The organism is Flavobacterium sp. 270 (genome assembly GCF_004368785.1).
Classification (GTDB): Bacteria; Bacteroidota; Bacteroidia; order Flavobacteriales; family Flavobacteriaceae; genus Flavobacterium.
Map to the genome: position 1 here is coordinate 230,686 of NZ_SODM01000007.1, position 57,671 is coordinate 288,356.

50 protein-coding genes (2 of these 50 only partly in view) are annotated in these 57,671 nt (G+C 33.7%); 23 read left to right on the forward strand and 27 right to left on the reverse strand.

All coding sequences use genetic code 11. The features are described 5' to 3' along the window. Together EV144_RS22305 and EV144_RS22310 are read left to right on the forward strand one after the other, a co-directional pair. Positions 1-633, forward strand: the final stretch of a protein-coding gene (locus EV144_RS22305) for a BatD family protein (RefSeq protein ID WP_134151349.1). The gene continues 1,116 nt to the left of window position 1, outside the view; the window shows 633 of its 1,749 coding nt (coding positions 1,117-1,749); its start codon lies beyond the left edge, outside the window; the stop codon is at positions 631-633. Between the two features lie 56 nt (positions 634-689). Continuing rightward, complete coding sequence (locus tag EV144_RS22310; protein ID WP_134151350.1) at positions 690-1,436, forward strand: tetratricopeptide repeat protein; 747 nt, start codon at positions 690-692, stop codon at positions 1,434-1,436. A gap of 215 nt (positions 1,437-1,651) precedes the next feature. Here EV144_RS22310 and EV144_RS22315 read toward each other — a convergent pair whose 3' ends face one another. Continuing rightward, the gene (locus EV144_RS22315; protein ID WP_134151351.1) at positions 1,652-2,221 is read right to left on the reverse strand and encodes a 5-formyltetrahydrofolate cyclo-ligase; all 570 of its coding nucleotides are present in this window, start codon (positions 2,219-2,221) and stop codon (positions 1,652-1,654) included. After that, complete coding sequence (locus EV144_RS22320) at positions 2,211-3,194, reverse strand: succinylglutamate desuccinylase/aspartoacylase family protein (protein WP_134151352.1); 984 nt, start codon at positions 3,192-3,194, stop codon at positions 2,211-2,213. The genes EV144_RS22315 and EV144_RS22320 overlap by 11 nt, the downstream gene beginning before the upstream one ends. A 136-nt stretch (positions 3,195-3,330) precedes the next feature. Between EV144_RS22320 and uvrC the strand changes: the two genes are divergently transcribed. The 12 genes from uvrC to EV144_RS22380 all read left to right on the forward strand — a co-directional run bounded on the left by uvrC (position 3,331) and on the right by EV144_RS22380 (position 19,984). Continuing rightward, entirely contained in the window at positions 3,331-5,124 is a 1,794-nt protein-coding gene (uvrC, locus tag EV144_RS22325) for an excinuclease ABC subunit UvrC (protein WP_134151353.1), read from the forward strand. A 9-nt stretch (positions 5,125-5,133) separates the two neighbouring features. Then, entirely contained in the window at positions 5,134-7,428 is a 2,295-nt protein-coding gene (locus EV144_RS22330; RefSeq protein WP_134151354.1) for a patatin-like phospholipase family protein, read from the forward strand. A 211-nt stretch (positions 7,429-7,639) separates the two neighbouring features. Further along, the gene (locus EV144_RS22335) at positions 7,640-8,797 is read left to right on the forward strand and encodes a homogentisate 1,2-dioxygenase (RefSeq protein WP_134151355.1); all 1,158 of its coding nucleotides are present in this window, start codon (positions 7,640-7,642) and stop codon (positions 8,795-8,797) included. Positions 8,798-8,960: 163 nt separating this feature from the next. Beyond that, a complete protein-coding gene (locus tag EV144_RS22340; protein ID WP_134151356.1) occupies positions 8,961-9,320 on the forward strand; it encodes a four helix bundle protein in 360 nt (119 codons plus the stop codon). Between the two features lie 96 nt (positions 9,321-9,416). Beyond that, on the forward strand, positions 9,417-10,577 hold the full coding sequence (gene hppD, locus EV144_RS22345; RefSeq protein ID WP_134151432.1) for a 4-hydroxyphenylpyruvate dioxygenase: 1,161 nt from the start codon (positions 9,417-9,419) through the stop codon (positions 10,575-10,577). A gap of 298 nt (positions 10,578-10,875) precedes the next feature. Further along, positions 10,876-11,646, forward strand: a complete 771-nt coding sequence (locus EV144_RS22350) for a DUF3108 domain-containing protein (protein WP_134151357.1) — start codon at positions 10,876-10,878, stop codon at positions 11,644-11,646. After that, a complete protein-coding gene (locus tag EV144_RS22355; RefSeq protein ID WP_134151358.1) occupies positions 11,646-12,587 on the forward strand; it encodes a tryptophan 2,3-dioxygenase family protein in 942 nt (313 codons plus the stop codon). Before EV144_RS22350 ends, EV144_RS22355 begins: the two co-directional genes overlap by 1 nt. 25 nt (positions 12,588-12,612) lie before the next feature. Further along, a complete protein-coding gene (locus EV144_RS22360; RefSeq protein ID WP_134151359.1) occupies positions 12,613-13,833 on the forward strand; it encodes a M23 family metallopeptidase in 1,221 nt (406 codons plus the stop codon). Positions 13,834-14,106: 273 nt separating this feature from the next. Continuing rightward, the gene (pgi, locus tag EV144_RS22365; RefSeq protein WP_134151360.1) at positions 14,107-15,750 is read left to right on the forward strand and encodes a glucose-6-phosphate isomerase; all 1,644 of its coding nucleotides are present in this window, start codon (positions 14,107-14,109) and stop codon (positions 15,748-15,750) included. Between the two features lie 331 nt (positions 15,751-16,081). Then, positions 16,082-18,874, forward strand: a complete 2,793-nt coding sequence (locus EV144_RS22370) for a TonB-dependent receptor (RefSeq protein ID WP_317129092.1) — start codon at positions 16,082-16,084, stop codon at positions 18,872-18,874. A gap of 104 nt (positions 18,875-18,978) precedes the next feature. Continuing rightward, the gene (locus EV144_RS22375) at positions 18,979-19,407 is read left to right on the forward strand and encodes a hypothetical protein (protein ID WP_134151362.1); all 429 of its coding nucleotides are present in this window, start codon (positions 18,979-18,981) and stop codon (positions 19,405-19,407) included. A gap of 85 nt (positions 19,408-19,492) precedes the next feature. Further along, on the forward strand, positions 19,493-19,984 hold the full coding sequence (locus EV144_RS22380) for a septal ring lytic transglycosylase RlpA family protein (protein WP_134151363.1): 492 nt from the start codon (positions 19,493-19,495) through the stop codon (positions 19,982-19,984). A 39-nt stretch (positions 19,985-20,023) separates the two neighbouring features. Here the strand turns inward: EV144_RS22380 and EV144_RS22385 are convergent, their stop codons facing one another. Further along, positions 20,024-20,479 carry a DinB family protein gene (locus tag EV144_RS22385; protein WP_134151364.1) on the reverse strand — a complete coding sequence of 152 codons (456 nt, stop codon included), beginning with the start codon at positions 20,477-20,479 and terminating at the stop codon, positions 20,024-20,026. Positions 20,480-20,555: 76 nt separating this feature from the next. Here EV144_RS22385 and EV144_RS22390 point away from each other — a divergent pair, with 76 nt between their 5' ends. The 5 genes from EV144_RS22390 (at position 20,556) to EV144_RS22410 (ending at position 24,089) form a co-directional block, all read left to right on the forward strand. After that, the gene (locus EV144_RS22390) at positions 20,556-20,906 is read left to right on the forward strand and encodes an arsenate reductase family protein (RefSeq protein WP_134151365.1); all 351 of its coding nucleotides are present in this window, start codon (positions 20,556-20,558) and stop codon (positions 20,904-20,906) included. 259 nt (positions 20,907-21,165) lie between these two features. After that, positions 21,166-22,026 carry a YicC/YloC family endoribonuclease gene (locus EV144_RS22395; protein WP_134151366.1) on the forward strand — a complete coding sequence of 287 codons (861 nt, stop codon included), beginning with the start codon at positions 21,166-21,168 and terminating at the stop codon, positions 22,024-22,026. Positions 22,027-22,090: 64 nt separating this feature from the next. After that, positions 22,091-22,663, forward strand: coding sequence for a guanylate kinase (gene gmk, locus EV144_RS22400; protein WP_134151367.1), 573 nt, complete (start codon positions 22,091-22,093; stop codon positions 22,661-22,663). A 109-nt stretch (positions 22,664-22,772) separates the two neighbouring features. Then, entirely contained in the window at positions 22,773-23,354 is a 582-nt protein-coding gene (gene nadD / locus EV144_RS22405; RefSeq protein ID WP_134151368.1) for a nicotinate (nicotinamide) nucleotide adenylyltransferase, read from the forward strand. Between the two features lie 171 nt (positions 23,355-23,525). Beyond that, positions 23,526-24,089, forward strand: coding sequence for a hypothetical protein (locus EV144_RS22410; protein WP_134151369.1), 564 nt, complete (start codon positions 23,526-23,528; stop codon positions 24,087-24,089). A 62-nt stretch (positions 24,090-24,151) separates the two neighbouring features. Here EV144_RS22410 and EV144_RS22415 read toward each other — a convergent pair whose 3' ends face one another. The 14 genes from EV144_RS22415 to EV144_RS22480 form a co-directional block, all read right to left on the reverse strand. Next, entirely contained in the window at positions 24,152-25,618 is a 1,467-nt protein-coding gene (locus EV144_RS22415) for a nicotinate phosphoribosyltransferase (RefSeq protein WP_134151370.1), read from the reverse strand. Between the two features lie 76 nt (positions 25,619-25,694). Then, positions 25,695-26,774, reverse strand: a complete 1,080-nt coding sequence (locus EV144_RS22420; RefSeq protein ID WP_134151371.1) for an adenylosuccinate synthetase — start codon at positions 26,772-26,774, stop codon at positions 25,695-25,697. Between the two features lie 115 nt (positions 26,775-26,889). Continuing rightward, complete coding sequence (locus EV144_RS22425; protein WP_134151372.1) at positions 26,890-27,744, reverse strand: hypothetical protein; 855 nt, start codon at positions 27,742-27,744, stop codon at positions 26,890-26,892. A 2-nt stretch (positions 27,745-27,746) separates the two neighbouring features. Then, on the reverse strand, positions 27,747-28,082 hold the full coding sequence (locus EV144_RS22430) for a hypothetical protein (RefSeq protein ID WP_134151373.1): 336 nt from the start codon (positions 28,080-28,082) through the stop codon (positions 27,747-27,749). Between the two features lie 103 nt (positions 28,083-28,185). Then, positions 28,186-28,914 (reverse strand): metallophosphoesterase family protein, encoded by a 729-nt coding sequence (locus EV144_RS22435; protein ID WP_134151374.1) that lies wholly within the window; start codon positions 28,912-28,914, stop codon positions 28,186-28,188. A gap of 2 nt (positions 28,915-28,916) precedes the next feature. After that, entirely contained in the window at positions 28,917-29,459 is a 543-nt protein-coding gene (locus EV144_RS22440) for an RNA 2'-phosphotransferase (RefSeq protein WP_134151375.1), read from the reverse strand. 27 nt (positions 29,460-29,486) lie between these two features. Next, a complete protein-coding gene (locus EV144_RS22445; protein WP_134151376.1) occupies positions 29,487-30,023 on the reverse strand; it encodes an NADAR family protein in 537 nt (178 codons plus the stop codon). Beyond that, positions 30,013-30,492, reverse strand: a complete 480-nt coding sequence (locus EV144_RS22450; RefSeq protein ID WP_134151377.1) for a nucleoside 2-deoxyribosyltransferase domain-containing protein — start codon at positions 30,490-30,492, stop codon at positions 30,013-30,015. Before EV144_RS22450 ends, EV144_RS22445 begins: the two co-directional genes overlap by 11 nt. After that, positions 30,489-31,322, reverse strand: coding sequence for a ribose-phosphate diphosphokinase (gene prs, locus EV144_RS22455; RefSeq protein WP_134151378.1), 834 nt, complete (start codon positions 31,320-31,322; stop codon positions 30,489-30,491). The genes EV144_RS22450 and prs overlap by 4 nt, the downstream gene beginning before the upstream one ends. Before the next feature lie 93 nt (positions 31,323-31,415). Beyond that, a complete protein-coding gene (locus EV144_RS22460; protein WP_134151379.1) occupies positions 31,416-36,815 on the reverse strand; it encodes an AAA domain-containing protein in 5,400 nt (1,799 codons plus the stop codon). 1 nt (position 36,816) lies between these two features. Further along, positions 36,817-38,019 carry a M48 family metalloprotease gene (locus tag EV144_RS22465; protein WP_134151380.1) on the reverse strand — a complete coding sequence of 401 codons (1,203 nt, stop codon included), beginning with the start codon at positions 38,017-38,019 and terminating at the stop codon, positions 36,817-36,819. A gap of 9 nt (positions 38,020-38,028) precedes the next feature. Continuing rightward, positions 38,029-38,721: an NUDIX hydrolase gene (locus tag EV144_RS22470; RefSeq protein WP_134151381.1), complete on the reverse strand. Its 693-nt coding sequence runs from the start codon at positions 38,719-38,721 to the stop codon at positions 38,029-38,031. A 112-nt stretch (positions 38,722-38,833) separates the two neighbouring features. After that, positions 38,834-39,196, reverse strand: coding sequence for a PKD domain-containing protein (locus EV144_RS22475; RefSeq protein WP_134151382.1), 363 nt, complete (start codon positions 39,194-39,196; stop codon positions 38,834-38,836). Between the two features lie 84 nt (positions 39,197-39,280). Next, complete coding sequence (locus EV144_RS22480) at positions 39,281-40,186, reverse strand: LysR family transcriptional regulator (protein ID WP_134151383.1); 906 nt, start codon at positions 40,184-40,186, stop codon at positions 39,281-39,283. A gap of 85 nt (positions 40,187-40,271) precedes the next feature. On the opposite strand from EV144_RS22480, the gene EV144_RS22485 reads away from it, so the two are divergent. From EV144_RS22485 to EV144_RS22495, 3 genes are all read left to right on the forward strand, one after another. After that, complete coding sequence (locus tag EV144_RS22485; RefSeq protein WP_166670622.1) at positions 40,272-41,033, forward strand: type 1 glutamine amidotransferase domain-containing protein; 762 nt, start codon at positions 40,272-40,274, stop codon at positions 41,031-41,033. A gap of 177 nt (positions 41,034-41,210) precedes the next feature. Then, the gene (locus EV144_RS22490) at positions 41,211-42,368 is read left to right on the forward strand and encodes an iron-containing alcohol dehydrogenase (RefSeq protein WP_134151385.1); all 1,158 of its coding nucleotides are present in this window, start codon (positions 41,211-41,213) and stop codon (positions 42,366-42,368) included. A gap of 390 nt (positions 42,369-42,758) precedes the next feature. Then, complete coding sequence (locus EV144_RS22495) at positions 42,759-43,754, forward strand: NAD(P)H-dependent glycerol-3-phosphate dehydrogenase (protein ID WP_134151386.1); 996 nt, start codon at positions 42,759-42,761, stop codon at positions 43,752-43,754. A gap of 178 nt (positions 43,755-43,932) precedes the next feature. Here the strand turns inward: EV144_RS22495 and EV144_RS22500 are convergent, their stop codons facing one another. The 3 genes from EV144_RS22500 to EV144_RS22510 all read right to left on the reverse strand — a co-directional run bounded on the left by EV144_RS22500 (position 43,933) and on the right by EV144_RS22510 (position 45,976). Next, positions 43,933-44,340, reverse strand: coding sequence for a hypothetical protein (locus EV144_RS22500; protein WP_116752225.1), 408 nt, complete (start codon positions 44,338-44,340; stop codon positions 43,933-43,935). A 126-nt stretch (positions 44,341-44,466) separates the two neighbouring features. Beyond that, on the reverse strand, positions 44,467-45,486 hold the full coding sequence (gene pheS / locus EV144_RS22505; RefSeq protein ID WP_134151433.1) for a phenylalanine--tRNA ligase subunit alpha: 1,020 nt from the start codon (positions 45,484-45,486) through the stop codon (positions 44,467-44,469). Between the two features lie 133 nt (positions 45,487-45,619). Continuing rightward, entirely contained in the window at positions 45,620-45,976 is a 357-nt protein-coding gene (locus EV144_RS22510) for a hypothetical protein (RefSeq protein ID WP_134151387.1), read from the reverse strand. Between the two features lie 338 nt (positions 45,977-46,314). Between EV144_RS22510 and EV144_RS22515 the strand changes: the two genes are divergently transcribed. After that, positions 46,315-46,860 carry a CvpA family protein gene (locus EV144_RS22515; RefSeq protein ID WP_134151388.1) on the forward strand — a complete coding sequence of 182 codons (546 nt, stop codon included), beginning with the start codon at positions 46,315-46,317 and terminating at the stop codon, positions 46,858-46,860. 9 nt (positions 46,861-46,869) lie between these two features. Here the strand turns inward: EV144_RS22515 and EV144_RS22520 are convergent, their stop codons facing one another. The 7 genes from EV144_RS22520 to EV144_RS22550 all read right to left on the reverse strand — a co-directional run. After that, a complete protein-coding gene (locus EV144_RS22520; RefSeq protein WP_134151389.1) occupies positions 46,870-47,226 on the reverse strand; it encodes a hypothetical protein in 357 nt (118 codons plus the stop codon). Position 47,227: 1 nt separating this feature from the next. Further along, the gene (locus EV144_RS22525) at positions 47,228-47,692 is read right to left on the reverse strand and encodes a Panacea domain-containing protein (protein ID WP_134151390.1); all 465 of its coding nucleotides are present in this window, start codon (positions 47,690-47,692) and stop codon (positions 47,228-47,230) included. Positions 47,693-47,791: 99 nt separating this feature from the next. Further along, entirely contained in the window at positions 47,792-50,200 is a 2,409-nt protein-coding gene (locus EV144_RS22530) for a glycosyl hydrolase family 95 catalytic domain-containing protein (RefSeq protein WP_134151391.1), read from the reverse strand. A gap of 340 nt (positions 50,201-50,540) precedes the next feature. Further along, positions 50,541-52,487: a sialate O-acetylesterase gene (locus EV144_RS22535; RefSeq protein ID WP_134151392.1), complete on the reverse strand. Its 1,947-nt coding sequence runs from the start codon at positions 52,485-52,487 to the stop codon at positions 50,541-50,543. 110 nt (positions 52,488-52,597) lie between these two features. After that, positions 52,598-53,833, reverse strand: coding sequence for a glycoside hydrolase family 5 protein (locus EV144_RS22540; protein ID WP_208326875.1), 1,236 nt, complete (start codon positions 53,831-53,833; stop codon positions 52,598-52,600). A 108-nt stretch (positions 53,834-53,941) separates the two neighbouring features. Next, positions 53,942-56,179, reverse strand: coding sequence for a glycoside hydrolase family 3 C-terminal domain-containing protein (locus tag EV144_RS22545; protein ID WP_134151393.1), 2,238 nt, complete (start codon positions 56,177-56,179; stop codon positions 53,942-53,944). A 101-nt stretch (positions 56,180-56,280) separates the two neighbouring features. Continuing rightward, positions 56,281-57,671, reverse strand: the 3' portion of a protein-coding gene (locus tag EV144_RS22550; RefSeq protein WP_134151394.1) for a GH39 family glycosyl hydrolase. It continues 166 nt past the right edge of the window; the window shows 1,391 of its 1,557 coding nt (coding positions 167-1,557); its start codon lies beyond the right edge, outside the window — the gene reads right to left on this strand; its stop codon occupies positions 56,281-56,283.

A 57,671-nucleotide genomic window follows, 5' to 3' on the forward strand; every position in this document is an offset into this window, starting at 1 on the left:
TTTGATTTGAGTTCTGGTTCGTATAGAACTATTACTTCTCAGGAAATCATGGTCGATGTTTTAGACGGACCAATGCAGGCAGAAGCAAATGCTACGGCAAGTGCGGCTAAAAATGTAATTTCTAAAACAGATCAGTTTAAATATATTAAACCTAAAACAACTTTGACTGCAATTGCTAAAAACGATTTTTACGGCTCTAATTTGTATTATGGTTTATTATTTGCCCCATTTATCATCTTGCCGATTATTATTCTGGCTAAGAAGAAAAAAGAAGCTCTTGACGGCGATGTAACGGGCAACCGAATTAGAATGAACAATAAACTGGCTAAGAAATATTTATCTGAAGCTAAAAAACATCTCAACAACAAAGAGCCATTTTATATTGCACTGGAAAAAGCAATGCATAATTTCTTAAAGGCAAAACTGCATATTGAAACTTCAGAAATGAGTAAAGACAATATTCGTGAGTTGCTGTTGTCCAGAAATGCAAATCCCGAAGCTGTTCAGAGTTTTATTACGCTGACAGAAAACTGCGAATTTGCCCGTTATGCTCCGGCATCAAGTGCTTCGATTCAGCAGGATTATGACAAGGCTGTTTTGATTATTTCGGAACTGGAAAAACAGATCGTTTAAACTTTTAAATCAAACCCGACAGGTTTTAAAAATCTGTTTGGTTTAAAGAAAATAAAATGAAAAATATAGTATATCTCTTTTTATTAATCACTCAGGTTTTCTTTGCTCAAAGCAGCTTTGAAAAAGGGAATGCCCTTTATCAGGACGGAAAATACCAAGAAGCTGTTCAGGTTTACGAGAACATCATAAAAGAAGACAAACAGCAATCCGCAGAGTTGTATTTTAACTTAGCAAACAGTTATTACAAACTGAATAAAACGGCGCCTTCGATTTATAATTATGAAAAAGCTTTGGTTTTAAAACCGAACGATCCTGCAACACTGAATAATTTAAAATTTGCTAAAAAACTAACGATTGATGAAATTAAAGAAGTTCCAAAAGTGGGTTTTGCAAAACTGATTCAGAACTTTACTGGAATTTTTGATTATAATATGTGGGCGAAGATTTCTGTTGGAATTGCATTTGTTTTTCTTTTGAGTTTTATCGGATATTATTTCTCTACAATTTCACTTCAAAAAAGAATCTATTTCATCGGAATGTTTATTCTTTTGCTTGCTTTAGGATTAAGTGTTTCTGCTGGAATGGCCGAAAAAGATCATTTTGATAACGATCGTCCAGCAATTGTTTTTTCTGAATTAAGCGAAGTTCGCAGCGAACCTCAAAAAGCGGGTTCTGCTATTTTCTTATTGCATGAAGGCGCAAAAGTTTACGTAACTGAAACGGTAGGAAGCTGGAAAAAAATAGAATTAACAGACGGAACCGAAGGCTGGCTTGATGCTTCGACTATTAAGGAAGTAAAGTAGTTCTTTAAATTACAATATAAAAATCTCAAATTCCAAAGTGATAAAACTGGAGTTTGGGATTTTTTTTTGCCACGAATTACACTAATTTCACCAATTTTTTCATGAGATTTTTAATTGGAATCTACCAGAATAAATCCTTAAATTCTTAAATCAGGAATTATTTATTCGTATTAAATAAATTCGAGAAATTAGTGTAATTCGTGGCAAAAAAAATATCAACGAAACTCATAAACTTTTAAAGGCGTAACGCAGTAATCTAGTTTTATATCCAAATCAAAAACATCTTCAATTTTGTCTTCAGATTCAAAAAAAGAAAGACCAATCTTTATGGTTTCTGGTTTGCATTCGCTTAAAAATTTATCGTAAAAACCTTTTCCGTAACCCACACGATTTCCTAAAACGTCAAAAGCCAAAAGCGGTACAAAAACCACATCAATAGTTTGCGACGGAACGGTTAATCCGTTTACAGGTTCTGGAATATTATATTCGTTTTTTTTGATTTTGGTATTATCTGTTAACAGAAAATGAGTCATTCCGCGGGTTTCGAAATCACTTTTAGAAACTACAATTTCTTTGTCTTTTCCGGAAAGTAGATGAAGAATATATTCTGTATTCACTTCTTTTTGTTCTTCAATAGGAAGAAAAACATGAAAATAAGTCTTATCCCAAATCGGAAGTTGGATTACATTATTGGCTACAGCCAGACTCTTTTCTTCGACTTCATCAAAAGAAAGATCTTTTCGCAGGTTTTTATAGTGTAGCCTTAAAGCTTTTTTATTCGACATTTTCAATTTCAGGATTGGTTTTAGACATGTGGTAAATGGCGTCGCCTTCATAAACAATTGGCGAATGATTGGCGTTGATAACAAATCCGTTATGAGGCGCTTTTACTTTTTGTTCGAATTTACCAAACGGATCTGTAATAATGGCCAAAATAGTTCCTTTGGTTACAAATTTTCCAATCATATTAAAATCGTGCAGTAAACCGGAACATTTTGCACGAAGCCAAACTGAATTTTTAATGTAAATAGACGGGTTATCATCTGTTTCTACAATCTGCTTTGGGTCAAGCATATTCAAATATTTCAAAAGACGTTTTACGCCTTTCACCCCGATATTGGCAATTTCGTTATTAATATCTAATGATTTTCCGCCTTCAAACAATAGCATTTTAACGTTGGCTTTTTCAGAAGTATTTCTAAAAGAACCGTTTATATTTTTAGAATACAATGTAAAAGGCGCATTAAAAACATCGGCTAAAATTTTTAATTCCTCGTTATATTCGGTAATTCTAATCTGCGCTGCATTAAAACGGCTTGCTCCGCCCGCATGAAAATCTACTGCATAATCTATAATCGGTAGAATATGTTCTACAATATTATATGCAAAACGACTTGCTAAAGAACCTTTTTTACTTCCTGGAAAAACACGGTTTAAATCACGTCCGTCAGGAAATTCTCTTGACTTGTTTACAAAACCATACATATTGATTACGGGAATACAGATAATAGTTCCACTGGCTGGACGGTTAATTTTTTTACTGATAATCTGTCGAACGATCTCCACTCCATTTATTTCATCTCCGTGAATTCCGGCTGAAAACAAAACTACAGGACCTTCTGTCTTAGATCTCCGTACAATAACAGGAATATTAAGTTTTGTTGTAGTGTGTAATCTGGCGATTTCTACGTTTATCGTTTTATGTTCTCCCGGCAGAATTGATTCTCCGAAAATAACTAAGGGCGTGCTATTTTTCATGTAGAATTATAAAATCTAAATATAGAAATTATTCTTTTGATTTCGTAAATTTGAAGCTAAATCAATATTAAGCTTCCAAAACAAAGAGAAATGATTTTTGTAAAAAGCTTTTATACATCTTCAGAAATAAAACAGAATGCAAAATCCGTCCTTAGATCTTCAAATTCTAACCTTGCCAGACAATCCTGGCGTGTATCAATATTACGATAAAGACGGGAAAATTTTATATGTTGGAAAAGCAAAAAACTTAAAGAAAAGAGTTTCTTCTTATTTCAACAAAATCCACGATACGGCCAAAACCAATGTCTTGGTTCGAAAAATTGTTACTATAAAACACATCGTTGTTCCTACCGAAACCGATGCGCTTTTATTAGAAAATAATTTAATTAAAACGTTGCAGCCACGCTATAATGTTTTACTGCGCGATGATAAAAGTTACCCTTGGATCTGTATCAAAAAAGAACCTTTCTCAAGAATATTTTTAACGAGAAGGATGGTCAAAGACGGCTCTGAATATTTTGGGCCTTACACCAATTTTAAGATGGTGTACACTATTTTAGATTTAATAAAAGAGTTGTACCCGCTTCGTACCTGTAATTATGATTTGAGCGAATCGAACATTAGATCCGGCAAATTTAAAGTTTGTTTAGAATATCATATTGGCAATTGTAAAGGTCCTTGCGAAGGTTTGGAACCTCTGGAAGAATACCAAAGACAAGTAAATGCGATTCGTGAAATCTTAAAAGGAAACTTTAAAGAAAGTTTAAAAGATTTCAAGAAGTTGATGACCACTTATGCGCAGAATCTTCAGTTTGAAGAAGCGCAGAAAATTAAAGAAAAAATAGACATTCTTGAAAATTACCAATCAAGATCAACTATAGTTAATCCGAAAATTACAAACATTGATGTTTTCTCGATTGTATCGGATGAAAGCGCTGCGTATGTTAACTTTTTACAGATTTCACATGGATCAATTATTCGTTCGCATACTTTAGAGATCAAGAAAAAACTGGACGAAAGCGACGAAGAATTATTAGAACTTGCCGTTATCGAACTTCGGGAACGTTTTCAATTATTATCAAAAGAGATTATTGTTCCTTTTGAAATTAATTTGGGTGAAAATATCAAAATAACTGTTCCACAGCTTGGCGATAAAAAACAGATTTTAGATTTATCGATTCGAAATGCCAAATTCTACCGAATCGAACAATTGAAACAATTACAAATTGTAGATCCTGACCGTCACGTAAATCGTATTATGGCGCAGATGCAGAAAGATTTACGCCTGCCTGTAGAACCGCGACATATAGAATGTTTTGATAACTCGAACATTCAGGGAACAAATCCCGTTGCAGCTTGTGTCGTTTTTAAAGATGGAAAAGCCAGCAAAAAAGATTACCGCCATTTTAATGTAAAAACGGTTGAAGGCCCAGACGATTTTGCTTCGATGACCGAAATTGTGTATCGACGCTACAAAAGATTATTAGATGAAAACCAGCCTTTACCGCAATTGATTATTATTGACGGTGGAAAAGGACAATTGTCTGCAGCTTTAAAAAGTATAGACGAATTGGGACTGCGTGGTAAAATTGCCATCATCGGAATCGCAAAACGTCTTGAAGAACTTTTTTATCCCGGCGATTCAATTCCACTTTATTTAGATAAAAAATCCGAAACTTTAAAAGTAATTCAGCAGCTGCGAAACGAAGCGCATCGTTTCGGAATTACCTTTCATCGCGATAAACGAAGCAAAGCTGCACTTAATTCTTCGGTAGAAAGTATTCCGGGAATTGGCGAAAAAACAATGCTTACGTTAATACAACATTTTAAAAGTGTTAAAAGATTAAAATTGGCATCAGAAAAAGATATTTCGGCAGTTGTTGGAGTATCAAAAGCCAAAAAAATTGTCGACTTTTACAAAACCAATTAGAAATTTTTTATGCGCCCAAATCAGCTGTCCATTTTAAAGAATCGGTCAAAAGGATTTTTTCTTTCGAAATTTTCCACTTCCATTTGGAGCGTAAACGCATACGTTTTATTCTTTCTTGTACTGTTTTCTCAAAATTCCTTTTCACAGGAAAAAAAACGAGACAGCATTAAAAGACCAAAAATTGGTTTGGTTTTGAGTGGTGGCGGCGCGAAAGGTTTTGCACATATCGGAGTGCTAAAAGTGCTGGAAGAAGCCGGTGTAAAAATCGATTATATTGGCGGAACGAGTATGGGTTCTGTTATTGGCGGACTTTATGCTTCTGGCTACAATGCTTCTCAAATTGATTCTATTTTTAAAAAAACCAACTTCGACGAATTAATAAACGATTACATTCCGCGATCTTCTAAAAATTTCTACGGCAAAAAAAATGACGAATTGTACGCCATTGTTTTACCGTTTAGTAATTTCAGAATTGGTATTCCAGAAGCACTTTCTAAAGGAATGTACAATTATAATTTATTGAGCAGTTTGACCAGAAACGTACGTCACGTTAGAGATTTTAACAAACTTCCAACCCCCTTTTTATGTATCGGAACGAATATCGAAACCGGCGAAGAAGTTTTGCTTAATAAAGGAAATTTAGTTCAGGCAATGATGGCGAGTGCGGCTTTTCCTTCCTTATTTACGCCAGTAGAAATAGACGGAAATTTATTGGTTGACGGTGGTGTTGTCAACAATTATCCGATAAAAGAAGTTCGTAATCTTGGCGCCGATATTATTATTGGAGTCGATGTTCAGGATGATTTATTAAACCGAAAAGGTCTTAAAAATGCCACCAGAATATTAGTTCAGATTACCAATCTGCAGTCGATTGATAAAATGAAAAATAAAATCAAAGACACTGATGTTTACATTAAACCAGACATTCGTGACTATGGTGTAATCTCTTTTGATAAAGGCGAAGAAATCATCAGAAAAGGTGAAGAAGCTGCTTTTGCAGTTTATGAAAAAATTAAAGGTTTGGTAAATGAAGACAACTTTTATAAAAAACCAAAACTACAAGTAGGAACTGATACACTAGAAATCAAAAAAATAAACAGTGACCGATTAGACAATTATACTAAAGAATACATTCGAGGAAAACTTCGTTTTAAACCCGGAAGTACTATAACATATGATGATCTAAAGGCGGGAATTAATAATTTAAATGCTACTCAAAACTTTAGCACAATTTCGTATTGCTTACAGCCAAACGGCAATCAGGACGATCTTGATTTGGTTTTAAGCGAAAATCCAACTCAAACCTTTTTAAAATTGGGCTTGCACTACGACGGACTTTACAAAAGTGCCATTTTATTAAACCTGACCCATAAAAAAACTTTCTTAAAAAATGATGTCACTTCCCTTGATATTATTTTGGGAGATAATTTTAGGTACGATCTTAATTATTATGTCGAAAACGGATTCAATATCAGCTTCGGATTTCGCTCAAGATTAAATCAGTTTAACAGAAATGTGGCAGATAATTTTAGCAGTCTGGCTACTCAAAATCCTTCTAAAAATTTAATTAATGTTGACTTTTTAGACTTAACCAATCAGGCTTATTTTCAAACCATATTTGTACAAAAATTCCTGATGGGCGGTGGTTTAGAATATAAATATCTAAAAATAAATTCGCCAACACTTTCTAATGAAGACAACCTTATTGAAAAAAGCAGTTATTTTAGTGTTTTCGGTTATTTAAAATATGACTCTTTTGATAATAAAAGTTTTCCTCATTCTGGATTGTATTTTTCTACAGATGTACAAACGTATTTAGCATCATCTGATTATACCAACAATTTTAAACCTTTCTCTACAGCAAAAGCAGAAATTGCATTTGCCAATAAATTATTTAGAAAAGCAACATTTAAAATTGGAGCAGATGCCGGATTTAATATTGGCAGTGACAGTGTTCCTTATTTTGATTATATTTTAGGAGGTTACGGTTACAGCAAAATAAACAACTTCAATTATTTTTATGGATACGATTTCCTGAGCATTGCCGGAAACAGCTATATAAAGACAGATATAACGCTGGATTACGAGCTATTCAAAAAAAATCACGTAAACATTTCTGCTAATTATGCCAACTTAGGCGATGACATTTTTACGACTGTCGATTGGATCTCCATGCCAAAATATTCGGGATATGCAGTAGGTTACGGATTAGAAACCATTATTGGCCCAATAGAAATCAAACATTCCTGGTCGCCGGAAATGTCAAAAAGTTTTACTTGGTTTAGTATCGGATTTTTGTTTTAATTTGTAATTTAAATCAATAAAAATTACGACATTTGTTATAATGAAAACAAAATGGACAGGTTTATTGGAGTATCTTCAATTTCTCATTAAGAGAAACCCGGAGTAATGCTATCGAATTGAATAATTAGCCAACTTAGAAAATGAGCTAATTATCTGTTCACAATTTACATTTTCTAATTATCTAATTTATTAATTATCTAATTGAAAAGCCATGCCATTATATCATAAACTTGGAGATTTTCCTCAAAAAAGACACACACAGTTCGAGAAACCAAACGGTGGTTTTTACTATGAACAATTATTTGGAACTGAAGGTTTTCACGGACATTCGTCATTATCTTATCATGTTCACAGACCAACTCAGGTTAAAGAAATTTTAAATTCGTATTCGGTTGAACCCAAAATTGCAATCGGAAAAAATATAAAATCATTATTATTTAAAGGTTTTGAATTGAAACCGGAAAATGATTTTCTGAACAGCCGAAAAGCAATGCTTGTTAATAAAGACTGTATTATTGGTTTGGCCGCGCCGAAAGAATCTCTTCGAAATTATTTCTACAAAAATGCCGATGCAGACGAAATGCTTTTCATTCACAGAGGAAAAGGAAAACTTCGTACGATGCTCGGAAATATTCCTTTTGAATATGGAGATTATCTAATAATTCCACGCGGCATTATTTATCAAATTGATTTTGAAACCGAAGACAACCGACTTTTTTATGTTGAGTCTTACTCTCCTTTTTACACTCCAAAACGTTATAAAAACCAATCGGGCCAGCATTTAGAACATTCGCCATTTTGCGAACGCGATTTTATTTTGCCAAACGAATTGGAAACGCACGATGAAAAAGGTGATTTTTTAATTAAAATAAAAAAAGAAGGAATGATTCATGAAGTTGTTTATGCTACACATCCGTTTGATGTTGTAGGCTGGGACGGCTACAATTTTCCTTATGGATTTTCAATTCATAACTTCGAACCTATAACCGGACGTGTTCACCAGCCGCCACCGGTACACCAAACTTTTGAAACGGCAACTTTTGTCGTTTGTTCATTCTGTCCGAGACTTTACGATTATCATCCAAAAGCAATTCCGGCGCCATACAATCACAGCAATATAGATTCAGACGAAGTTCTCTATTATGTTGATGGAGATTTTATGAGCAGAAATAATATTGAGCAGGGTCATATCACTTTACATCCAAAAGGAATTCCACACGGACCAGCACCAGGCGCAATGGAACGCAGCATTGGTCATAAAGAAACTCAGGAATTAGCCGTTATGGTTGATACTTTCAGACCACTTATGGTAACTGAAGAAGCGATGGGTCTTGATGATGGACAATACTACAAATCCTGGTGTGAATAATTAGATAATGTGCCAATTTGATAATTAGATAATTGGAAAATGAGGAAATGTGACAATTTAATAATTAGAAATTTAAAATAATTATTTTGTAGTTTTTAGATTACAATTTATAATTTTGAATAATTATCTAATTAACATATTTTCAATTTATCTAATTATCAAAATGACTTTTAACGAAAAATATTCAAACAACGCTCTTTTAATTAAAACATTCAATTTTGCTTTAAACATTATTGATTACACAGAAGAATTACAAGAACAAAAGAAATTTGTAATTGCAAATCAGTTGCTAAAAAGCGGAACATCAATTGGGGCAAACTCTAAAGAATCACAAAACGCAGAAAGTAAGGCAGATTTTATTCATAAATTAAAAATTGCTATCAAGGAAGCAGACGAGGCTGAATATTGGTTGTTCTTATGTGATGCTCACAAAAGCTATCCAGATTGTAAAAATTTATTGAATGATCTCTCAGAAATATTAAAAATTTTAAATAAAATAATATCAACATCTAAAAGAAATTAGATAATTAGTCAATGTGTCAATTAGAAAATTATTTTTGAATTATCACATTTTCTCATTTCCAGAAATTATCTAATTTTCTAATTGACAAATTATCTAATTATGAAACAAGTTAAATCAGTAGAATACGGATTAGAGAAAATATTTGAAGGAGCACAAGATTTCCTTCCATTATTAGGAACAGATTATGTAGAATTTTATGTAGGCAATGCCAAACAATCTGCACATTATTATAAAACCGCTTTCGGATATCAATCATTGGCTTACGCCGGACTTGAAACTGGAGTAAAAGACAAAGCATCTTATGTTTTAAAACAAGACAAAATCAGAATTGTTTTAACAACGCCTTTAAATGCAGATTCTCCAATAAACGATCATCTTAAAAAACATGGTGATGGCGTAAAAGTGGCTGCACTTTGGGTTGAAGATGCGAGAAGTGCTTACAAAGAAACCATGAAACGCGGCGCTCGTTCTTTTATGGAACCAACTGTTGAAAGCGATGAATTTGGAGAAGTGGTTCGTTCTGGAATTTACACTTACGGAGAAACAGTTCACGTTTTTGTAGAAAGAAAAAATTACAATGGTGTTTTCCTGCCCGGTTATAAAGAATGGAAATCAGATTATAACCCGGCTCCAACCGGATTAAAATATATTGATCACATGGTTGGAAATGTGGGTTGGAACGAAATGAATACCTGGGTAAAATTCTACGAAGAAGTGATGGGATTTGTGAATTTCCTTTCTTTTGATGATAAACAAATCAATACCGAATATTCGGCTTTGATGAGTAAAGTTATGTCAAACGGAAACGGAAGAATTAAATTTCCGATTAATGAACCAGCTGAAGGAAAGAAAAAATCTCAAATTGAAGAATATTTAGATTTTTACGGCGGTCCCGGAATTCAACATATTGCAATTGCAACAGACGATATTGTAAAAACAGTTTCTGACTTAAAAGCCCGCGGTGTTGAATTTTTATCGCCTCCGCCTCATACTTATTATCAGGCAATTCCTGAAAGATTGGGAGTTCACATGGATATGATGAAAGAAGATTTGAACGAAATTGAAAAATTAGCCATCATGGTCGATGCCGATGAAGATGGTTATCTTTTACAAATTTTTACAAAGCCAGTTCAGGACAGACCTACACTTTTCTTCGAAATTATTCAAAGAATGGGTGCAAAAGGATTTGGTGCAGGGAACTTTAAAGCCCTTTTTGAGTCTATCGAAAGAGAGCAAGAATTGCGAGGTACACTATAAAAGCATAAAATTTACTCGTAAAACAGTAGAATTCTCTAAAAAACGATGCTTTTTATGCAAATGTTATGTTAAACTTGTCTTTTGCTATTTATTTTTTGAACTTTCTATCTATCTTTGCACTCGCAAATCAGGAAGGGGTGGTTTCCTTCCGAATTGATATAAATTTCATAATTTATAGTTTTTTGGTTAGTTAATAGCATAAAAACTCAGTCATTCTTGACTGAGTTTTTTTGTTTTAGTACATTTGGAATAGAATTTGCATTTCTTTATCTTTATAATAGAATGTAAAAAATGTACTATGAAAAAATTAGTCCTCACTATATTAATCCTCACAACTTTTAGCTTTGATTCCTTTAAAGAAGATGCCTTTGATGTGGGCGAATACTTTAAATTTCGCATACATTACGGAATTATAAATGCCGGTTATGCCACACTAGAAGTAAAAGACGCTACTATAAATAATAAGAAAGTTTTTCATGCAGTTGGAAAAGGCTACACAACCGGCATGTCAAAATTCTTCTTCAAAGTCGAAGATTTATACGAAAGTTACTTTGACAAAGAAAACGGAAATCCATATCGTTATATTCGAAAAATTGACGAAGGCGGTTACACCAAAAATCAAGAAGGTATTTTTAATCCTTCCGAAAATAGAATTTTGGTAAAAGACTACAAGAGAAAATCAGAAAAAACACTTGTTACTTCTGATAATGTGCAAGATATTGTTTCTTCTTTTTATTATTTGAGAAATCACCCCAATATTGACAAACTTAAATCGGGCGAATCAATCGTAATCGATATGTTTTTTGATGATGAAATCACAAAATTTAAGTTAAAATATGTAGGCCTTCAAGATATTACAACTAAATTTGGAACCGTTACTACGATGGTTTTTAAACCTTCGGTACAAAAAGGAAGGGTATTTAAAGAAGAAGAAAGTTTAACACTCTGGATTACAGACGACGACAATAAAGTTCCCATTAGAATAAAAGCAGATCTTGCCGTAGGATCTATTAAGGCAGATCTTGACGAATATAAAGGATTAAAAAATCCATTTAAAGCAAAAAAATAATGAACCTCACAGATCATTCTGAATCAATTTTAAAAGAAATTGATCTTAAATTTCAAGCCATAAACCAAAAAACTGATGTGCAATTAGAAGGTTTACTTTGGTCTAAGCCTATTACATATTGGGATTACATTCAAACTGATGCATTATTAAATTTACAAATTCAACGTACTACACTTCCTGACGAAATGGTATTTATAATGTATCATCAGGTAAATGAATTGATTTTTAAAATGATTCTTTGGGAAGTTGAACAAATTGGTGCTGCAGAAAATATTCAGGTTGATTTTTTCAGCGAAAGATTATTGAGAATTACACGTTATTTTGATATGCTTACGAATTCGTTCAGCATTATGGAGAACGGAATGGACATTGATCAATACATGAAATTCAGAAACACACTGACTCCTGCAAGTGGTTTTCAGAGTGCACAATACAGAATGATCGAATTTGCTTCGACAGATGTTATCAATTTAACCGATCATAGATACAAAGCCAGCTTTGACGAAAATACAGATTTAGAAACAAGTTTTGAGCATTTGTATTGGCAGGCAGCAGGAAAAGATTATCATACAGGAGAAAAATCATACTTACTTCAGGAATTCGAAACAAAATATAAAGACCAATTTTTACGTCAGATTTCGAAATTCAAAACAAAAAATATCTGGCAAAAATTTACACAGCTTCCAGAAAACGATCAATCCAACCCAGAATTAATTACTGCAATGCGTCATTATGACTATACAGTAAACATTACGTGGGTGATGCAGCACTTAAATACGGCAAGAAAATATATTTTAGAAAGCGGAAAAGGCAACGGCGAAGCCACTGGCGGCAGTGACTGGCAAAAATATATGCATCCAAAATACCAAAGACGCATCTTTTTTCCTAAATTGTGGACCGAAGAAGAATTGTCCAATTGGGGAAACGAAGCTACAGTTTAATTTCCCAGCAAAAAATTTTAAGAGTTTGAAAAAAGCATTCGTAATTATTATTGTATTGTTTTCAATATTTTCATGTAAAAAAGCAGAAGAAAAAGTCGAAATCAAAATCACTAAACCAAAGGCTAAGAAAGTAGAATTTGGATTTAATTACGCTGATTTTAATGTTATACATGATACAATACAAAAAGGAGATTCTTTTGGATCCATCTTTCAAAGTCAAAATACCGGAGACAAAAAAGTGTACGATATTGTGGAGCAGGTAAAAGATTCTTTTGATGTAAGAACCATTCGCTATAACAAACCTTATACTTTACTTCGATCAAAAAACAAAACAAACAAACTTCAGGTTTTTATTTATCAGCCCGATGCGCTGACTTATTATGTTGTCGATTTTAGAGACAGCATTGCTAAAGCGTATAAAAAAATAAAACCAGTTACTTTAAAAAGAAAAATAATTGGCGGCGTTTTAAAAAGTTCTCTTTCTGAAACTTTAGGAAACGAAAGTGTAGAAACGGCGCTTGCCAGCAGAATTACCAAAGTTTTCTCTTGGTCTATTGACTTCTTTAAACTTAAAAAAGGAGATCGTTACGGATTAATTTTCACAGAGCGTTTCATCAACAACAAAACATACGACGGCGTAGAAGATCTTGAAGCTGCGTTTTTTGAATATAAAGGGAAAATTGTTTACGCTTTTCCTTTTGAAAAAGATACGCTTTCGGGAAAAATTGAATATTATGATGATGAAGGAAAAACGTTGAAAAACTTTTTCTTAAAAACGCCAATCAAATTCAGCCGAATCACTTCTCGATTTACAATGAATAGATTTCATCCTGTGCAGCACACTTGGAAAGCACACAAAGGAACGGATTATGCCGCACCAACCGGAACTCCAATTTCAACAACTGCTTCGGGAGTTGTAGAAGCTACCGGATATACTGCTGGAAACGGAAATTTCGTTAAAGTAAAACACAACGGAACCTACTCTACTCAATATTTACACATGTCGAGAATTTTGGTTCGTCGCGGACAACGTGTTACTCAAGGTCAAACTATTGGTTTGGTCGGAAGTACAGGTTTAGCTTCTGGACCTCACGTTTGCTATCGTTTCTGGAAAAATGGTGTTCAGGTAGATGCACTTCGATTGAATCTGCCAACCGGAGAATCTTTAACCGGAAATGACAGAACTCGTTTTATGAAACAAATCGAACCTTTGAAAAGAGAATTGGATAGTATTGGGAATTTGTAATTCTATTTCAAAAAAAATCTGCCGTTTTCTTTAAAAAGAACATTTAGAAAAACATCTAAAAATCATCTTGAATATTTCGAAATTTCAGATATCGATATCAATGAAAAATTAATAGCTTCTTGGAAAAAAATAAAAATCGAATAACTTCATCATTCTGAGAATTCACGAAAACGTTTCCGTCACTTTTTGTTATATAATTGTGAACTGAAGGGCTATTAAAAGTAATTTCAGTATTTTTGTTTTTCTTAACCACATTATAATTAAACAAACAAAATGGCTTTAAACACAACAAACCCAACCGGGACTGAAGCGTGGAAAAATCTGCAAAATCACTATAACGCAATTCACGAAACTACGATACAAGAATTATTTCAGCAAGACAATGCTCGTGCTGAAAAATTCAATTTACAATGGAATGACTTTTTGGTAGATTATTCTAAAAACAATATTAGTCAGGAAACCATATCTCTTTTATTGGAATTGGCAAATTCTATCGGATTGAAAAATGCTATTTCGGATTATTTTAATGGCGAAATCATTAACAAAACCGAAAACAGAGCTGTTTTGCATACTGCATTGCGCGCGCCTGAATCGGCTGTTATAAAAGTTGACGGTGAAAATGTAATTCCGGAAGTTTACGAAGTAAAGAACAAAATCAAGAATTTTACGAATGAAGTTATTTCTGGCCAAAGAAAAGGTTTTACAGGAAAAGCTTTTACAGACATTGTAAATATTGGTATTGGAGGTTCTGATCTTGGTCCGGATATGGCGGTTAAAGCTTTACAATTTTACAAAAATCAACTAGATGTACATTTTGTTTCTAATGTTGATGGCGATCACGTAAATGAAGTAATCAAAAAATTAAATCCTGAAACAACTCTTTTTGTGATTGTTTCTAAAACTTTTACAACTCAGGAAACTTTAACGAATTCTGAAACTATTAAAGAATGGTTTTTAAAATCGGCAAAACAAGAAGATATTGCAAAACACTTCGTTGCTGTTTCTACAAACATTCAAAAAGTAACAGAATTCGGAATTAATCCAGACAATGTTTTCCCGATGTGGGACTGGGTTGGAGGAAGATTTTCTTTGTGGAGTGCGGTTGGTTTGAGTATTGCATTGGCAATTGGTTTTGATAATTACAACGAATTATTGAAAGGTGCTCATGAAATGGACGAGCATTTTAAATCGGCAGAATTTGACGAAAATATTCCTGTAATTTTAGCTTTATTAAGCGTTTGGTACAACAATTTTTATGGAGCAGAAAGTGAAGCTTTGATTCCATACACACAATATTTACAAAAATTAGCTCCGTATTTGCAACAAGCGTTTATGGAAAGTAACGGTAAAAGTGTTGGTCGTGACGGGAAACCTGTTAACTACCAAACCGGAACTATTATTTGGGGCGAGCCAGGAACAAATTCACAGCATGCATTTTTCCAGTTAATTCACCAAGGAACAAAATTGATCCCGACAGATTTTATCGGATTTGTAAAACCTTTATACGGAAATGAAGATCATCATGATAAATTGATGTCGAACTTTTTTGCTCAGACAGAAGCTTTAATGAACGGAAAAACCGCTGGACAAGTTCAGGCAGAATTTGACAAACAAGGTTTAGCGGCAGAAAAAGCATCTTATTTATTACCATTTAAAGTTTTTACAGGAAACAAACCAACAAACACTATTTTAATTCAGAAGCTTACTCCAAAAAGTTTAGGCTCATTAATTGCATTGTACGAACATAAAATATTCGTTCAGGGAATTATCTGGAATATATTCAGTTTTGATCAATGGGGAGTTGAATTAGGAAAACAACTTGCTAATTCTATTTTAGATGAAATTAACACTAAAGAGGTAAAAAATCATGATAGCTCAACTTCATTCTTATTAAATCATTTTTTAAAGAATAAATAAGCTTCACTAGAAAAGCATTTCTAATATACTGAAACCTCTTAATTTAACAAAAATTAAGGGGTTTTTTCGCATAAAACACTACCTAAACAACACAAAAAGAGTCTTTTTTGAACGTTTTACGCTACAATACCATCAAATTTATTATGATTTTAACAAAAACAAAGTGTTTTAATTTAAGAAAACGTTATTTTATTTAACGAAAAAAGAAAAAATCATTTTAATACGCAGCCAATTATATAAAACTCTTTTTTCTTAACATTACGATAACATTATCTGAGTTATTTGTTATAATTTTGCCAAAAACAAATAACAAAAACAAGAAATGAAGAAAATGAAAAATTGGTTACTGACTGGACTATTATTCATGATAGTTTCGACCGTATTTTCTCAAGGAAAAGTGACCGGTACTATTACCGACGGTACAAATTCATTACCAGGAGCAAATGTTGCGATCAAAGGATCATCAGCTGCAGCTACTACAGATTTTGATGGAAAATTTACATTAGAGTCTCAAAATGCTACTGGAGAATTGGTTATTACTTATTTAGGTTACAACACACAAACTGTAAAATTCTCTGTTACTAGTGGAACTACTAACTTAGGATCTATCGAATTGGCTTCAAATTCAAATGAATTAGAAGAAATCGTAGTTAAAAGTAGCGTTATTGACGTTGCTAAAGACAGAAAAACACCAGTAGCTGTTTCTACAATTAAAGCTGCTGAAATTAGAGAAAAATTAGGATCTCAAGAATTTCCTGAGATTTTAAAAAGCACACCTTCAGTATATGCTTCTAAAGCAGGTGGAGGATTTGGAGATTCAAGAATTGTTATTCGTGGATTTGACCAAAAAAATATTGCCGTAATGATTAACGGAGTTCCTGTTAATGATATGGAAGGTGGTTCTGTATATTGGAGTAACTGGGCAGGTTTGTCTGACGTAACTTCTGCAATGCAGGTTCAAAGAGGTTTAGGAGCTTCTAAGCTTGCTATTTCTTCTATTGGAGGAACCATCAATGTTATCACAAAAACGTCTGACATGAAAGAAGGTGGAAACATTTCATCTAGTTTTGGTAATGACGGGTACTTAAAAGCACAAGCTTCATACAACACTGGAATAATGAAAAATGGTCTTTCTGCTTCTGTTTTATTTAGTAGAACTGAAGGAGATGGATATGTAGACGGCACTAAATTTGAAGGATACAATTATTTCATGGCTTTTGGTTACAAAATCAATGACAAACACAGTATTCAATTTACTTTTACAGGTGCACCTCAATGGCACAACCAAAGAAGCACTTCTCCTCTTTTAACTGATTTCTTAAAATACGGAAGTGACGGTAAAAAACCAAACATCAAATATAACTCTGATTGGGGATATAGAAACGGTGAAGAAACAAGTTTAAAAACAAATTACTATCACAAGCCGGTAATGAGTTTAAACTGGGATTATGATATTAACTCAACTACAAAATTCTCTACTGTTGTTTACGGTTCTTGGGGTCGTGGTGGAGGAACAACTTCTAATGGTGGAATAAAAGGTCAAAATCCTTACACTGTAGGAACTACTGCAGCACCTAATAATTTAAGAGATGCTGATGGTTTAATTAAATTTGATTTAATTCAAGCATGGAACTCAGGACAACCTACAACATTAGGAACAAGAACTCCTATTGCTGGTGGTGCATATCAAAATAGTACTGTTACTGGTAGTGCTGCAAACTTATCTACAGGTATTACAGAATACTCATCTATAAACTCTCACAACTGGTATGGTACGGTTTTAAATTTAGACAAAAAATTATCTGAGAATTTTAATTTAAACTTCGGAGTTGAAGGAAGAACTTATACTGCAGTTCACTATCAAACACTTATTGATTTATTCGGAGCGACTAATTATCTTGACAGAACAAATAAAAGTGGCGATGGAGTAACTCCAATCAATACCGTTTTATCTACTACATATGCACCAAGACCAACAGGAAATCCATTCGTAAGTACAGATTACCAAGAAAGATTAGGTTATTCATATGACAGTAAAGTGAACTACTATGGTGCTTTCTCTCAATTAGAGTATTCAAAAGGTAACTTATCTGCGTTTCTTCAGGGAGCTATTTCTTCACAAGGTTACAAAAGAGAAGATCACTTTAACTATGCTCCAACAAACCCTCTTTCAAGTACAGATTTCCAAAACCTTACAGGTGGAGATGTAAAAGCGGGAGTTAATTACAATATTAACGAACACCATAATGTTTTTGTTAACGGAGGATTTTACTCAAAACAACCTTTCTTTACATCAGTATATCCTAACTTCCTTTCAGTTACTAATCCAAATTTAACGAATGAAAAAATTAGCGCTATTGAACTTGGTTATGGTTTCCGTTCAAGAATCTTTACTGCTAATTTAAATGCTTATTATACAACTTGGAAAGACAGATTTACAACTGGTACTGATCCTGATGCAGCTACAAATCCTGGAGGATTATATACTTTTGACGGTGTTAATGAAACTCATACAGGTGTAGAATTAGACGTTACAGCCAGACCAATTGACAAGTTAAAATTAAACGGAATGATTTCTGTTGGTGACTGGAAATATGATGGAAATGCAACTAGTAACCGTTTTGATAGTTCATACCAACCAGTACCTGGAGGAACAGCTCAAACTTTATACCTAGACGGTGTGAAAGTTGGTAATGCTGCTCAGACTACAATAGCACTTGGAGCTGCTTACGAAATCTTAAACGGACTTAATGTCGATGCAAACCTTAACTATTCTGAAAAGTTATACGGAAACATTAGTCCTGCAAGTTTTACAAAAGCAGACAACAAAGGAGCTATGGAATTACCTGGCTTTGCAACTACAGATGCTGGTATATCTTACAAATGGGTACTAAGTGATAAATTAGGTGCATTAAACTTTAGATTAAACGTTAATAACGTTTTTGATAAAATATTTATCAATGAGTCATTCACAAATATTTTTGCTGATGATACCAAGCCAGGAACAACACCAGCTCAAACTTATGCTCAAGCTGGAGCTCTTTACAAAGGAGTTGCAACTGACAACAAAGTTTACTTCGGTTACGGAAGAACTTGGAACTTTACTCTACGTTACGATTTCTAATATTTAGAATCTAAATAAATACCAAAAACGGCATTGACTTTTAGCTCAATGCCGTTTTTTTATGGCCTTTTTTGCTATATTTGTTTTAATAAAAAAATTAATTTATGTACAATTTTCTACAAAAATTCCACTCTGGCTGGGCTTATTTAGCTTTATTGCTTTTACTGATTGCAGTGGTAAATTCTATCATTGGTTTTACATCAAAAAAGGATTTTACTGCAAAAGATCGTAAAATTGCTTTGTTTGCCTTAATCGGAACTCATACCCAATTATTAATTGGATTGATCCTTTATTTTGTATCTCCGCTAGGAAAAGCTGCTTTTGGAGAAATGTCTAATGCAGAACTTAGACTAACTTCATTAGAACATCCATTAATCAATATTATAGCTATTGTTTTAATTACAATTGGATGGTCTAAACATAAAAAGCTGATTAACAGCGAAGCAAAATTTAAAACGTTCGCCATTTTCTATGGATTAGGCTTATTGCTTATTCTAAGTAGAATTCCGTGGAATCTGTGGTTCCAAAAATAAATCGATAAAAATCCTAAAAATGTAGGATTTTTTTTATTTCGGCATATTATTTGTACAAACTCCCCAAGTCTGAAAAAAATAACCTATGAGAATTAAAAAAAACATCATATTAAACATACTTGCATTAACTTTTTTAAGTGGTTTCACTTATGTTATAAGTCAAAACAAACCTTCAACAGAACCGAAAATTGTTCAGGATACTGTAAAAAATGCCAGACCTAATATAATAGCAATCCCGGCAGATTCTGTCTTTACAGACAAAGGTTTAAAATTAAAATCGTATAAAAAAAATGCTCACGCTTCTTATTATTCTGACCGATTTAACGGTAAAAAAACGGCAGACGGAAGCAGATTTAACAACAGCAAATATACTGCTGCACATAAAAAACTTCCTTTTGGCACAAGAGTAAAAGTAACCAATGAAGCAAATGGTAAATTTGTAATTGTAAAAATCACGGATCGAGGTCCTTTCGTAAAAACCCGTGAAATTGACTTATCAAAAAGAGCCTTTATGGAAATCACCAAAAGTAAAGGTGCCGGCGCAATGAAAGTTACAATAGAAACTATAATAGAATAAAAAAATCCCGTCTTGTAATTGTAAGACGGGATTTTCTTTTTAAACGAACTTTCTAATGCTCATTACAATTCCGGTATGAATTCCTTCATGGTAATTATTAAAACTTAAGGCATCGTCTGCATTATGAAGTGTAAAACCCATACTCGTTGTATATACGTTGTATTCTTTGAATACCCCATTGTTATAATCTAATTCGGTTTGATCAAGAGTTTTAAGAAGTAATGTTCTAATTTCATCAACTTCTGCCTGCGAAACATCTCCTTCTGGCTTTGTTCCTTTTTTGTATTTAGCAATAAATTCCTCAGAAACCATTATAGGAAGTTCTGAAAGTTTATATACTAAAACTTGCTGTGATGATATGCAATGTCCAATATTCCAAATTAAATTATTACTAAATCCGTCGGGAATTTTATTTAATTGCTCTAATGAGTGATTGTCCAAAACTTTTAAAAGAATGGTTCTTATGGTTTTGTGGACTTCAAAAACTGGGTTCATAATTTTAATTTTTTTCTAAAATTAGGCAATTTTAAGTTTCAAATGAATTTTCTTTGTAGTCACAAAAAATAAAATCATGAACAAAATATATTATCTGGCGTCTTGCGATACTTGTAGAAAAATCATTAAGAACTTACCAGAAAACGATTTGGTTTTTCAGGACATTCGTCAGAACCCGATAACGGAAGCTGAATTGGAAGAAATGTACCAGCTTTCTGGAAGTTATGAAGCGTTATTCAGCAAAAAAGCGCAATTGTACAAGTCGATGGATTTGAAAAACAAAGCGTTGACAGAAGCTGATTTTAAAAAATATATTCTGGAACATTATACTTTTTTGAGTCGTCCGGTTTTTATAATCGATGGTAAAATTTATATTGGCAACAGTCAGCAGAATATTCTTCAGGTTACAAAAGCTTTGCAAAAGTAATATTCCATTTTTTTTAAGGTTTCGTGGGCTCGCGTTAGGGATTACTTCACATAATTTTTATTTTAATCGGAGTTCAGTGAATTTCATTTGAAGTGGAAATCCTTTTTTTGTCTCGTTTTTTAACGAGACAAAAAAAGATTGGAACGGATAGCCCGACCGTAGGGAACGCCCATACTATTTTTATAAACTTTAGGGCTAAAAAACTAGAAACTCTCACTGTGAAGTTTTTTAGTATCTTTGCGCCTTTATACTCAATTATATGATACAATCTATGACAGGGTTTGGCAAGGCGTCTTTGCAATTGCCAACAAAAAAAATTACCGTAGAAGTAAAATCTTTAAATAGTAAAGGTTTGGATTTGAATGTCAGGATGCCGTCTGTTTACCGCGAAATGGAATTGGGTTTGCGTACTCAGATTTCGACTAAACTGGAAAGAGGTAAGATCGATTTCGGAATTTACATCGAAAGCACGGCTGAACAAACTTCGACTAAGGTAAATGTTCCTGTTGTAAAAAACTACATTGCACAGCTTAAGGAAGTTTATCCGGATGCTGATGTTACTGAATTGATGAAAATGGCGGTTCGTATGCCTGATACGCTGAAAACTGAGCGTGAGGAAATCGACGAGAATGACTGGGAACAGATTCAGGTTATTATTGAGGAAGCACTGCAAAACATTTTAAGTTTTAGAAAAGACGAAGGTGAATCTCTTGAAAAGGAATTTAATCTTAGAATTGGAAATATCCGTCAATATATGAACGACGCGCTGGCTCTTGATCCGGAACGTGTTCAGGCGATAAAAGACCGTTTACAAACTGCCATTGCTGAATTGCAGGTTAATGTTGATGAAAATCGTTTTGAACAGGAATTGATTTATTATTTAGAGAAACTGGATATTACGGAAGAGAAAGTTCGTTTGACGAATCATTTGGATTATTTTATTGAAACATTAAATGGTTCTGAAGCTAATGGTAGAAAACTAGGTTTTATCACTCAGGAAATGGGTCGTGAAATTAATACGATGGGTTCTAAGTCAAATCATGCGCAAATGCAGAAATTGGTGGTGATGATGAAGGATGAATTGGAGAAGATTAAGGAACAGGTTTTGAATGTACTTTAGAAGATTCAAAAATAATACAATAAAGTTCATCTTTTAGAAAGTGAACTCATGCAACAACACAACAATGAATAAAGGAAAATTAATTGTTTTTTCGGCACCTTCGGGATCAGGGAAAACAACTATAGTAAAACATTTACTTGGGTTAGAGGATTTAAATTTAGAGTTTTCGATCTCAGCAGCTTCACGTGATCCGCGTGGCGAAGAAGAACATGGGAAAGATTACTATTTTATTGATCTGGAACAATTTAAAAAACATATTAAAGCCGAAGATTTCCTGGAATGGGAAGAAGTATATCGCGATAACTTTTACGGTACTTTAAAATCGGAAATTGAAAGAATCTGGGCTTTAGGAAAAAACGTGATTTTTGACATTGATGTTGCAGGCGGATTGCGTATTAAACATAAATTTCCGGAACAGACTTTAGCAGTTTTTGTAAAACCACCAAGTGTAGACGAACTTAAACGCAGACTAAAAGAGCGTTCTACTGAAAGTGACGACAAAATCAATATGAGAATTGCAAAAGCTTCGGTTGAATTAGCAACTGCGCCACAATTTGACGTGATTATTAAAAATTATGATTTACCAGTTGCTTTAGAAGAAGCGCATCAGCTAGTAAAAGATTTCGTAAATAAATAATTTATTACGCAGAGAATAACAATGAAAAAACACGAAGATTCGCAGAGTTCTAATTAAACTTTGCGAATCTTTGTGTTATCTTAGCGCCTCTCAGTGAAACCATAAGAAGATGAAAATAGGTTTATATTTCGGCACATACAACCCAATTCACGTTGGCCATATGATTATTGCGAACCATATGGCAGAATTTGCTGGTTTAGATCAGATTTGGATGGTGGTTACGCCTCATAATCCGTTGAAGAAAAAAGCAGCGCTTTTAGATGATCATCAGCGACTGGAAATGGTTTTTCTGGCAACAGAAGATTATCCGAAGATAAAACCGTCTGATATTGAATTTAAATTACCTCAGCCGAATTACACAGTTGTGACGCTCGCACATTTACAGGAAAAATATCCAACTAATGAGTTTTCTTTAATCATGGGAGAAGACAATTTGAAGACGCTGCATAAATGGAGAAATTACGAAGTTATTCTTGAAAATCATGATATTTATGTGTATCCGCGTATTTCTGATGAACCTGAAAACATCGAATTAAAATCGCATCCAAAAATTCATATTATTGATGCACCGATTGTAGAGATTTCCTCAACTTTTATTCGAAATAATATTAAAGAAGGAAAAAACATTCAACCGCTTTTACCTCCAAAGGTTTGGGAATATATTGATCACAATAATTTTTATAAGAAGTAAATGCTTTTTTCTGCTTCGATTTTTATTCCTGAAAAACCTAAATTTTTCAACTTAACCTCGTCCGAAAAATTATCCTATTTTTCTCTTGGAGCAATCATATTGTACTGCTTAATTTCATTATTAATTGAACGTTTAATAAATCATAAATTACATCAATATTTTTACTATCCTGTGATAATTCCTTTAATATTATACATAGTAAGTTGTATTATTAGATTTAAAGAATTTGAAAATTTAAATGGTTATTTTGACGGAACAATTTCATTCAATGAAGAATTTCTAACTGTTACTGAGATCGATTACAAATATTCAGAATTAGAAAATTTAGTGATTTATGGAAATTCTTTCTCGGGAGAAAAAACAAAAAATTATAGATATGGACCAATGTATGGGAATGGAGTCGAGAATTTAATTTCATTTACCTATAATGGAATCAAAATAGACAAACATTTTCAATTAAATTCTGAACGACATCTTGACAAATTACAAAATACTTTGATTCATATTATTACCAACGAAAAAATTCCTTATAAAAGAGAATATCTGGATTTTATTAATGAAGAACATCGATCCTACATTCTTTTTGAATTTTTAATTGGAAAGTTAATTAGAGAGAAAAAAATTGAGTGTAAAGAGGGCATTAGTTTGGTGAAATTTAATTCAAATAAAGATGCTCAGGAATTTAAAACAAAATATTGTAGAGCTTCTAATTCGATTTCTCCTTTGTCAAAATGACAAACAGAAACAAAAACGCATAAAAAAGCCTAAATGTTCATCACATTTAGGCTTTTACTTTATTAAGCTGTTGTAAGCTCTTTTTTGACGTTATTTCTAATTTCAGAAAGTGATTGGTCAATTAATAGTTTTCCATCTCTGAAAACCTCTTTAAGTTCTCCTTTTTGCTCTTCTTCCCATGAAACGTTATCGGTTAAATGATAAACGCCGTCTATTAAATCAATTTTCATTAATCCTTTAGCCGATTTTTTAGTTCCGTCGTCTGTAATTGGGTCTTTGAAAATTGCTCTTCCTTCTCCGTTTACTTCTCCGTAAGTTGCTTTCATGGCAAAACCAAAAGTATCTCTGGTATTATATTGATAAGTGAAAGATCCGATTCCGAGAACAACATTTGTTGATGCAAAACCTTTTTGTTTTAATCTTTCGCAAATTTGAGTTGCTCTAGCCACCGTGATACTGTCTCCGTAAATTGCTCCAATTTGAGGAACTAATTCTTTAAATTCTTTATCATTTGTGCTTCCGCCGAAAACATCCCAAAGCAATTCGATAACACCTTTTTTCTCTTGTTCTGTTTTTCCATTTGGATTTCCGCAGATAATATCAACCGGATCACCGCTGTCAGGACGAATTACCACTTTACCTTCTCTAGAAACAATTTCATCTTTTAATCTCGGAAGATAATCCGTTAAAACTTTCCATAAGTCCCAAGTATCAGAAACAATAGAAACAATTCCTTTTGGATAAACATCAGAAATTAATCTTCTAAAAGTTTCATATTCGCCTTCTGTTGTTCCCATACACATTACAGAATGTTCTGTCGCCGCTACTGAACCCGCAATTAATTCGGTATCAGAATTCGCTTTGTAATATTCTTCCATAAAATCAATCGCCGGAATAGTATCAGAACCTGTAAAACTCAACAAATGTCCTGCAGAAGAAGTTAAAGAAGCTTCAATTCCGCCCATTCCTCTCATTGAGAAATCATGTGCTTGCCAATCTACAAATTCAGGAACAGATGACGTTTCTTTAGCATATTTGTCTAACACTTTTCTGTACTCTTTTGCAATTGTAGCAGAGTTACAAGGCAACCAAACTACTGCAGAAAGTAAGGTTTCGAAATAATTTGTCAACCAGAAAAACTCCGGAATCGTATTATACATCGTAAACATTGGTACACGAATTGGCACGCTTGTTCCTTCCGGCAAAGCTTTAAACACCATCGGAATATATCCTAAATCGTGCAAATCTTCGATATGTTTGGTTCCAACTAAGTTTTCGCCTAAATAATTATTGATTCTTCTGGCGTATTTTTTAACTACTTCTTCTTTTGGCTGTTTAAAAAAATAGTGTTCAAAATCCTGAATAATATATTTTTTAATGAAATACTGCAATCCGAAGAAAACAACTTCGTTAACACCTTCGATTCTTGATTTTCTTGGTGTCCAGTTAGAATATACTAAGGTTGTTCCGTCCGGGTATTGTCTTCTGTGGTCAACTTTGTAACCGTCTGTTAATAATAATGGGTTCATAATTTTAATGGCTTTTAGTTCTTTTTCTGATTTGGAAAAACTCCAAATTATAACATTGGTAAATATATTTTTTATTTTAATGAGAATGACTAAGTCTTCTGAAATCTTTTGAATATGGAGAATAAGACCCGTAAATAGCATCCAATTTTATATTCAGTTTTTTTGGTTGAAATTCAGCATCAGTTTGATCTAAACAAGTTACAACCAGATTTTTCTTTTTGGCAGAAACATACGCTCCGTCCAATTGTAAAGCATAATTCAGCAAATCGTAATCTAAATCTCCGAAACGTAATTCTTTTTGATATTCGTTAAAAACACAGGTTTCTTCTTCGTTGTTTTTTAATATAATTTCTCTTTCGTTGCTCATCCAGCCGTTTCCATGTCGGGTTGAATAATTTCTTGTGACATAAAACATTTCAATGTCTTCGATATTTAGAAATTTACAAACTTCAAAAGCATTTTTAGAAGTGGTATTCGCATATGTCACATTCGGAAAAACGCCGTGATCCATATCGAGTAAGATTCCCTGGCTTCCTTCAAAAATCAAATGATCAAATGATTTTAAATAATTGTAATCGCTGATCTTCCACTCTAATTTGTCAATCGCTTCTAAAAAAGCATTCAATTCTTCTTCAATTTGGCTTCCGTCAAGAAATCCGTAGAAATAAGCAATTCCTTTTAATTTTTCGATTAACATTTGCCTTGGTGCAATCAAATCGATGGCAAATAACTTATACGGACTTTCGTGCCTTTTCATTGTCGCACCGACACCTTTTCCGCAGGTTCCGTGTTCCAGATTTTTAACATTTTTTCGGTTTTGCCAAACATCAAAAGGCGTTGTAATTTTTGCTAACGGATGAATGTGCAACTCTGTGTTTCCATTTTTCTCTATTAATTCTTCTCTTTCATTAAATAAAAAAGTCGGATGGATGGTGCAATGTTCTGTATAATAAGACGGCAGACCACGAAGTGCACCGCTAGCAAAACTAGAATGAACATGTTTTTTATCGTCAATCATTACCGTATGCGCCGCTTGTTGTCCTCCCGAAAACCGAATAACTATAGCATCCGGATTTTGCTGTGCAAGAAAATCGGTAGTGATTCCTTTTCCTTCATCACCAAAACCCAGACCTATAACTATTTGTGCTTTTTTCATTTTGTCATCATTAAATAAAATATTTTAGCGTCTCTGCGACTTTGCGAGCAAATTTCTTGTTACTTAGAAAAAGCTTTATGTTTTAATCTCGCAAAGCCGCAAAGTCGTAAAACTTTTAAAGCATTTCAATATTATCTAACCCTCCTAAGTTTACACTTCCAGAAGAACCGCTTTTGTATCTATCGCAGATAATTCCTTTTATCACATTCGGAATTTCTCTGTGATCTTCTATAGACAAACAATTTTGTCCTAATAATTCTTTCCACGCTACATTAGCTCTTACGGCCTGATCAGAATGCAAAACGCTGATATGATATACATCATAATATTTTCTGGCTTCGTCCAAAAGTTCTTTAGCCGTATATGTCTGCTGACCTGTACCCATAATTTCTTTGATTGCCGATGCCGGAAGAACGTCTAAATTAGGCTCGTCACCAACGGTAAATAACAATCCTTTTTGATTTCTTTTTTCGAAAGCATCGGTTTTAGTATGAAATGCAGCGAAATACCAAGCTAAAAGATAACTTTCACCCGCGTTTCCACCACCGCCAGATTCAATATAAGTACGTGTTAACCACATATCCAATTCTTCGTCTCCAGATTCAAACTGACCCACTTGCAACGGATAATTATCGCATTCGTGGTCACCAATTCCTAAGAATAAAAGTGCCGGATCGGGAACACCGCCCTGAATAATTCCTCCCATTAATTTTGGAAGACCGTCTTTTATCAATTCGTGTGGAATATGTCCCATACTTCCCGTAACGTCCAATCCTAAAATAATCGGAACTGAATTTGGATGAACGGCTGAATCTCTGGCTTCTCTAAAAGTAACGCCATTCGGATTCATAGATTCGTGTGCCATTCCTTTTGCATTTTGAGTGAAAATTTCACTCGCAGATTTTTTTCCATAGCCTGCTGCTTCTGCTCTGCTCAAACGAGCGCCTAAATCGTATCTTGTACCTCCCATGATTAAAATGTTTTACCAAATAAATATTCGAATCTCTTTTTTGTAACTTCCAATTGAATATTTAAATTTCTAATTGTTAATGATAATTCCATGTCTTTTTGAACAAATGCTTCCGGCTGAAAATCGGCAAACGTCAAACTATTTTTATCCAGCGGACTAATATCGATAAGGCCTTCCTGCTCGCGCTCGAGTCTTTTTATTTTAAGTTCGATATCTTCTACTCTTCGTCTGTATATTAGTTCAGAATCCTCTCCAATTGTCTTTGCTCTGTCTTCTCTAATCTGATCATTATTTCTACGTAATGACTCAATAAATCTTGGTTTTAATTCGTCTTCCATGTTCTTAAATTTAATTTTGTTGTTTTAAATTCTAAATAATCTTATTGAAATATATAATCCAAATTAAGGAGAAATTCCTTTTAAGAGTTACAATTTGGATGTTTTAATTCCTTCCTTTTTCGTTTGGATATAAATCCTTTACGATATCACTTTGATAAACTTGTTTTGTATCAACATCTATACAGGATAATTTACCGTAAAATGCGGCACCTGTATCAATATTCCAAACATTACAACCTTGCATTGGAACATCAATTCCGTAATTTAACGTTGGTGTATGACCAATATAAATTTCATTAAAAAGCAATAATCTTTTCGGATAAGTAAGTGAATCTTTTGCAATACGCTTATCCATTGTTAAAGCCATTTCCCACAAGGTTCGATCCCAGGAATAATTGGTGGAATAATGTTCTTTCTCAGGTCCGTGCATGGATGAAAAACCGGCATGAATAAATAATCTGTTTTCTTCATCTATGAAATAGTTTTCCATGCTTTTAAAAAACAATAAATGTTGATGCTTTTCTTCTGCTGAATAACTTTCATAACTTTTGATAGTTCCCGCTCCACCATGTTTTTCCCAAACGGTATCGACATTTTCTGTTTCCAGCCAGTCTTCGCACCAAATATCATGATTTCCTTTTATGAAAATACAATTGTATTTTTTGTTTAAATTTATAAGAAAATCAATTACAGAGGCAGATTCACTCCAACCGTCAACATAATCTCCTAAAAAAATTATGCTATCGTCTTCTGTAACTTCAATTCTCTCTAAAAGTTGAATTAAAGCTTTCAATCCACCGTGAATATCTCCTATAACTAAAGTCCTTTTCATAACTAAAACTCAATGTATTTTGCCGGAACTTCATCCGTAAGCCAAACTTCATTTTCTGAAAGATAAAACTTAAATCCTGCTTCCTGCATTCTTCTCGCTTCGACTTTTAAAATGATTGGTTTACCTCTTCTGCTTCCAACTTTTATCGCTGTTTCTTTGTCTTTACTCAAATGAACATGCTGACGACTCATTTTTTGCAATCCTTTTTCTTTTATCCCATGAATGCTGGCTTCTACAGTTCCGTGATATAAAAATTCTAATGGCAAAGCTTCTTTTAGATTTAATTCTACTTCTATCGAATGTCCTTGACTTGCTCTTATTTTGGTTTTATCTTCATTGAAAGTGAAACGTTTTTTATCGTTCGTTTCAACTACAATATTCAGTAATTCTAAATCTATTTTTTTTTGATGCTGATTACATTTTGTGATCAATTCCTCAACATTTGCCCAACCGTTTTCATCTAATTTTAAATGAATAGTTTCTGGCGAATGTCTTAAAACAAGACTTAGAAATTTACTTGTTGATTTTATTTCTTTTTCGTTCATTATCTAATAATTGAATTAAATAAATTTCTATTTCAATTCATCCCTAACCTCCATCAAAGCAAAACCTAAAAGATTTAAGCCTTTCCATTTCTCAGGATTATTTACATCTTTATGATCACTTGCCATTCCGATTCCCCAAATAGGATCTACCGGACTTGCTTCGACCAGAATTCTTTCGTTTGTGTTGATCAAAAATTCTTTTAAATCTTTGTTCTGGCTGAATTTATGCAGATTCCCATCTTTTACGATTTCAAATCTGTTTTCAAGCCAGATTGTATCTACATAATTCTTTACTTCACGTCCTAACTTTTTAGCTTCGGCCGGAGTTTTTGCCAGAATTATTTTTTCTAAAACTTCCTGATCATTAAACAATTCGGCTTTTTTGGCCATCATCCAATGTTCAGCGGTTTTATAAGTGATACCGTTTACTTCAAAAGAGCTTAACCACCATTGACTGAAACAGGTTTTGGAAATACTTCCGTCTTTGTTTGGCTGATGTCCCCAGAAAAATAGAAATTTATTGTCTTGTTTTTGAGCAATTAATTGCTCTATACTATATTTCATCACGATTTATTTTATTTTTTAATACGGTAATTAAATCTTCTAATGTTTCAAAAGTTGGAATTCCTTTTCTTTTACAGACAATATCAATATTTCCTTTTCTCCAAAAACCTTCTTCACAACAAACCAGCATCTTTTTTGAATCTGCAAACAAACCGAACTCCAGCATTGAAATTGGCGATTGAGAATTTTTATCAAAAAACATAATAATGAAATCTGATAATTCTAATGCATCTAATTCCCAATTTACCTGATCACTAAACTGCTTATTTTCTATAGATTGAATCCAACTCGAATCCCAGCTTTTTCGTCTTGGATTTAAGATTATGATTTCTTTCTCTGAATTAAAATCCTGAAAAACATCGATTATTTTTTGTTGCCAATCTGTTGAATTACCCATATCGATTGTTCCTGCCAGAAATATTTTTATTCCCTGCGTTTCAATTTCATTTATTGGGTAAATTACTTTCATATCAATTGATCCAAACCAATAACCTCAACATTTTCTCCTTCAAAATCTTTAAAAGAGTTCGTTGTGAAAATCCTATCAAAGCAGTCTAAAACTTCAAAACCTTTATTAAAGATTCCGTGGCTTACTGCTAAGTATAATTTTCCGGCGTTTTTCTTTTTTAATTCTTCTGCTAATCCTACGAAAGTTCCTCCTCCGTCGCAAATGTCGTCTACAATCAAACAATCCATCCCTTCTAAATCATCATTGTACACTTTAAAACCAGATAATTTTCCTGTTTTTACATCACGGCTTTTACTGCATTCTACCACTTCTACACCGCCTAAAAATTCAGAAACTTTGTAGATTTTTTTCAAAGCGCCACCATCTGGAGAAATCAGTTTTACATCATTTCCGATACTTTTTATTACTTGCTGAATAAAAGTGTAATTCGGAATTACAGTGCTGTTGTTCAATAAAGCCGGAGTTACTTCTGAATGCGCATCAAAAACAAAAACTTTATTTAACTGCATTGCGTTGATGATATCAGCATATACTTTTACAGATAATGGTTCGCCCGGAATCATAACACGGTCTTGTCGTGCGGCCGGGAAATAGGGAATAAACAATTCTATAATTTTTACATCCATTCTTCTTAAAGCATCAACCGTTACGCACAACAATCCTAAATCGTTGAAAGAATTCAATCTATGTGTAATGGTAACTTTTCTGTTGGTATCAAAATCCGGAACGATTTTAATGTGTGGTTCTCCTCCAGAAAAAGTAAAACTTTGAAATTTGATTTGTTCCTGATTTTGAAAAGGAGCGAATTTTGGGTCGAGATTTAGTATCATAGTTTTTTAGTTTGCGTTAATTATACGCAAATGTAGAATTAAATTTTTAACAAACAATTTATTTTGTGTAAAATTTACGCAAAAGAGTATTTTTTATTCTTTATAATAGTCTTTCGCCAGTTTTTGGGCGATTAATTTTCGCTTTTCTTTTGTTGCAATATCTTCGCTGTCAAAGGATTTTACCATTTTTTGTCCTTTGGTTCCTACTCTGCCGTATTGCACAATAATATTTTTGTCGTCCTGGCTTATTTCCCAAAATTTATTACTTCCGTTTGAAGTATTGAGGTATCTTTCAAAAATAATATTTCCATTAAATGCTTGATTTTGGCTTTCTTCTTCCGCTGTTTCAATATCCGTGTTTACACTTTCAAATGCTACTTCTTCAAAGAAATGTTCATTTTTTAATGAAGCGCCAATCATTTTCAAAACGCGCGGTTTATTTTCTATCCAGTCTTTTGCATAAATCTGGCAGACATTCCAGCCGTTACTCTTCAGAATTTCGGGTCTTAAAAGATATTGTTCCAAAATATCATCATTTGCATAATGAATATCATCATCGATCATAATTCCTAAAACAAATTCTTCGTCTTCGGCCGTTTTTTTGATTCCTAAATGGCATTTAAATTTACTCTGGCCAATATTTTTAACCACAGAATAACCCATTTTAGAAATCTCTTCCTGAATTTGATCTGCAATGATACTCGAAGTTCCTGCGCTGTTTTTGCTGTTTATAGAATTCAGGACATTATTGGCCGATTCCAATTGTCCTAAACTAACCAATTCAGCATATTGAAGGTATTTTCTAAAATAATTCGCACCTTCATTATATTCGTTTTTAATATCAAAGTACTTGATCGAGCTTACTACGCACATACTTTTCTTGGCTCTCGAAAAAATTACATTCAGACGTTTTTCACCGCCTCGTTTGTTGATCGGACCAAAATTCATCAGCATTTTCCCGTTCGGATTATATCCAAAACAAGTACTCATAATAATAATGTCGCGCTCGTCACCTTGCACATTTTCCAGGTTTTTGACAAAAAGCCCCACAAACTGATTGTTTTCAATTCGCTTGTATTCTTCTTCCAGCAGGTTTTCAAAAACTTTATCGTCTATGCAAAGTGCCTCAATAGCAGTTTCAATTTCGTTTTGCTGTTCCATAGAGAAAGCAACAATTCCGATACTTTGTTCTTTGTTCTGCGTTAAAAGTTCGCGAACCATATTGGCAATATATTGCGCTTCTAATGTATTTGAACGGTTATTGTAAACACCATTTTTAATATAATGATACGAGATTGGCTTAGAAAAAAGCTGATCCAAATTGGCTTTCGCATTTTTGACAGCTTCGACAATAATAGGTTCAGAAAGTTTACTGTGATCTTTTAAATCCGGAATTGTAAGCAGTTTACTGTCGTAAAAAGAAGCATTTGAAAAACCAATCAAAGCTTCGTGTTTACTTCTGTAATGCCATCCGAGCATAATCGACGGGAATTTGCGCGCGCCTTGTGTCAGGAAACTATCAGCATCCAAAGAAAAATAATCATCGTCTTCTTCGGTTGCATCTTTCCATAAATCATCCTGATTTCCAGATGAACTTCCGAAGAAATTACTTGGTGGCATCTGCATTTCGTCGCCCACAATAATCGTTTGTTTGGCTCTGTAAATCGGCACCAATCCTTCTTCGAGTGTAATCTGACTGGCTTCGTCAAAAATCACGACGTCAAAATAGTTTTCGTTTACGGGTAAAGTATCCGAAACACTCAGCGGACTCATTAACCAAACAGGTTTTATTTCGCGGATAATCTGACCCGATTCTGAAGATGCCAAATCACGGATGGATTTAAATCGAATGCTTTTGCTGAATTCGTTTTCCAGAATTTTTCTTCCTTCGGTTATTGATTTTTTAGCTTCTTTTTGTTCTGCTGTCATTCCGGAAACAGACATTTCTGAAGTCAAAATCAGTTCTTTTAGATTATTGACTTGTTTGGCTACAATATATTTTCCGTTCAATTCGAGTAAATCGGCATACATTCTTTTTACTTTTTGAATGGAAGTATGCAGCATATCCATATTGAATTTTTTATGCGTGTAGTTTATAGCATAATATTTCTCTAAAGATCTTTCTGCCAAAGTAATTTTAAGATGCTCAAGCGGAATTTTCTTTGTTTTTAATAATTGAATTACCGATGGATTTATATCTTGAATTTCATCAAAATAAGAAGCATACAAATCAAAATAAACTTTTTTGGAGTTGATGGCTGTAATTTGATTTTCAATCTCAGATAAGCTCAAACTTTCATAATTTTCGATATTATTACAAAGAGAAGAACTTAGTTTTAAGAATAAGTTTTTTATCTCAACAACTTCTTTTCGCTCCGCTTCATTCAGGTTTTCAGCAAAATTTAAAATCGTTTCATCCAATTCTTTTTTAAGAGTTTCGGTATGGTATTTTAATTCGAATAAATCTCCGAGATTATATTTAGATTCAAAATCACTTTTTAAAGTATTGAATTTTTCTTCTTGTTCAAATTGGGATAAGTAATTCTCTAAAACCACGATTAAACTTGGTTTTACAGTATGTTTATTAATATCATAAACCGCCAGAATTTCATTTTTTGTCTTTTTATAATCTGAATTTATAAAATTAAAAAAACTGTTTTCGTTTTTTCTGATGATTTCCAAAGCCGTTTTCGCGTCGGTTTCAGAAATAGTTTTGTTCCAATACGGATATTGTTTGGCTGACTTTTCGATATCATTTCGCAATTTTAGCAAAGTCTGAACATCGTTTTCAAGTGATTTGAAAAGGCTGTTGTTTGGCTCTAATAATTGGGACATGTTATTATCAAAATAAACAAAAGTCGCCATTGCTTTGCGCAGGAATTTCTGAATGTCAAACAAAGTATGGATTTCTGTTGGAATAGAAACGAAATCTAATCGCTCTGAAAGATTCTCTGCTATTTCCTGACTGTTTTCAAGATCATTTTTTAAATCTGAGATATGTTTGTGCTTACGAAAAGCATCGATTCTTAAAAAGCGGAAAGGATGCACAGAGAAAAACTCAGACTGATTGGTTTCCTGATTTATAGCATATAATTTCTCTAAAACTTCGCGGTTTTTATTCCAATCCTGTAAACCTGCATTATCATCAAGCATATTTAGATTGTCCAATAAAGCTTTATGCGAATTGGAAACCAAAACATCAAAAAGTGATTTTATTGTAAGATGATTTTCGGCATCAATTTCGGCATTCATAAAATCATGAAACGATGCGACTTTATTGATTTCGGCATCAATTTTCTGAACCAATGCCACACGGTTTTCTGCTATTGACTGAAACTTATTTTTAGTGGCTGTAAAATCGTTAAAGGTTTGTTTCAGATCCAGAATAAACTCTTTTTTATCGGCTTGCGAATCGTGAATCAAACAACACAAATCGTCTAATCCTTGATTTTTCAATCGATAAAAAACGACATCGAGCGCGGCACGTTTTTCACAAACGAACAATACTTTTTTTCCGTTGGCGACATAATTGGCAATCAAATTGGCAATTGTCTGCGATTTTCCCGTTCCCGGCGGTCCTTGTATAATATAGCTTTCGCCGGTTTCAGAATATTTTACCGCATTATTTTGTGTCGGATCACTCGCTACAACATTAAAAGTTTTGGTAAAACTGTTTCCCGATTCCAGTTCGTTTTTAAAATCTTTCTGGGCTAATGAATTGAATAAATTTTTAAAAACATTGCTTTCTACATCATTCTCAATTACCTGATTGTAATCCCGAACGAGTGACATTTTTTTATAATTAAAATTCCCCAATATCAGATTACAAGTATCAAATTCCCAACGAAACGGATTTGTTTCGCCTTCGTCAAGCTGATAAAATTCTCTTTCTATGGTTTTGTTCTCATTAAAAAACTGCGGATTTCTTTTGATATCGCTGTTTATCAAATATTCTAAAGAAGAGGCTTGGGTAAAAACATAATTTCTGAATAATTCTAAACCATAAGGCTGGTAATTTTCAGATTGATAAGAATAACTCAGACTACGCTGATCCTGTATGGCTTGTTTCTTTTTGGAACGTTTATTAAACTGTGTCAGGATTTGTTTTGCCTGCGAATAAATGAGTTTTATCTTTGGTTTACCAATATAATCCAGGACAATTCCTGAATTATTTTTTTCGACCTGAACGCGTAATAATTCAAAAATAGATTCAATTTTAGTTTCAGAAAGCTGAATTCTTTCCGGCAGTCTGATATCGTATAAATCTTTGAGCACATTTGCCAATACCGGATTTATTTCTACTTCAGAATCCAGAAACTCCAGCGAATATTGATCTTTTAATCCTTTTTTCTTCGTCAGCGTTACCGATGCCAAAAGCAAAGGCGACACTATTTTTTCTGAACTATTTTCTTTTGTGTTAAACCAGTTTAAGTTACAGATTACTAATTTTAACTGACTGAAACCATATTCGTTAATATCTTTGTTGGCTTCTAAACGTATTTTATCGAGCGTTGGCACGATGTACGTATTGTCCTCTACTTCTAAATATTTGTTGAGCGAAATCGTACTGGTTTTGCTTATTTTTTTTGAAATTTCCTCATTCCAGTAAAAGATAGAATTGGGGTCAATGTTTTGATAATCTAAAGCTTGCGGAACCGAAGAAACAGTAAGATTTAAGAACTTTAAATTCGGCTGAAAATATAAAAGTCGGTTGCGTTTACTATTATCAAATAATCGGTTTCGAAGTTTTTCGTGAATAAACTGATTTTTGTTTTGAACTTTAGCATCAATCAACTGCGATAAATCGTATTCGTTTTCAGGATCGTAATCTCTGTAATTCCTCAGTTTCTCGATTATTTCGTTGACGTCTTTCCAGCGTTTTTCGCGGTTTAATTCGGTCATTCCCAAAATAATATTCGCAATCGCAGGATTTATTTTACTGTTCAGGAAATACAATTTCTTGCGGTATTCTACAAAACGCTTTACATCATCAAGATCGGTAAAATCAAACTGCAGCGTAATACTCGCCAAGATCATTCCCAAAATAAAAATATCGGTTACGGGATCGTGATGACCAAATTCAAATTCAAAACAACCGTAATCTTTTACGTAAACTGCTTTTTTGGAATTTTCTTCTTCCTTTTCAGAAACACTTTTATCGCCGTATTCACGTGTTATTTCTTCTCCAATTTCGGTAGTATTGTAATGAAGTCCGGAAATTTCGAATGCTTTGCTTTTACTTTTAAACAATTCCTGAATGGGTTTCAGATTTTGTTTTACTTCAAATGCATTATCGGTAATATGAAAATGTCCGTTTTCGATGTAAATCGAAGAAATAGTATCCAGCGACGCCACTTTTCCCTGATTATGAATTGTCGAAACCGTTTTTAATAAAGGCATCATAATGGCGATAATATCATCGCTTGTAAAAGATCCTTTTTGAAAATTTTCGGTAATAAATTGATAGAAAGCAGATTCTTTTATTGTTGCCATCTTAATAAGTATTTTCGAGATCGGATTGTAAAATAGTGTTCAGTGTAGCAGTGCAATTTTGAGTAAAACTTTTATAAGTCTTCTCGGTAAGATTTAATTCCTTTTTCAGAATCGTTTTCATATGATCTTCCAATCCTAATTGTTCCGAAATATCCAGAATATGACCAATAAACGCTTCTTTGAGTTCAGGATCGCATAACGCAAAATCGAGCATTACATAGGTATAATACTCCTTTAGGTTTTTCCTGCTATTTTCTATTTTTAGTTTGAATGCGTCATTAATTACAACATCATTTTTTCGGTCAGAATTAGAAAAGTATTGTTTATAAAGTGCGTTGCAATATTCAGATTGTGTCCATTTTGGTTTTAAAACAATCGAGATCAATTCTTTCGTATTATCAAAAACCAATTTCTTGGTAAATAAGTTTAACTGATGAAGATCAATCTGTCCCGAAATAATCTTTTCTGTTCTGGAATAAAAATTGGCATTATTGTTTTGAAAAATTTCTAACGATTTGGCACGGATAAAATTTTCAGGATGCGTTTCTCCGTCTGAACCTTTCTCAATTCTTTCGAGAATTTCGTCGGCTTGTTTTAAATAACTTTTGGCCGAAACTTTTTCTAAACCTGTATTTAATTTAACCAAAGTTTCAATAGTAGTTTCCAGACTTCCGCTGGCTTTGAGCGCGCCCAGATCACAAAACAATTCGGTATAAAGCTGGTATAATCTTGCGGTTTCGTAATAAAACAATTCGCTGTTAGAATCGCTCGCAATGGTATTGATGATTCTGTTTGTGATTTCGAAATCGCCATTTTCTAAATTAAAAAGCAGAATATGCGACAATTCATGTCCGAATAAAACCAATAATTCATCATCATTCAACAATTTCAAAATAGTGCCCGAGAGAATAATGTGCGCTTCTTTTTCAAAAAACACCACTCCGGCATTATTGCTATCCATAGTTTGCGACTGGTAAATAGTAATCGGAATAATAATCCCTAATTTATCTTTTGCGACTTGTAAAATTTCATACACTTTCGGCTCCGTTTGCGTATCTATGCGATAGGAATTTTTTAATAAATCGGTTTTATATGCTTCTTGTTGTTCGACTTTTACTTTTTCTTCAGAAAACCAAGACCATGTTTTGTCTTGTTTCTTGAAATAATCTCTTAAATCAGAATGGAACGGAAATGGTTTAATCATAATATTAGTTTAAGCGAATTTTATTTCGAAGTGAAAACCTTCTTTTATTAAATCATTGTATTTCTGTTTATTAAAACAAAACAATTTGGCTGGACGACCTGTTTTTATCGGCGAATAATTTTCGGTTTCTTCGACAATTCCAAAACTGAGAATTTTTTTACGGAAGTTACGACGTTCTATTTCTTTTTCAAGAATAGTACAGTATAAATTTTCGAGTTCAGAGAAAAGGAATTCTTTTGGAAGCAAATCAAAACCAATGGGCTCATAAGTCAGTTTTGCTTTTAAGCGTTCAACGGCTTTTTTGAGAATTATATTATGATCAAAAGCCAATTTTGGAACTTCATCAATTTTAAACCATTGCACTTTATCAGCATCAGAATCGGCTTTGATTTCTAGTTTTGAAGGATCGACAAGTGCAAAGTAAGCCACAGAAACAACACGATTTCTTGGATCTCTAGAAATATCATCTCCAAATGTAAAAAGCTGTTCAAAATAATTAACATCTACGTTGGTTTCTTCTTTCAATTCTCGTTTTACAGCATCTTTCAGAGATTCATCATTCTTCACTAATCCGCCCGGAAAAGCCCAATACGATTCACTAGAACCAAATTTCTGCTGAATTAAAAGCACATACAATTGACTGTTTTGATATCCAAAAACAATAGCATCAACTGCAACTCTTATATTTTGTAAATTTTCCATAAATCCTAAATCATATCAAACAAATATAACGAATGAGAGTCAATTTTATAATCTATTACCGTGGCAATAAAATATAAAATTGACTCTCATCACTATATTTTAATTCTGTATTCTAATTCACCGTGATGCTTTTCTTTGGACTCACGGTACAACTGCTTCCGCTTTTATTAATCATTACATCAGCTTTTGTTTCAAAAGTTCCTGTTGTACTGTAGGTATGAGAAGTTGTTAAACCATTTACAGTTTCAGAAGTTCCATCGCCAAAAGTCCATTTTACAGCTGTGATTGTGTTTGTACCTCCATATTCTATAGAATAATTAATTTTCTTAGAATTACCCGCATCTACAGAATGTTTTAGTGAAATTAAAATCGCTTCACCAACACAATCTATTTCATTTTTGGCTTCGTCTTTACTGCAACAAATACTAATAAAAATTACAGTAACCATTACTAAAATTGTCGAAAATTTTTTCATAACTGATTGATTTTATGTTTGTTATACAAATGTATGTTTTAAAAACCAAACCAAAATCAAAAAAGAGAAGAATTTTCGTCCAAATTACAATCTATTACCAAAAAACAATTTTAATTCTTTCGCTATGATATCAAAAAATGAATTAGCATTATTGTTTTTTGCTGTTAATAAATAAACAAATTCTTCCGGCACGTGAAAACTATTCCATACCAGTTGTAGTTTATTTTCTTTAATATAATTTCTTGCATTACAATTCCATGTTACCGCTACTCCTTCATTTTTGGCTAAAAGCCTCAGCATATCAGACTCTGAAGGAATAATATAATTAGGAACCATTGATGGCCTTTTTTTATTAAAAGCATGCAGCCAGAACAATTTTATATGCGGAATTCTGGCATCGTGACTGTACCATTTTTGACTATTAAGCCATTGTTCAAGTTCTGTATAATTATCAGCTTTTAATTTCTGACGGAAGTCTGTTATATCTAAACTTGTTGGTGCAACCAAGATTAGTTTAATTTTTCCAACAATTTCGTAAGTAGTATCAAAAGTATCGAACCTCTTTGTTGTAATGGCAAAATCAAGTTTTTTCGCATCCACTAATGCAAAAAGTTCGTCATCTTCTGCAAAAGTAAAATCGATCAAATCAAATTTTGAAATTAAAAGTTCGCCTACACAATTAAAAAGATGTTTTGAAATTCCAACAGAAATTAATCGGTTGGCGTCTTCTGCTTTTGCACGAAAAGTATTCTCAACATTTTCGAGACGGTCTAATGCATCAATAATTAAATTATTTAATAACTTAGCGTATTCTGTTGGTTCTACGCCTTTTGACTTTCGATTAAATAATTTATTTCCAACATGAGCCTCCAACATAGAAATCTGCTGACTTACTGCAGGCTGACTTATAAATAACTCTTTTGCGGCCACCGAAAAATTTCCGTTTTTATAAACCGCTTTAAATGTTCTGTACCATTCGAGATTTACCATGACATAAATATATTTATAACAAACATAGTTTATTTTATTTTTACTAATATCACATAAGCCGTAAATTTGTTAAAAATTTAAACTTATGAAGAAAATAGCTTTACTCGCAATTATAGCATTCACAGCCGTCAGCTTTTCAGCGACAGCTCAAAAATTAAATAAAAAAGGTATGAAAAAAGTATTATTTGTTGTTACCAGCAATGATAAACTGGGCAACACCGGAGAAAAAACGGGTTTTTGGTCTGAAGAACTTGCTGCACCTTATTACGAATTATTAGATCAGGGTGTAGAAATCACGATTGCATCGCCTCTTGGCGGACAACCGCCAATTGATCCTAAAAGTTCAGATCCGTCTTCTGCAACGGAAGACACAAAAAGATTTGATGCTGATAAAACATTACAGGAAAAATTAAAACACACCAAAAAACTTTCTACTGTAAATCAAGCCGATTATGATGCAGTTTTTTATCCAGGAGGACATGGTCCGCTTTGGGATTTAGTAGAAGATAAAAACTCTATTGCTTTGATTGAATCTTTTTACAATCATAAAAAACCTGTAGCTTTTGTTTGTCACGCTCCGGCAGTTTTGAAAAATGTAAAAGTAAATGGAGATTATTTAGTAAAAGGTAAAAAAGTTACTGGTTTTACAAATGATGAGGAAGAAGCAGTTGGTTTAACTAAAGTTGTTCCCTTTTTATTAGAAGATGCTTTGACTCAAAATGGAGCAAAATTCTCAAAAGGAGCAAATTGGGCACCATATGCAGTTGAAGACGGACTTTTGATTACAGGCCAAAATCCGGCTTCGTCTAAATTAGTCGCTGGAAAATTGTTGCAAAAATTGAATTAAAATAAGGTGCTAAGGTACTGAGTTGCTAAGTTTCTAAGGTTTTTTTAGCTCTTACAATTCAATATTTTATTCCTTGATCAATAAATTAAAAAATTAACAATGATACTATAGTTTATGATTTTCTAAGAAAAAAAACTTAGAACCTCAGAACCTTAGCATCTTAGAACCTTAAAAAAAATGCTCAACTTTGAATTATACAATCCGACGAATTTAATCTTCGGAAAAGGACAAATAGAAAAACTTTCAACTTTAGTTCCAAAAGATGCAAAAATTCTTTTGGCTTACGGTGGTGGAAGTATTTTCCAAAACGGAATTCACGCTCAAGTAATCGAAAATCTAAAAGGTTTTGATATTGTTGAATTTGGTGGAATTGAACCAAATCCGCATTTTGAAACTTTAATGAAAGCGGTTGATGTTATTAAAGCAGAAAAAATAGATTTCATTTTGGCTGTTGGCGGCGGTTCTGTTATTGATGGTGTGAAATTTATTTCGGCAGCCGTAAATTTTGATGGTAATCCGATAGATATTTTGCAAAAACGTCTTTTAATAAAAGAAAACGCTGTGCCTTTTGGAACTGTTTTGACTTTGCCGGCAACGGGAAGCGAAATGAATTCTGGTTATGTGGTAACGATTAAAGCAACTCAGGAAAAATTATCTTCTGGCGGAAGTGCTTTGTTTCCGCAGTTTTCTATTTGTGATCCGACCGTTATTGCGTCTTTACCAAAAAGACAATTACAAAATGGTGTTGTAGATGCCTACACACACGTTATGGAGCAATATTTAACATATCCGCACGAAGGTTTTCTTCAGGACAGAATCGCCGAGGGAATTTTACAGACTTTGATTGAAGTTGGTCCGGGCGTTGTAGAAAATCCGACTGATTATACTTTGGCTTCCAATTTTATGTGGAGTTGTACTATGGCACTAAACGGATTGATTCAGAAAGGTGTTCCGGCAGATTGGGCAACGCACATGATTGGCCACGAACTAACAGCACTTTACGGAATTGATCATGCAAGAACTTTGGCGATTATCGGACCAAGTTTGTACAAAGTAATGTTTGAAACTAAAAAAGGAAAACTGGCGCAATACGGAAGAAGAATTTTCAACTTAACTGGTTCTGATGATGAAGTTGCAAAAGAAGCGATCAATAAAACGGTAGAATTTTTCCACACAATGGGTATGGATACTAAACTTTCTCAATACACCAATGATTATGATAAAACAGCAGATTTTATTGTAAATCGTTTTGATGAAAGAGGCTGGAAAGGTTTAGGCGAAAATCAATTGGTAACTTTAGAAAAAGTAAAATCTATTGTGGAGATGAGCTATTAAGGAATAAATTCCAAGTTTTAAAATTCCAAATTCCAACTTGTAAGATCTAATTTGAATTTGATTTCTGGATTTTCAAAATTGGAATTTGGAATTTTCAAAAATTGAAATTTTATATAAAAAAAAGGCGTTCTTAAGTTTTTTAGGAACGCCTTTTCAAAATACTAAAACAAAACTAACTAACTCAATTTTTGCTAAATTCATTAAACTTCTAATTAATAAAGAGTTATAACGTAGTGTCTTTCATTTTATTGTATAAACCTGAAAATATTTTTTTGATTTTTTAGAACTGCTTGAAAACCATTGAAATCAAAGGCTTTTTTAAAATTTCTTAAATCACTTTTTGTATTATTACTACATAATTAAGTACTTTTGTTTTAAATTATTAAAATAATGAGCGAAAATTTAAAATTTGCAGTAATTGGTGGAGGAAGCTGGGCAACGGCAATTGCAAAAATGTTATGTGTAAATCTTTCCGAAATTTCGTGGTACATGCGCAATGACGCTGCTATCGAGCACATTCAAAAATACAAACACAATCCAAACTATTTAAGTGCGGTAGAATTTGACACCAATAAACTTAAATTAACTAATGATATAAATGAAGCTGTTGAATACGCAGATTATATAATTTTTGCTATTCCTTCTGCTTTTTTAGATGCAGAACTTCAAAAACTTACTGCTTCTTTAGCCGATAAAATCATTTTTTCTGCTATTAAAGGAATTGTTCCAGAGACGAGTTTAATTGTCGGAGAACATTTCCATATTCAATACGATATTCCATATTACAATATTGGTGTTATTACCGGTCCTTGCCACGCAGAAGAAGTTGCGTTAGAAAGACTTTCGTACTTAACAATTGCGTGCGGTGATCCAGATAAAGCTTCTACTGTAGCAAGATCGCTTTCAGGAAATTATATTAAAGCTAAAATTTCTGATGACATTATTGGTACAGAATACGCTGCAATGCTTAAAAACATTTACTCTATTGCTGCAGGAATTGCACATGGTTTAGGTTATGGAGATAACTTCCAGTCGGTTTTAATGAGTAATGCAATTCGTGAGATGAAAAAATTCATCAGAAAAGTGCATAAAATGAAACGTAACATTAATGATTCGGCTTATTTGGGCGATTTATTAGTTACAGGATATTCGGTTTTCTCAAGAAACAGAATGTTCGGAAACATGATCGGAAAAGGTTATACCGTAAAAAGTGCCATGATGGAAATGAGTATGGTTGCCGAAGGTTATTACGCTACAAAAAGTGCTTATAAACTAAATCAGGGTTACGGCGCTAAAACGCCAATTATTGACGCTGTTTATAGTATTTTATACGACGGGAAAGATGCTAAATCGGTTTTTAAGAAATTAACGGAATCTTTGGATTAGTTTTTTTTTTTAGAAAATAGAATATAGAGTAAAGAAAATAGATTTTCTAATCTTTGAAGATAAAAAAAGAGTCAAGACATTTTAAATTGTTCTTGACTCTTTTCTTTTATCAGTATTTCGAAAAGTCTATTTTCTTTACTCTATATTCTATTTTCTATATTCTATTTTCTATATTCTCCTACTTCACCATAATCCCTTCAACAAATAAAATCGGCACTTCTTCCGTATTGTTTTCGTTGATTAGGTTTGATTTGAAAATGAATTTCTTGTCGTACAAAGTATTCCCGATGAAGAACGTTACCATGAATTCATTATTCATAACCAAAAGACTTTTCTCGATCATTTCGATCTTCACTACAGAAACAGCCGGAACTTCAACAAAAGCATGGCGTAGAATCGACGTTTTTTTCATTTCGCCGTCTATGGTTCCAAATGCCTTAGAAACGACCATTACGCTGTCTAAATTAAAGTCGCTGTCGTTAACTAAATAAGCGTACCAGACTTTCTCCATAAAATCGTCGCTCCATTCCTGAACGGCAGCTAAGAATACGTTTTCTACTTCTGGAATTACAATATCTTTTTTCATTTTTATTAAATTTTAAAAACCTCTGTCAAAGCCGAAACTTCAACAAAGGTTTATTATTATAATTGAGATTAAAGCCTCCAATTTATTCTAAAATCTATCCCGAGGCTTCGGGACTGAAATCTAAAATTATATATTAGACTTAAACTGCTCTAAGAAACGAACATCGTTTTCATAAAACATTCTGATATCTCCAATTTGGTATAAAAGCATTGCGATACGCTCTACTCCCATTCCGAAAGCAAAACCGTTGAATTCATCTGGATTGATGTCGCAATTTTTAAGAACATTTGGATCTACCATTCCGCATCCTCCAATTTCTAACCAGCCTGTTCCTTTTGTAATACGGTAATCGGTTTCTGTTTTTAGTCCCCAATAAATATCAATTTCGGCACTTGGTTCTGTGAATGGAAAATATGATGGACGTAAACGAATCTTAGATTTTCCGAACATTTCTTTTGTGAAATAAAGCAATGTTTGTTTTAAATCTGCAAATGAAACGTCTTTATCAATATACAATCCTTCTACCTGATGAAAAATACAGTGCGAACGTGATGAAATTGCTTCGTTACGAAATACACGTCCCGGAGAAATAGTTCTGATTGGCGGTTTATGATTTTCCATATAACGCACTTGTACAGATGATGTATGCGTACGCAATAAAACGTCAGGGTTTGTCTGAATGAAAAATGTATCCTGCATATCACGTGCCGGATGATATTCTGGTAAGTTTAATGCAGTAAAGTTATGCCAGTCGTCTTCGATTTCAGGTCCTTCTGAAACGTTGAAACCAATGTTTGCAAAAATATCGATTATCTGATTTTTAACGATTGAAATCGGATGACGAGAACCAACAATTACTGGTTCTGCAGCACGCGTTAAATCACCAAAAACTCCTTTTGCTTCTTCTTTGCTTTCCAGTTCTTCCTGAATTGCTTTTACTTTTTCTTCAGCAGCAGTTTTTAAGGTATTCATTACTAAACCGAAATCCTTTTTCTGATCGTTTGGAATATTTTTAAACTCATTAAAAAGTTCTCTTACTAAACCTTTACTGCCCAAATATTTAATACGGAATTGCTCTAAAGATTCTTTATTTTTATCGTTAAAAGCTTTAGCTTCCTCTATATGTTGTTTTATCTTATCTATCATTTTTCCTTCCATAATTGAGAGAACAAATTTAAGCAAAAAAGTGAGATGTGAGCTGTGAGATATGAGAAGTATTTCAAAACTTCTGTTATATTTTCAATCCAGAATCTAAAATCTACACTCTAAAATCTAAAATTTATTCAATAAGGTTTCTTTCTAAAAAATAATTTACAATTGCCTCTTTCATCAAAACAGATTGTTCGCCCGCTTTTAAAGGCGGTAACTCTTCTTTTACTTTGTAATGCGGCCAGCCTTCTTCATCAAAAAATTCAAATTCGTAAAAACCATACGGTTCTAATAATCTGCAGATTGCAATGTGCATTAAGTTTAATTTTTCATCTTTTTTAAATTCGCGGTGTACTTTACCGAGTTCCTGAACTCCGATTAAGTAAATAATAGCATCTAGATCAAGGTCTTCTCCCTGCGAAAATTGATTTGAAAGTATATCGACGAGCTTTTCCCATCGCTCTTTTAGTTGTGTATCTCTGGACATTTAATTTATGATTTTAGATTTTAGATTTTGATTGCGGGTTGATTTTAATGATTATTTAATCTAAAATCTGCAATCTGAATTCTAAAATTAGTTTTGCAAAGATACGGACACTTTCTATAAAATACACATATAAGCTTCGTACATGTTTTTAACACATCGATTCAAAGTTTGAATTGTCTTAAAAGGCATTTCAATTTGTTTAAATAAACATAGTTATGTGTGAAAGCTCGCTTTTCTAAAACTACTTTTAAATACAAAAGCCTTTCTCACTTTGTTACTTTGAACCTCTGTCCCTAAAAAAATCTATATTTGCGCCTGATTAAACAACAAATTAGAATATGAGTTTTTTAGATATTATTTTGGGAGCGCTTTTGGCTTTTAGTATTTACAAAGGTTTTAAAAACGGTCTTTTTGTAGAAATTGCTTCTTTTGTTTCTTTAGTGCTGGGAATTTATTTAGCGATAAAATTCTCTTCGTTTATGAGAGATATTATTGCAAAACACGTAAGTTGGAATCCTTCTAATATTCAGATTACAGCTTTTATCCTGACTTTTATTTTAGTTGTTGTTGCGGTTTATTTATTGGCGAAATTCTTAACCGGAGTTGCTGATTTTGCGCAGCTTGGCTTAATCAATAAATTAGGCGGAAGTTTTTTCAGAGTCTTAAAAACAATTCTAATTCTGAGTGTTTTTATTGCTCTTTTTGAGAAAATAAACTTTGATAATACTTTTGCTAAAAAGGAAACTTTAGATAAATCTATCTTTTACAATCCAATTAAGAAAGTTGCTGCTTTCGTTTATCCTTCGATAGAAAAATGGTACGAGAATTTTAAAGAAAGTCATTCTCAGAAAACAGAATCTAACGAAGATAAAAAAGAAGAATAGCGTTAATTTTTATTCCAAAACTTTAGGCTGCGGAAATAAATTTTTCAGAATAATTAACATCATTCCTATCACATTTATTGATGTCGTTGTCAATAAAGTAATCAGTACGCTATCTGAAAGATTCAGATTCAGTAAATTGTGATTAAAGTATAAAATCGAAATTACAGAAGCTAGCCACAGAAAAATAATAAACGAAAAGATATACGTTAAGTATCTTCTAAGTCTGGTATCTTCTAAAAATCTACCCACTTTTGCACTCCCTAACCGATCCTCAAGAATTTGATTCTGAGTTCTGGCATTCGTCAAGTCTTGGGGAGTTAATGACGAATAGCTGTCAATTGAAATTCGGTTAAGATCCAGGGTCATCTTATAGAGAAATTGGTTTTAGTTTGGTTTTGTAGTGGTCAAAAATATCATCGTCTGAGATCACTGCATTCATGTCTTTACGATAAACCTTTGTCCAAGGACTTCCTTCCGTGTGCGTTAAAGCACTCAAATAAATACCATCAAATCTTCCGTAGAGTTCCCATATTTTATCCAAAAACTTTTCGTCGTCGCCGGAAATTCTTTCATTACTTACAGGATTCGGAATCTTCTCTGTAATTATATTTTTCTTATACTGCTTAATACTATAATATAAAGACGGAAAAACAGGCCCAAAATCCCAGGCAAGAGGTTTCTCGTCAATTAATCTGTCTTTTTTATCCGTTAGAGCCAGGTACCATCCATAAGCGATATAAGTGAGTTTAATTACTTTCATAGGCGTAAGATTTCCCGTTTTGGAATATTTACCTATAAAATAATTCGCTACTGTTGTCGGATTATAAGCCATAATCTTAGAATTATTGTTTCATCAAAGTTACTCAAAATAAGTTTCGAACAAAAATTCAAAAAACTTATTATCATGAAATGAATGAATTACGTTCTAAATTTACCAAGCAACCTCTATTTTTTCTCCCTTTTTTAAAGTGATATCTTGCTTTTTATCGCCAAAAATCAAAGTTGTTTTTCCTCCTTTTTTAGAAGAAACAATTGTTTTGGTTAATTTTTTATTACTCCATTCCATTTCAATTTCAAAACCGCCGCGAACACACAGCCCTTTTACAGATCCCGTTTCCCAAGCGTCTGGTAAAGCCGGAAGTAATCTGATTTCGTTTTCATCAGATTGCACCAACATTTCGGCAACAGCTGCAGTTCCACCAAAATTTCCATCAATTTGAAACGGCGGATGTGCGTCAAATAAATTCGGATACGTTCCTCCTCCTCTTCTTGGTTTTTCGACTTTTTTGCCGTCTGGATCTACGTAACGTAATAATTCGCGGAACATTTTATAAGCACGGTTTCCGTCCCAAAGTCTAGCCCAAAGATTAATTCTCCAGCCTTTTGACCAGCCTGTAGTTTCGTCGCCTTTTATTTCGAGTGTTTGTCTTGAAGCATTGGCTAAATCAGGCGTTTTTAATGGTGTAATATGATTTCCTGGAAAAAGTCCAAACAATTGTGATTGATGACGGTGTTTCGGATCTTTATCGTCCCAGTCAAAATACCATTCCTGTAGATTTCCTTTTTTACCAATTTGATACGGATGTAATTTAGAAAGTGCCGTTTCTAATTTTGTTCTAAAATCTGAATCTGTATTTAGCACTTTTGACGCTTTTATTGTTTTATCAAAACATTCGCGAATCATTGCCAAATCAGCTGTTCCGCCATATAATGTTGCACCGACAAAACCATCTGCCAGTTTATATTGGTTTTCTGGTGAAGTTGATGGCGAAGTGATTAAATTTCCGTTTTTATCGGTAACCATCCAGCCTAAAAAGAATTCGGATGCACCTTTCATCAAAGGATAACCTTCTTTTCTTAAATAATCTTTATCCTGCGTAAAAACATAATGTTCCCAAATGTGTGTACTCAGCCACGCGCCTGCCATTGGCCAGCAAGCCCACATTGGTTCTTCTTTTCCGAATTGACCAACTGGGTTTGTCATTGCCCAAATATCAGAATTGTGCCCCGCTGCCCAGCCTTCGTTTATGCCGTAAAAAGTCTTTGCAGTGACTTTTCCGGTTACCGAAAGATTTTTTATAAAGCTCAATAATGGCAGATGCATTTCTGAAAGATTGGTATTTTCTGCCAGCCAGTAATTTTCTTCCACATTAATATTCATGGTATAATTACTGCTCCACGGCGGATTTAAATACGGATTCCAAATTCCTTGTAAATTGGCCGGAACGCCCATCGTTCTGGAAGAGCTAATTAATAAATAACGACCGTAATTAAAATACAGAATTTCTAAGTTTTTATCTTCTTCACCGTCGGCATAACGCAATAAACGTTTGTCTGTTGGTAAATCTGGTGCTGTTGTTTTTCCTAAATCTAACTTTACTCTGTTGTAAAAATTCTGATAATCGGCAATGTGGTTTTCTTTTAATTTATCAAATCCTTTTGCAAAGGCATTGTTTAGGTTTTGCAATGCCGTTCTTACATCATCTACTCCTTCGGTTGCAGGATTTTTGTCAAAACCATTAAAACTTGTTGCGACAGAAACATAGATATAAGCTTCTGTTGCATCTTTTAAAGTCAGCGTTGTGTTAGAACCCGTAACTTTTCCGTCTTGATTTTTGATTTGGAGTAAGGTTGTAAATTTTGTTCCTCTTTCTTTTACGTCTTTGTATTTTGGTAAAACCGTATATCCGGCATTTTCATGAATGGGCGCAGTGCCTGTCATTACCAAAATATTTCCTCTTACTTCGATATTTGAAGTTAATAAGCTCCTTAAATTAATATCAAAATTTAAAGCGCCTTTTTCACTGCTTGTCAGTTTGATTACCATTATTTGATCTGGCGCCGAAACGAAATATTCGCGGGTAAATTTTACACCGTCCATTTCATAACTCACTTTTGATGTCGCAGTAGAAAGATCAAGTTCTCTGTAATAATTGCTCGCTTTTCCTTTTTCAAAATTGCTAATTTCTAATGTTCCTAAAGGTGCAAATGATTCTGAGTTTTTTCCCTGAAGTTTTTTATTGAGTTCTTCTGCAAGTTTGTAGTCTTCGTTTTTTAAAGCTTCGCGAATCGCCGGAATATTTTTGTAGGCTTCGGGATTCATGTTTGCGTTTACGGGTTCTCCCGACCAAAGTGTAGCATCGTTTAGATATATTTTATCTAGGTTAACGCCTCCAAAAACGGTTGCTCCTAATTTTCCATTTCCTAAAACCAAACTTTCTTCAAAGAATTCTGCGGACTGATTGTACCAGAGTTTTTGAGAAGATTGGGCTGTGCCTTTTCCACTAAAAGTAATGAATACGAGAAGGAATATTAGTTTTTTTATGAAGTTTGATTTCATAAGCGGATTGTTTTTGGTTTTCATTTTAATAGAATTCATTTGTGGATATTGGCATTCACAATATTAGTGGTTTCTATGAAGATAAACATGGATGATTTTTAATTTTTAATGGATGCTTTTGACTTTTTTAGTGAATTTTTGTTTTGATGTGATGCTGTGGCGATAAATAAGTATTTTCTATGAACTTCTTTTTAAATTTTTAAAACCCAATATGCGCGCGTGAGGGATAGGAGCAAACTACCGAAGTAGTGCGGATAGCCCGACGCCATCCCGATAAGCGGGCGAATACGCGCAAAGTAGGTTTGCCCGCTTATCGGGATGGGGTCACGCCCTAATGATTTTATTTACTGACTTTATATTTTTCGTTTGCAGTTATCATTTCCCAATTATCGGTTCTGAATGGCGATGCGGGAAATTTTTCTTTGTTGTAAAGATTTATATTCGTGTCGTCGTCTGCCCAGCCGTAATGTACAGCAACGGGATTTTGAACCTGATCGCTGGAAACGATTATTTTATTGTCTTTTATTATCGATTTTGCGGCATGAAAAATTTTGTCTTCTCCAGCGATTTCGAAACCTTTTAATTCAGCGTTATTTGGTGTTGATAGTCCGCTTCCAGTATTATCGAAAGTCAGAATAATTTGGTTTCCTTTTATTTCCTGAGATTTGTAAGTTGGACCGCTGTAAACTTGTTTTTTACCGTAAACATTATTTAATGCAATTGCTGCCAAACGTAAACCGACATCTTGTTTGTTGGTTGGGTGAATGTCTTTTGCGTTCCCAATATCGGTTGTAACAGCCATTCCCGTGTTTGGTAATTTTAAGGTTTCTTGTTGTGCTTCGCGAAGTTCTGCCCAACGGCTTCCTTTTTGGCTGTTGCCGCCAAACTCGTCAAAAGTGGCCAATTGCACAAAGTAGAAAGGAAAATTGCCTTGTTTGAATTTTGTTCTCCAATCTGTAATCATTAACGGAAATGCTTTTTTGTATTCTTTTGCTCTCCAGACATTGGCCTCGCCCTGATACCATAAAACACCTTGAAATGCATACGGAACCAGCGGATTTACCATTGCATTATATAATAATGATGGATAACTATTTGGCGAAAGTGATGTTTTTACGACAATTACTCTAAATTTCCAATTTCCGTCAAGCGGAATAACTTTACTTCCGATGGTTAATTTTAAATCTTCTTTTTCTCCGTAAATGCCGCCACCGCCACTGTTGTCTACAATTCTTACGGCGATTACATTTTTTCCTTCTTTTAAAATATTATCTGGAATTGAGTACACTCTTTTAAGATCGTATTGTGTGTTTTTTCCAACCTCGATTCCGTTTACATACGTAATGTCTTCGTCGTCGATTTTTGCAAGGCTTAAAATGGCTTTATTTTTTAGGTCTTCGGCAGTTAATGTAATGGTTTTACGCATCCAGACTACGCCGTCTAAATCTCCTAGAGGTTGATTTTCCCATAAACTTGGCGTGTTTAGTTGGCCCCAAGCTGTATCGTTGAAATCTAAATCTTTAAAAGTATTTTCGTTTACTGTACTTACTTCTGTTCCCTGAATCTTTTCGACTCTTTTTTTCATTTTTTGCGCGTACATTTTTGAGATCGAATCCATGTTTAAAACCGGAACATCTGCAATCATAGCTTTAAATTCATTGCTGTTTTGAAATGCTTCGCGACTTGTCCAGGTTTCTACGTTTGTGCCTCCCCAGGAAGTGTTGATGATTCCGATTGGGATTTTTAATTCTGCATATAATTTTTTAGCGAAAAAATAACCTACTGCTGTAAAATTGCCAACGTTTTCTTTGTTGGAAACTTCCCATTTTGCCGATTTTAAATCGTCTTTTGGCTTTCCGCTTAAATCTTGTGCAACACCAAAATGACGAATCATTGGATAATTTGAATCTGCAATTTCTTTCTGGGCATTTATGGTTTTAAAAACCTGAAATTCCATATTCGATTGTCCGCTGCAAATCCAGACTTCGCCAACCAAAACATCTTTTATTGTGATTTTGTTTTTTCCTGTAATGATTAATTCGAATGGACCGCCGGCTTTTTCGGCATTTAAATTTACGATCCATTTTCCGTTTTTGTCGGCTTGAATGGTTTTGGTTTGTTTGTTGAATTTAACTTCGACTTTTTCATTTGGATCTGCCCAGCCCCAAACCGGAATTTCTTTATTGCGCTGCAAAACCATTCCGTCTGAAAAAACCAAAGGCATTTTTACATTTGCATTTGCAATTATGCTGACGAATAAAAAAAGAAAGATTATTTGCTTTTTCATAGTTGTAAATTGTTTTAAACCATATAAGTGATATAAGAAAATTTAAGTTTAGATTCAATTCTGCGCTTATGTTTTCTTATATCACTTATATGGTTAATTTATTTATTTTTTTACTGCAAGCCTTCTATCATGGCGCTTAATGCCTGAGTATCGAAGACAGTATTGTTACTTCTATTGATAATTCCAAAACCATTGTTACCAAGATTTCCTTCGTCCCAATAAAAAGGTAATAAGCCATTTGCTTTTGCTTGTTTTACAACCGTTTTAAGATAATAGGCTCTAGATTTTAGATGTAAAGTTAACGCATCTCCGGTTAAACTCGATCTGCGGATTGCTCCAAATTCTCCTAACAAAACCGGAATTCCTTTGTCTACAAATTGAGTTTTCATTAATTTAAAATTCTTTTCTAAATCGGCTTCTTCTCCCCAAGTTGCATTTCGCTCTGTATCGGTTGTCGAGTGATAATTGGCTCCCCAATAATAAAACATTTTTCCCCAAGATTCGTCTTTGGTTAAACCTCCAAAATTCCACGGTGCATAATAATGAACTTCGACCATCATTCGGCTTGTGGCTTTATCAGTTGGTAATGTTGTCATTAATTTATTGGTTTTTTCGATGTCTGTTGTTGGACCTTGAACTACTAATGTACGATATGAGTTTTTTCCGCCTGTAGAACGAACGGCATCTATAAAAGTTTGGTGATAAGATGTTAAAACTGCCATTTGTGTCGCATCTTCAACTGCTGGTTCGTTGGCGCTTGCAAAAAGTAAATGTTCGTCAAAGCCGCGTAAAGTTGTTGCGATTTGTTCCCAAAAGGCTTTTTGTTTGGCGTTGTTTTCTACTTTTTTGGCTTCGGTAATATTGTTTTCCAGCCAGCCACCGTCCCAGTGAATGTTAACAACAACATACATATCATTGTCTACACAGTATTGCACGACTTCTTTGACTCTGTTTAGCCAATCAGCTTTGATCTTTGCTGTTGATGAGTTTTCCATATTTTGATTCCAGGAACATGGAATTCTTATGGCATTAAAACCATTTGCTTTTACGGCATCAATTAAGGATTTGGTTACTTTTGGATTTCCCCATGCAGTTTCTCCGCCGGTTGCTTCTAAAGTATTACCAATATTCCAGCCGAGTTTTATTTTTGATGCTAATTGTACGGCTGTACTTCCCATTCCTGATGCATCTGCCGGAATTGGATTTGTATTGTAACTCGGATATAATCCAACTGTTTCCGGAACTGTTATTTCTGCTGTTTCTTTATCTGAACTGCAGGCAAAAACACCTCCAAAAAAGATAAAAAACACGGCAGTTATGAAGTAATCTTTGATTGTTTTTTTCATTTTAAACTTAAAATTTGGTTTGCTTAATTTAAACCATATAAGTGATGTAAGGAATTATAAGTTTGGTTTTAAATGAACTTATATCACTTATATGGTTTTAAAAAAAAATTACTTGATTGTTACCGGGATTTCTTTTTTGATGTCTCTTGAAGAATTTCCTAGTTTCAGAATGTATTTTCCGGGTTCAACGGTCCATTTTTTAGTCGCAACATCGTAATATGCTAATTCTTTTACCGGAACTTTTATTGTTACTGTATTCGAACTTCCTGCTTTTACGTCTGTTTTTTGGAAACCTTTAAGTTCTTGCGCTGCACGTGTAATTTTTGAACCTGATTTTGAAGAATACAATTGTACTACTTCTTTTCCGTCAACTTTTCCGGTGTTTTTTACTTCAACAGAAACTTCAATTACATCGTTTTGTGCGTATTCTGTTTTGTCTGCTTTAGCATTATCAAAAGAAAAAGTGGTGTACGATAATCCGAATCCGAAAGGATATAATGGTGCTATATTTTTGGTATCAAACCAACGGTAACCGATCAAAATTCCTTCGACATAATTTACGATTTTATCTCCAGGGAAACTTTTTGTAGCGTGTGCAGGAGAATCCATAATGTTTTTAGGCATTGTCCACGGCAATTTTCCTGACGGATTTACTTTTCCTAACAATACATCTGCTAATGCATTTCCGCCTTCAGAACCATTAAACCAGCTCCAAACCAAAGCTTTCGTTTTTTGACTTACTTCATTTACATCAAAAGGAGCGCCGGCAATCATAACAACGATTGTTCTTGGGTTTACTGCCATTACTTTTTTGATTAATTCTTCTTGTCCAAAAGGCAAATGTAAATCTCTACGATCTGAAGCTTCTGTTTCGTAATCGCGGTTTGAACCTGCAAAAATGATTGCAACATCAGAATTTTTAGCGGCTTCTACTGCTTCCTGAACTTTTGCATCATCCAATTTATCGATTGTAACTGGTCCTGTAGAAGTAATATTTCCTAAGTTTCCTTTATTTCTTTCGTCATAACGCTCTAAATATCCTTCTGCATAATTAATTTTTATTGAAGAAGGCAATCTGTTTTTAAGACCATCAAGCGGTGTAACTTCTCTTTTTGTTTTTACTCCGGCACCAAATCCGCCAAGTGCATTTTTCTTGGTTGCGTTGTTCCCGATTACGGCAATCGATTTTACGCCGTCCAATTTTAATGGAAGCGTATTGTTTTCGTTTTTCAACAATACAATTGCTTCTGCTGCAATTTTGTATGCATCTTGATAATGTGCTTCTGTTGCAATACTTCCCTTTGCACGCGTTCCGCCTCCCATTGCTTTAACTTGAAATAAAACTCTCAAAATACGTTTTACATGCAGATTAATTTCAGCTTCAGAAACTTCTCCAGATTTTACTGCTGCTAATAATTTATCGGCAAGAAAAAATTCATTGAACGGTTTTGGAGTTCCCATTTCGATATCCAAACCATTTTTTAATGTTTTTGCTGTAGAATGTACTGCAGCCCAATCTGAAACTACAATTCCTTTAAATCCCCATTCGTCACGAAGGATTTTATTCAGCATATAATCGTTTTCACATAGATATTCGCCTCTAAATTTGTTGTAAGCGCCCATTATAGCATACGATTTTGCTTCTTTTATTGAAGCTTCAAATGCTGGAAGATAAATTTCGCGAAGTGTACGTTCGTCAATTTGTACATCGACAAAATCACGATTCGTTTCCTGATTGTTTGCTGCGAAATGTTTTACACACGCCATAACGTCTTTTTCCTGCAAACCAACGATCAACGGCACCGCAATTTTTTTATTCAAAAACGGATCTTCAGACATATATTCATACGTACGTCCTCCAAGCGGCGTTCTTACCATATTTATGGCTGGCGAAAGTAACATGTCTTTGTCTCTGGCACGTAATTCTTCTCCTAAACTGGCTCCGAAAGTATGTGCCATCGCAGTATTAAAAGTTGCTGCCAAAGCACCGCCCGCAGGATAATAAGTTGCAAAATCATTTGTTAATCCAGCTGGCGCCCAGTTGTCGCGCGAGATTTCTTCACGAACTCCCAAAGGTCCGTCTGCCATTTTTAATTCTGGAATTCCTAAACGTTTTACGCCAGCGTTGGCAAACATACTATTACCGTGAAGCATTCCAACTTTTTCTTCGATTGTCATTTGAGCAATCAATTTGTCTATTTCGGCATCATGTTCAGTACCGATTTCTTTTCCTATATATTCTTCGGTCTGTGCTGCTTCTGAAGTCGTAGATTGCGTATCGTTTTTACAAGATGCAAATAATACAAAAGTCAATGCTGCCGAAAGGTATATCATTTTGTTTTTCATAGATAATAGTTAGATTTTTTAGCTTTAAAGATTCTGAATCCTCACTCCACCTCTTTAAATACAGTTAATAATTTATTGTTTTTGTGGTTTTTTGTGGTCTATTATTGTTTAATAAAATTAAGAAATACAACGTCATTTTCTTTAATTTTAAATTCTCTACTAAACGTTCCTTTTGTGTCAATTGTAACTTTTTCTGTTGAAATTGGTGCGCCGTTATTTTTGGTTTTTATTGAATTTACCTGCTGGCGAGTTAATTGGCTTGGTTTATTCATAGCCAGATAATCCGCGTAAGCGTCGTTTACTTTATAACCAACTTTGTAAATTTCTAAAGTATATTTTCCTTTTTGCAATCCGTCAATTTCAATTTTCACCGTTCCTTTTTCTTTTGATGGAAGATCCTGAACATAATACGTTTGATTCCAAACTTTTTCTCCGGGATGCGTATTTGTAAAATCCCAAAACAAAAGCTGTACATTACCTTTTACATTTTTTGATGCCCAAGAAGAAGTATCTTGATTTTGAAGTTCTGTTTCGCCCAATTTATTTAGTAATGAATAAGAAAAATAAGCCGGTTTTTTAATTCCTTGCGTACTTAGTAAACCAAAACCGCCGTGAAAAGGTGTGAATCTTGGACCTGCTTCTTCAAAAATATCGGTAAAAACCCAATACGACATAGAGTTTGCAGCATTGCCAACTTGTTTTAATTTCTGCAGAATATAAGCGGCAGAGTGGTAACTATCGTGAATTGGATCTGCGGGCGTATAAGAGGAACTCCATTCTGTGTAATGCAATTCTAAATTTGGTTTAGCCGAATTGCTAATCTGCTTGCGCGAATTGATAACGTCACCGCTAATACTATTTTGATCTTGACTTAGAACTGTTCCAGAAGTTCCGAATTCGTCTAAATATCCTTGATTTACGCCATAAGTATGTGTCGAAATAAAATCTAACGGAACATTATTTTTTGCACAAAAATCAATCGTTTCGGGAACCCATCCTGCTCCGGCTGTTGCTGGTCCGCCTACTTTGTAAGCTGGATTTACGGTTTTAATACCGCGTGCTGCATATTCGTATAATTTGAAATAATCGGCTTGTGTTCCTGTCCAAAATCCCGGTGAAAGATTGGGTTCGTTCCAAACTTCAAAATACCATGTTTTTACTTCTTCATCTCCATAACGTTCTTTAAAATGCTGTGTTAGATTTTTTATTAAATCTTCCCATTTTTTATAATCTTTTGGTGGCGTAACATTGCCGCGCCACCAAAAAATGGTTTCTTTTCCGCTCGCTAATGCATTTGGCATAAAACCTAATTCTACAAATGGTTTCATTTTTAGACTCACAATATAATCGAATAAAACATCAACGTATTGATAATTGTATTCTGGATTTCCTTTTGAATCTTCTCTGTAAACCGCCATATCATCAGACAATAAACCATGAAACCGAATGTATTTAAAATCACATTCTTTTTTCACTAATGCCAATTGTTGCT

Bases quoted from the DNA above. Each gene is read 5' to 3' on its own strand.
- EV144_RS22310 (WP_134151350.1), top strand. From the start codon at position 690: ATGAAAAATATAGTATATCTCTTTTTATTAATCACTCAGGTTTTCTTT.
- EV144_RS22315 (WP_134151351.1), bottom strand. From the start codon at position 2,221: ATGTCGAATAAAAAAGCTTTAAGGCTACACTATAAAAACCTGCGAAAA.
- EV144_RS22320 (WP_134151352.1), bottom strand. From the start codon at position 3,194: ATGAAAAATAGCACGCCCTTAGTTATTTTCGGAGAATCAATTCTGCCG.
- uvrC (WP_134151353.1), top strand. From the start codon at position 3,331: ATGCAAAATCCGTCCTTAGATCTTCAAATTCTAACCTTGCCAGACAAT.
- EV144_RS22330 (WP_134151354.1), top strand. From the start codon at position 5,134: ATGCGCCCAAATCAGCTGTCCATTTTAAAGAATCGGTCAAAAGGATTT.
- EV144_RS22335 (WP_134151355.1), top strand. From the start codon at position 7,640: ATGCCATTATATCATAAACTTGGAGATTTTCCTCAAAAAAGACACACA.
- EV144_RS22340 (WP_134151356.1), top strand. From the start codon at position 8,961: ATGACTTTTAACGAAAAATATTCAAACAACGCTCTTTTAATTAAAACA.
- EV144_RS22350 (WP_134151357.1), top strand. From the start codon at position 10,876: ATGAAAAAATTAGTCCTCACTATATTAATCCTCACAACTTTTAGCTTT.
- EV144_RS22355 (WP_134151358.1), top strand. From the start codon at position 11,646: ATGAACCTCACAGATCATTCTGAATCAATTTTAAAAGAAATTGATCTT.
- pgi (WP_134151360.1), top strand. From the start codon at position 14,107: ATGGCTTTAAACACAACAAACCCAACCGGGACTGAAGCGTGGAAAAAT.
- EV144_RS22370 (WP_317129092.1), top strand. From the start codon at position 16,082: ATGAAAAATTGGTTACTGACTGGACTATTATTCATGATAGTTTCGACC.
- EV144_RS22375 (WP_134151362.1), top strand. From the start codon at position 18,979: ATGTACAATTTTCTACAAAAATTCCACTCTGGCTGGGCTTATTTAGCT.
- EV144_RS22380 (WP_134151363.1), top strand. From the start codon at position 19,493: ATGAGAATTAAAAAAAACATCATATTAAACATACTTGCATTAACTTTT.
- EV144_RS22385 (WP_134151364.1), bottom strand. From the start codon at position 20,479: ATGAACCCAGTTTTTGAAGTCCACAAAACCATAAGAACCATTCTTTTA.
- EV144_RS22390 (WP_134151365.1), top strand. From the start codon at position 20,556: ATGAACAAAATATATTATCTGGCGTCTTGCGATACTTGTAGAAAAATC.
- EV144_RS22395 (WP_134151366.1), top strand. From the start codon at position 21,166: ATGATACAATCTATGACAGGGTTTGGCAAGGCGTCTTTGCAATTGCCA.
- gmk (WP_134151367.1), top strand. From the start codon at position 22,091: ATGAATAAAGGAAAATTAATTGTTTTTTCGGCACCTTCGGGATCAGGG.
- nadD (WP_134151368.1), top strand. From the start codon at position 22,773: ATGAAAATAGGTTTATATTTCGGCACATACAACCCAATTCACGTTGGC.
- EV144_RS22415 (WP_134151370.1), bottom strand. From the start codon at position 25,618: ATGAACCCATTATTATTAACAGACGGTTACAAAGTTGACCACAGAAGA.
- EV144_RS22420 (WP_134151371.1), bottom strand. From the start codon at position 26,774: ATGAAAAAAGCACAAATAGTTATAGGTCTGGGTTTTGGTGATGAAGGA.
- EV144_RS22425 (WP_134151372.1), bottom strand. From the start codon at position 27,744: ATGGGAGGTACAAGATACGATTTAGGCGCTCGTTTGAGCAGAGCAGAA.
- EV144_RS22430 (WP_134151373.1), bottom strand. From the start codon at position 28,082: ATGGAAGACGAATTAAAACCAAGATTTATTGAGTCATTACGTAGAAAT.
- EV144_RS22435 (WP_134151374.1), bottom strand. From the start codon at position 28,914: ATGAAAAGGACTTTAGTTATAGGAGATATTCACGGTGGATTGAAAGCT.
- EV144_RS22440 (WP_134151375.1), bottom strand. From the start codon at position 29,459: ATGAACGAAAAAGAAATAAAATCAACAAGTAAATTTCTAAGTCTTGTT.
- EV144_RS22445 (WP_134151376.1), bottom strand. From the start codon at position 30,023: ATGAAATATAGTATAGAGCAATTAATTGCTCAAAAACAAGACAATAAA.
- EV144_RS22450 (WP_134151377.1), bottom strand. From the start codon at position 30,492: ATGAAAGTAATTTACCCAATAAATGAAATTGAAACGCAGGGAATAAAA.
- prs (WP_134151378.1), bottom strand. From the start codon at position 31,322: ATGATACTAAATCTCGACCCAAAATTCGCTCCTTTTCAAAATCAGGAA.
- EV144_RS22460 (WP_134151379.1), bottom strand. From the start codon at position 36,815: ATGGCAACAATAAAAGAATCTGCTTTCTATCAATTTATTACCGAAAAT.
- EV144_RS22465 (WP_134151380.1), bottom strand. From the start codon at position 38,019: ATGATTAAACCATTTCCGTTCCATTCTGATTTAAGAGATTATTTCAAG.
- EV144_RS22470 (WP_134151381.1), bottom strand. From the start codon at position 38,721: ATGGAAAATTTACAAAATATAAGAGTTGCAGTTGATGCTATTGTTTTT.
- EV144_RS22475 (WP_134151382.1), bottom strand. From the start codon at position 39,196: ATGAAAAAATTTTCGACAATTTTAGTAATGGTTACTGTAATTTTTATT.
- EV144_RS22480 (WP_134151383.1), bottom strand. From the start codon at position 40,186: ATGGTAAATCTCGAATGGTACAGAACATTTAAAGCGGTTTATAAAAAC.
- EV144_RS22485 (WP_166670622.1), top strand. From the start codon at position 40,272: ATGAAGAAAATAGCTTTACTCGCAATTATAGCATTCACAGCCGTCAGC.
- EV144_RS22490 (WP_134151385.1), top strand. From the start codon at position 41,211: ATGCTCAACTTTGAATTATACAATCCGACGAATTTAATCTTCGGAAAA.
- EV144_RS22495 (WP_134151386.1), top strand. From the start codon at position 42,759: ATGAGCGAAAATTTAAAATTTGCAGTAATTGGTGGAGGAAGCTGGGCA.
- EV144_RS22500 (WP_116752225.1), bottom strand. From the start codon at position 44,340: ATGAAAAAAGATATTGTAATTCCAGAAGTAGAAAACGTATTCTTAGCT.
- pheS (WP_134151433.1), bottom strand. From the start codon at position 45,486: ATGATAGATAAGATAAAACAACATATAGAGGAAGCTAAAGCTTTTAAC.
- EV144_RS22510 (WP_134151387.1), bottom strand. From the start codon at position 45,976: ATGTCCAGAGATACACAACTAAAAGAGCGATGGGAAAAGCTCGTCGAT.
- EV144_RS22515 (WP_134151388.1), top strand. From the start codon at position 46,315: ATGAGTTTTTTAGATATTATTTTGGGAGCGCTTTTGGCTTTTAGTATT.
- EV144_RS22520 (WP_134151389.1), bottom strand. From the start codon at position 47,226: ATGACCCTGGATCTTAACCGAATTTCAATTGACAGCTATTCGTCATTA.
- EV144_RS22525 (WP_134151390.1), bottom strand. From the start codon at position 47,692: ATGGCTTATAATCCGACAACAGTAGCGAATTATTTTATAGGTAAATAT.
- EV144_RS22530 (WP_134151391.1), bottom strand. From the start codon at position 50,200: ATGAAATCAAACTTCATAAAAAAACTAATATTCCTTCTCGTATTCATT.
- EV144_RS22535 (WP_134151392.1), bottom strand. From the start codon at position 52,487: ATGAAAAAGCAAATAATCTTTCTTTTTTTATTCGTCAGCATAATTGCA.
- EV144_RS22540 (WP_208326875.1), bottom strand. From the start codon at position 53,833: ATGAAAAAAACAATCAAAGATTACTTCATAACTGCCGTGTTTTTTATC.
- EV144_RS22545 (WP_134151393.1), bottom strand. From the start codon at position 56,179: ATGAAAAACAAAATGATATACCTTTCGGCAGCATTGACTTTTGTATTA.